The organism is Neobacillus sp. NPDC093182 (assembly GCF_044754045.1).
On sequence record NZ_JBIVOI010000012.1, the window covers coordinates 1 to 57,671 of the forward strand.

46 protein-coding genes, 1 rRNA gene and 1 pseudogene (1 of these 48 running past the window's edge) are annotated in these 57,671 nt (G+C 39.7%); 6 read left to right on the forward strand and 42 right to left on the reverse strand.

The window, feature by feature from the left end:
• From ACIQAA_RS20665 to ACIQAA_RS20675, 3 genes are all read right to left on the reverse strand, one after another.
• Positions 1 to 88 (reverse strand): 16S ribosomal RNA (locus ACIQAA_RS20665); the annotation flags it as partial.
• Between the two features lie 459 nt (positions 89 to 547).
• Entirely contained in the window at positions 548 to 3,766 is a 3,219-nt protein-coding gene (locus ACIQAA_RS20670; protein WP_402623028.1) for an SNF2 helicase associated domain-containing protein, read from the reverse strand.
• A 162-nt stretch (positions 3,767 to 3,928) separates the two neighbouring features.
• Positions 3,929 to 4,774: a VOC family protein gene (locus tag ACIQAA_RS20675; protein ID WP_402623030.1), complete on the reverse strand. Its 846-nt coding sequence runs from the start codon at positions 4,772 to 4,774 to the stop codon at positions 3,929 to 3,931.
• A gap of 305 nt (positions 4,775 to 5,079) precedes the next feature.
• On the opposite strand from ACIQAA_RS20675, the gene ACIQAA_RS20680 reads away from it, so the two are divergent.
• From ACIQAA_RS20680 to tatC, 3 genes are all read left to right on the forward strand, one after another.
• Positions 5,080 to 6,696, forward strand: coding sequence for a PhoX family protein (locus ACIQAA_RS20680; RefSeq protein ID WP_402623033.1), 1,617 nt, complete (start codon positions 5,080 to 5,082; stop codon positions 6,694 to 6,696).
• Positions 6,697 to 6,909: 213 nt separating this feature from the next.
• Positions 6,910 to 7,107, forward strand: a complete 198-nt coding sequence (locus ACIQAA_RS20685; protein ID WP_179603340.1) for a twin-arginine translocase TatA/TatE family subunit — start codon at positions 6,910 to 6,912, stop codon at positions 7,105 to 7,107.
• Between the two features lie 67 nt (positions 7,108 to 7,174).
• Positions 7,175 to 7,900 (forward strand): twin-arginine translocase subunit TatC, encoded by a 726-nt coding sequence (tatC, locus tag ACIQAA_RS20690; RefSeq protein WP_402623037.1) that lies wholly within the window; start codon positions 7,175 to 7,177, stop codon positions 7,898 to 7,900.
• Positions 7,901 to 7,949: 49 nt separating this feature from the next.
• Here the strand turns inward: tatC and ACIQAA_RS20695 are convergent, their stop codons facing one another.
• The 20 genes from ACIQAA_RS20695 to ACIQAA_RS20790 form a co-directional block, all read right to left on the reverse strand.
• Positions 7,950 to 8,891 carry a family 43 glycosylhydrolase gene (locus ACIQAA_RS20695; protein ID WP_402623039.1) on the reverse strand — a complete coding sequence of 314 codons (942 nt, stop codon included), beginning with the start codon at positions 8,889 to 8,891 and terminating at the stop codon, positions 7,950 to 7,952.
• A 45-nt stretch (positions 8,892 to 8,936) separates the two neighbouring features.
• Positions 8,937 to 9,785 (reverse strand): MBL fold metallo-hydrolase, encoded by an 849-nt coding sequence (locus tag ACIQAA_RS20700; RefSeq protein WP_402623041.1) that lies wholly within the window; start codon positions 9,783 to 9,785, stop codon positions 8,937 to 8,939.
• A 37-nt stretch (positions 9,786 to 9,822) separates the two neighbouring features.
• A complete protein-coding gene (locus ACIQAA_RS20705) occupies positions 9,823 to 10,797 on the reverse strand; it encodes an aldo/keto reductase family protein (protein ID WP_402623044.1) in 975 nt (324 codons plus the stop codon).
• 21 nt (positions 10,798 to 10,818) lie between these two features.
• On the reverse strand, positions 10,819 to 12,189 hold the full coding sequence (locus ACIQAA_RS20710; RefSeq protein WP_402623047.1) for an MATE family efflux transporter: 1,371 nt from the start codon (positions 12,187 to 12,189) through the stop codon (positions 10,819 to 10,821).
• 77 nt (positions 12,190 to 12,266) lie between these two features.
• Positions 12,267 to 13,232, reverse strand: coding sequence for a glycoside hydrolase family 43 protein (locus tag ACIQAA_RS20715; protein ID WP_402623050.1), 966 nt, complete (start codon positions 13,230 to 13,232; stop codon positions 12,267 to 12,269).
• Between the two features lie 39 nt (positions 13,233 to 13,271).
• Positions 13,272 to 14,222, reverse strand: coding sequence for a glycoside hydrolase family 43 protein (locus ACIQAA_RS20720; protein ID WP_402623052.1), 951 nt, complete (start codon positions 14,220 to 14,222; stop codon positions 13,272 to 13,274).
• A gap of 27 nt (positions 14,223 to 14,249) precedes the next feature.
• On the reverse strand, positions 14,250 to 15,464 hold the full coding sequence (locus ACIQAA_RS20725) for a sn-glycerol-1-phosphate dehydrogenase (RefSeq protein WP_402623055.1): 1,215 nt from the start codon (positions 15,462 to 15,464) through the stop codon (positions 14,250 to 14,252).
• Positions 15,465 to 15,504: 40 nt separating this feature from the next.
• Positions 15,505 to 16,557: an aldose epimerase family protein gene (locus tag ACIQAA_RS20730; RefSeq protein ID WP_402623058.1), complete on the reverse strand. Its 1,053-nt coding sequence runs from the start codon at positions 16,555 to 16,557 to the stop codon at positions 15,505 to 15,507.
• Positions 16,558 to 16,641: 84 nt separating this feature from the next.
• Positions 16,642 to 18,156, reverse strand: a complete 1,515-nt coding sequence (gene arfA, locus ACIQAA_RS20735; RefSeq protein WP_402623061.1) for an arabinosylfuranosidase ArfA — start codon at positions 18,154 to 18,156, stop codon at positions 16,642 to 16,644.
• A 72-nt stretch (positions 18,157 to 18,228) separates the two neighbouring features.
• Complete coding sequence (locus ACIQAA_RS20740) at positions 18,229 to 18,501, reverse strand: DUF6171 family protein (protein ID WP_402623063.1); 273 nt, start codon at positions 18,499 to 18,501, stop codon at positions 18,229 to 18,231.
• A 20-nt stretch (positions 18,502 to 18,521) separates the two neighbouring features.
• Positions 18,522 to 20,009 carry an alpha-N-arabinofuranosidase gene (locus ACIQAA_RS20745; protein WP_402623066.1) on the reverse strand — a complete coding sequence of 496 codons (1,488 nt, stop codon included), beginning with the start codon at positions 20,007 to 20,009 and terminating at the stop codon, positions 18,522 to 18,524.
• Between the two features lie 27 nt (positions 20,010 to 20,036).
• Positions 20,037 to 22,052: a transketolase gene (gene tkt, locus ACIQAA_RS20750; protein WP_402623069.1), complete on the reverse strand. Its 2,016-nt coding sequence runs from the start codon at positions 22,050 to 22,052 to the stop codon at positions 20,037 to 20,039.
• A 75-nt stretch (positions 22,053 to 22,127) separates the two neighbouring features.
• Positions 22,128 to 23,612: an L-arabinose isomerase gene (gene araA, locus ACIQAA_RS20755; RefSeq protein ID WP_402623072.1), complete on the reverse strand. Its 1,485-nt coding sequence runs from the start codon at positions 23,610 to 23,612 to the stop codon at positions 22,128 to 22,130.
• A gap of 78 nt (positions 23,613 to 23,690) precedes the next feature.
• Complete coding sequence (gene araD, locus ACIQAA_RS20760; protein WP_402623074.1) at positions 23,691 to 24,407, reverse strand: L-ribulose-5-phosphate 4-epimerase; 717 nt, start codon at positions 24,405 to 24,407, stop codon at positions 23,691 to 23,693.
• Positions 24,401 to 26,095 (reverse strand): ribulokinase, encoded by a 1,695-nt coding sequence (gene araB / locus ACIQAA_RS20765; RefSeq protein WP_402623077.1) that lies wholly within the window; start codon positions 26,093 to 26,095, stop codon positions 24,401 to 24,403. Before araB ends, araD begins: the two co-directional genes overlap by 7 nt.
• Positions 26,096 to 26,456: 361 nt before the next feature.
• A complete protein-coding gene (locus tag ACIQAA_RS20770; RefSeq protein ID WP_402623536.1) occupies positions 26,457 to 28,709 on the reverse strand; it encodes a glycoside hydrolase family 127 protein in 2,253 nt (750 codons plus the stop codon).
• 46 nt (positions 28,710 to 28,755) lie between these two features.
• Positions 28,756 to 30,222, reverse strand: coding sequence for an arabinan endo-1,5-alpha-L-arabinosidase (locus ACIQAA_RS20775; protein WP_402623080.1), 1,467 nt, complete (start codon positions 30,220 to 30,222; stop codon positions 28,756 to 28,758).
• 140 nt (positions 30,223 to 30,362) lie between these two features.
• Positions 30,363 to 31,205 carry a carbohydrate ABC transporter permease gene (locus ACIQAA_RS20780; RefSeq protein ID WP_402623539.1) on the reverse strand — a complete coding sequence of 281 codons (843 nt, stop codon included), beginning with the start codon at positions 31,203 to 31,205 and terminating at the stop codon, positions 30,363 to 30,365.
• Between the two features lie 85 nt (positions 31,206 to 31,290).
• A complete protein-coding gene (locus tag ACIQAA_RS20785; protein WP_307197329.1) occupies positions 31,291 to 32,181 on the reverse strand; it encodes a carbohydrate ABC transporter permease in 891 nt (296 codons plus the stop codon).
• 153 nt (positions 32,182 to 32,334) lie between these two features.
• Positions 32,335 to 33,651 carry an ABC transporter substrate-binding protein gene (locus ACIQAA_RS20790; protein WP_402623542.1) on the reverse strand — a complete coding sequence of 439 codons (1,317 nt, stop codon included), beginning with the start codon at positions 33,649 to 33,651 and terminating at the stop codon, positions 32,335 to 32,337.
• Between the two features lie 477 nt (positions 33,652 to 34,128).
• Between ACIQAA_RS20790 and ACIQAA_RS20795 the strand changes: the two genes are divergently transcribed.
• Positions 34,129 to 35,256: a GntR family transcriptional regulator gene (locus ACIQAA_RS20795; RefSeq protein WP_402623082.1), complete on the forward strand. Its 1,128-nt coding sequence runs from the start codon at positions 34,129 to 34,131 to the stop codon at positions 35,254 to 35,256.
• Between the two features lie 120 nt (positions 35,257 to 35,376).
• On the opposite strand, the gene ACIQAA_RS20800 is transcribed toward ACIQAA_RS20795, so the two are convergent.
• Together ACIQAA_RS20800 and ACIQAA_RS20805 are read right to left on the reverse strand one after the other, a co-directional pair.
• Positions 35,377 to 36,657, reverse strand: coding sequence for a glycoside hydrolase family 27 protein (locus ACIQAA_RS20800; RefSeq protein WP_402623084.1), 1,281 nt, complete (start codon positions 36,655 to 36,657; stop codon positions 35,377 to 35,379).
• A gap of 120 nt (positions 36,658 to 36,777) precedes the next feature.
• Complete coding sequence (locus ACIQAA_RS20805; protein ID WP_402623086.1) at positions 36,778 to 37,485, reverse strand: HAD family hydrolase; 708 nt, start codon at positions 37,483 to 37,485, stop codon at positions 36,778 to 36,780.
• Positions 37,486 to 37,592: 107 nt separating this feature from the next.
• Here ACIQAA_RS20805 and ACIQAA_RS20810 point away from each other — a divergent pair, with 107 nt between their 5' ends.
• Complete coding sequence (locus ACIQAA_RS20810; RefSeq protein ID WP_402623088.1) at positions 37,593 to 38,186, forward strand: DUF624 domain-containing protein; 594 nt, start codon at positions 37,593 to 37,595, stop codon at positions 38,184 to 38,186.
• A gap of 147 nt (positions 38,187 to 38,333) precedes the next feature.
• On the opposite strand, the pseudogene ACIQAA_RS20815 reads toward ACIQAA_RS20810, so the two are convergent.
• The 5 genes and pseudogenes from ACIQAA_RS20815 to ACIQAA_RS20835 all read right to left on the reverse strand — a co-directional run bounded on the left by ACIQAA_RS20815 (position 38,334) and on the right by ACIQAA_RS20835 (position 44,171).
• Positions 38,334 to 39,509: pseudogene (locus ACIQAA_RS20815) on the reverse strand (amidohydrolase).
• Between the two features lie 3 nt (positions 39,510 to 39,512).
• Positions 39,513 to 40,766 (reverse strand): Zn-dependent hydrolase, encoded by a 1,254-nt coding sequence (locus tag ACIQAA_RS20820; protein WP_402623091.1) that lies wholly within the window; start codon positions 40,764 to 40,766, stop codon positions 39,513 to 39,515.
• 16 nt (positions 40,767 to 40,782) lie between these two features.
• A complete protein-coding gene (locus ACIQAA_RS20825) occupies positions 40,783 to 41,985 on the reverse strand; it encodes a hypothetical protein (protein WP_402623093.1) in 1,203 nt (400 codons plus the stop codon).
• A 254-nt stretch (positions 41,986 to 42,239) separates the two neighbouring features.
• The gene (locus ACIQAA_RS20830) at positions 42,240 to 42,866 is read right to left on the reverse strand and encodes a histidine phosphatase family protein (protein WP_402623096.1); all 627 of its coding nucleotides are present in this window, start codon (positions 42,864 to 42,866) and stop codon (positions 42,240 to 42,242) included.
• A gap of 138 nt (positions 42,867 to 43,004) precedes the next feature.
• Positions 43,005 to 44,171 (reverse strand): TraB/GumN family protein, encoded by a 1,167-nt coding sequence (locus ACIQAA_RS20835; RefSeq protein ID WP_402623099.1) that lies wholly within the window; start codon positions 44,169 to 44,171, stop codon positions 43,005 to 43,007.
• Between the two features lie 129 nt (positions 44,172 to 44,300).
• On the opposite strand from ACIQAA_RS20835, the gene ACIQAA_RS20840 reads away from it, so the two are divergent.
• Positions 44,301 to 45,212, forward strand: coding sequence for an AraC family transcriptional regulator (locus ACIQAA_RS20840; RefSeq protein ID WP_402623102.1), 912 nt, complete (start codon positions 44,301 to 44,303; stop codon positions 45,210 to 45,212).
• A 4-nt stretch (positions 45,213 to 45,216) separates the two neighbouring features.
• Here ACIQAA_RS20840 and ACIQAA_RS20845 read toward each other — a convergent pair whose 3' ends face one another.
• From ACIQAA_RS20845 to ACIQAA_RS20900, 12 genes are all read right to left on the reverse strand, one after another.
• Positions 45,217 to 46,449 (reverse strand): MFS transporter, encoded by a 1,233-nt coding sequence (locus tag ACIQAA_RS20845; protein ID WP_402623105.1) that lies wholly within the window; start codon positions 46,447 to 46,449, stop codon positions 45,217 to 45,219.
• An 82-nt stretch (positions 46,450 to 46,531) separates the two neighbouring features.
• Entirely contained in the window at positions 46,532 to 47,245 is a 714-nt protein-coding gene (locus ACIQAA_RS20850; RefSeq protein WP_402623107.1) for a class II aldolase/adducin family protein, read from the reverse strand.
• A 179-nt stretch (positions 47,246 to 47,424) separates the two neighbouring features.
• Positions 47,425 to 48,087 (reverse strand): amino acid ABC transporter permease, encoded by a 663-nt coding sequence (locus ACIQAA_RS20855; protein WP_045514849.1) that lies wholly within the window; start codon positions 48,085 to 48,087, stop codon positions 47,425 to 47,427.
• A gap of 11 nt (positions 48,088 to 48,098) precedes the next feature.
• Positions 48,099 to 48,737 carry an amino acid ABC transporter permease gene (locus tag ACIQAA_RS20860; protein WP_045514847.1) on the reverse strand — a complete coding sequence of 213 codons (639 nt, stop codon included), beginning with the start codon at positions 48,735 to 48,737 and terminating at the stop codon, positions 48,099 to 48,101.
• Positions 48,738 to 48,827: 90 nt separating this feature from the next.
• Complete coding sequence (locus ACIQAA_RS20865; protein WP_402623111.1) at positions 48,828 to 49,634, reverse strand: transporter substrate-binding domain-containing protein; 807 nt, start codon at positions 49,632 to 49,634, stop codon at positions 48,828 to 48,830.
• A 17-nt stretch (positions 49,635 to 49,651) separates the two neighbouring features.
• Complete coding sequence (locus ACIQAA_RS20870; protein ID WP_402623112.1) at positions 49,652 to 50,380, reverse strand: amino acid ABC transporter ATP-binding protein; 729 nt, start codon at positions 50,378 to 50,380, stop codon at positions 49,652 to 49,654.
• A gap of 289 nt (positions 50,381 to 50,669) precedes the next feature.
• The gene (gene mtnA / locus ACIQAA_RS20875) at positions 50,670 to 51,743 is read right to left on the reverse strand and encodes an S-methyl-5-thioribose-1-phosphate isomerase (RefSeq protein ID WP_402623115.1); all 1,074 of its coding nucleotides are present in this window, start codon (positions 51,741 to 51,743) and stop codon (positions 50,670 to 50,672) included.
• A 5-nt stretch (positions 51,744 to 51,748) separates the two neighbouring features.
• Entirely contained in the window at positions 51,749 to 52,981 is a 1,233-nt protein-coding gene (gene mtnK, locus ACIQAA_RS20880) for an S-methyl-5-thioribose kinase (protein ID WP_402623118.1), read from the reverse strand.
• Between the two features lie 16 nt (positions 52,982 to 52,997).
• Positions 52,998 to 54,002 (reverse strand): ABC transporter permease, encoded by a 1,005-nt coding sequence (locus ACIQAA_RS20885; protein WP_402623120.1) that lies wholly within the window; start codon positions 54,000 to 54,002, stop codon positions 52,998 to 53,000.
• 1 nt (position 54,003) lies between these two features.
• Entirely contained in the window at positions 54,004 to 55,506 is a 1,503-nt protein-coding gene (locus tag ACIQAA_RS20890) for a sugar ABC transporter ATP-binding protein (protein WP_402623122.1), read from the reverse strand.
• A gap of 165 nt (positions 55,507 to 55,671) precedes the next feature.
• A complete protein-coding gene (locus tag ACIQAA_RS20895) occupies positions 55,672 to 56,664 on the reverse strand; it encodes a Gfo/Idh/MocA family protein (protein WP_402623125.1) in 993 nt (330 codons plus the stop codon).
• A gap of 25 nt (positions 56,665 to 56,689) precedes the next feature.
• Positions 56,690 to 57,671, reverse strand: the 3' portion of a protein-coding gene (locus tag ACIQAA_RS20900; protein ID WP_402623128.1) for a PstS family phosphate ABC transporter substrate-binding protein. The gene runs 461 nt beyond the window's last position; the window shows 982 of its 1,443 coding nt (coding positions 462-1,443); its start codon lies beyond the right edge, outside the window; it ends in the stop codon at positions 56,690 to 56,692.

Sequence of the window (57,671 nt, forward strand, 5' to 3'; positions counted from 1 at the left end):
GGTGCAAGCACCTTAAGATTCGCTCGACTTGCATGTATTAGGCACGCCGCCAGCGTTCGTCCTGAGCCAGGATCAAACTCTCCAAGAAAGTTGATATAGCTCATTTTGTTACGTTGGCTAGTTTCTATAGTAGAAACTAATAATTTTTTGTTGACGTTCTTGTTTGTTTAGTTTTCAAAGAGCAATGTGTTTTTTACAACAGGATATCAATATAACATGTCTTGTTGTTTTGTGTCAATAACTTTTTTAGAATATCTTTTTCGTAATCGACAACGTAAATTATATTACATTATATGATTCATAAAGTCAACCATTTTCTTTTCCGCTCAAAAAGAAACATCTCGTTATAAAATGTTTCCCCGAGGGAATTACTATATTACTATGATATAAAGAAAGAGTCAACACTTTTATAACAATATTTTTCAAGTATGGTCATAGGTGTTGTAGTTTAATCAAACGTTTGATTAGTTTTTCTAAAAAAGTTTTAGAAGGTATTTAATCAAACGTTTGATTAGTGAAATTATCTTATTATGCCAAAGGATATTTTTTAGATCATTAATATCTCTCTAATATCTTCTTCCGTTAAAGAAGCAGTTCCTTTATCTTTTGAATCAATAATTTCCTCTATTAATTCTCTTTTTTTCTCCTGCAGTTCATTCATTTTTTCTTCTATTGTACCTCGTGCAACCAATTTAATGACTTGTACTATATTTGTTTGCCCCATCCTGTGTGCCCGGTCCGCCGCTTGTTCCTCAACCGCAGGATTCCACCATAAATCATAGAGGATAACAGTGTCCGCACCAGTTAAGTTCAGACCGGTTCCTCCCGCTTTCAAGGAAATAAGAAAAAGGTCACACTCTCCTGTATTAAATCGATTTGTGAGTTCTAACCTTTCTTCCGATGGGGTTTGTCCATCAAGATAAAAGTAAGGAAGCCCTTGAATTGCCATTTCCCTGCCGATTAACTGGAGCATTTTCGTGAACTGCGAAAATATTAATACTCTTCTTCCAGCCTGCCTGGATTCCTCTAAGATCCTTAGCAGCTGTTCAAATTTAGCGGAACCCCCTTTATACCCATCAACAAACAAAGATGGGTGACAGCAGATTTGCCTGAGCCTTGTCAAACCAGCGAGGATTTTAATTTTATTTTTTCGAAGTGTGTCTTTATCCAGATGCTTTAGCGTGTCATGTCTTAGTTTGGCTAAATAAGCTCCATAGAGTTTCTTCTGTTCTGGCAGTAACTCCACTAAGTCAACAGACTCTATTTTCTCAGGAAGCTCTGATAGAACATCTTCCTTTAATCTTCGGAGTAAAAATGGACGGACTCTTCTCGCAATCTGCTTTCTCGTTAAGTGACTAAAATCCCTCAGCCCTTGAAATAGTTCTGGGAACACAACATGAAAGATAGACCACAGCTCCTCAGATGAATTTTCAACAGGAGTACCAGTTAGAGCAAAACGATGATCAGCCTTGATTTTCTTTACAGTCCTTGCTGTTTGAGTAATTGGATTTTTAAATGCCTGTGCTTCATCGAAAAACACGGTATGGAAGGTTTGTTTTTCGTACCAAACGATATCCTTCCGCAACAATGGATAAGAAGTAATAACAATATCTGAATCAGATATCTGTTTCTGATTCGCCATCCGTTCTGATTTATCCCCATCTAAAATGACAGCATGCACTCCTGGGGCAAATTTCTTAATTTCAGAAAGCCAGTTATAAGTTAATGATGCCGGACAGACAATCAGAACCGGCAGTTTTTTACTGCGAACGAGAGGAAGTTCTGATAGGATATAGGTTATACTTTGAAGTGTTTTCCCTAAGCCCATATCATCTGCGAGAATCCCTCCAAATTCATAACTGGCAAGAGTTTTCAACCATTTGTAGCCATGAATTTGATAGTCCCGCAAAATCGGCGCTGCCAATTTTGGCACCTCAAACTGCATACTGCTTGGATTATGGATGGTATCCAAAAACTGACGGAACGACTCCTCAATTGTAAATGTTGAGTTATCTTCAACAGAGTCAAGCAGCTTTAATCCCCGAACGATTGGTACATTCAATCCTGCTTCAAGATCCTCCGCCTGCACAGGTGCAGCTTGTAGAAAGCGTTGGATTTCTTCAAATTCTCTTGTTTCTAATGAGAGCAAAGCTCCATTCCGTAACCGATAATATTTTCTTTTTTCCTCAAGCGCGGATAATATCTCTTTTATCTGCCTCTCCGGGATTCCATCCATATCAAATTTAAATTCCAGCCAATTTGTCCGTTCTGTTTTTATCTTTACTCTAATCTTGGGTTTTGCATTTTCTTTAAAAATCCGGTTCCTGACTGCCGTTGTTGCATAAATTTGTACAAGTTTTTGCAGTTTAGGAACAACATGATATAAAAACTCATACTCCAACTCTTCATTATGCAAGTAATAGCCACTGTCTGTAGCAGCAAATGAACTTTCTTCCATCAGTTGAATGATTTGATTTTCCTTTTCCAGGTCCCTTATTAGTACGAGTCCGTTCTGCATTTCCCGGTTTTCTAACGGGTTGATCACGATATTACCGTATTCAAATTCTAAGCCGGCTAAGAGGCGATTTTTCAACCGATCTAAATAAAGTTTGGCGACTAAAGACGTTTTCCTGTGGGTGCTCGTTAAATTGTGAGGCAGTTCGACCTTACCGAGTCTTTTTAAACCCGGGACCACGTTTTCTAGAAAATAGTCCATTTGTTCTTGTGGAATTTCAATTTGATTTATTTTTGAAGCTTCCAGCATTTCTTTAAGGTTAGCCAATCGTTTGCTGTCCGTTTCTGCAAGCCTAATGAATTTCCCCTTATATAGAACAAAGTGGTAAGAATCCAATACCGTTAGGTGATTCAATCCTTTTATTCTGAGATGGCAGCCTCCATCCACTGAGGATGTAAAGCGAAACTGCAGCGGAAGCATTTTTTCCGTTAACAGAAGGCCTTCGTATGTTTCCCCGTCATTTTCAACTTTCACAAGTGGAGCTTTTACAAGCAAAGGTAAGAGTTGATCAAAGGATGATGGCGGTATGAGCAAAAGATCAGGGGAGAATGATTCTTCTAAGCTGTCTGCCATTGCATTCACGTATGATTTTTCATCTTGAAGTACAAGGAATAGCTGCTGAATCACATCATCTGTCTCTCTATCAAAACAATGAAGACGTATATTAAAAATTAATGTATCGGAAATCTGACTTGGAAGCCCTTCTTTTAGCTGAGAGAGAAACTCACGGATATTGGCCACTTTTTCATGTTCAATCGCCATTTCTATTCCAATTAGCTTCTTTCCCTCCCCGACATCCACTGGTTTACATAGAAAGTTTGCTTGCAGCACCTGTCTATTCTCAAAATGAAGCTGATGTCTGCTTGGCCTTCTCGGTTGATCTGTGAAAAGCGTAAGTAATCCTTTTGTCAGCGCCTGACTTGTTGAAGAATCAACCTCTTTACCACTTCGCACTTTAGGCACTATTCCGTTCTGCTGATGATCATAAATGGCCAGTAATACAGCCGCTATATGTTGACAATCGCTTTTTACAGATAGGAGAGTTGGACAGCTGCATGTCGTACGAAGATCTCCGCTCTCTTCTTTATTTATAGTGACATAGAAATCTTCCGTACCTTTAACAGTCGCTTCACAACGATTTTTGCTAATATAATCAAACGAAACTTTTCCCGTTCTATAAAAAGAATCCCCTCGTTTAAAGGAGACAGTTCCGCACATTTCTTTTATCTGTTTCTGACTTAAAGTAATCATATGTCCCGCTCCTCTCCAAGGTAAGAATTTTTTAATTAATAATGAATTCTTCAATTTTAGCACTAATTGCATATTTTCTCATGTTTGGAGGACATATATTAATTCAGTTATAACAAAGAAAGCCAGATTCCCTGGCTTCAACTGTTAATAGGGTTAGACCTTTTATAATACCAATCTTATTTGATTTCCTGATGGATCACCCGTTACATAATAATCTGCTTCTTTTTCGACACTTGCACCTAGTTGGTTCAGGCGTTCAATTGCTGATTCTCTCGCGGCATCATCCGGAAATACGAGTGTATACCAATTTAACCCCACACTATTTTTGGGTGGAGTTGGGGCCCCTTCTCCCTGCCACGTATTAATGGCAATATGATGGTGGTAACCTCCTGTTGATAAAAAGACTGCTTGCGGATAATGACTGACAACATTGAATCCCAGCCCTTTTGTGTAAAACTCTTCCGCCTTCTGCAAATCTCCCACATGGAGGTGAATATGTCCCATGATAGTCCCCTCAGGCAATCCCGTCCATTCCGCGTCACTTTCCGCAAGGATACTATTCCCATCTAGTTCCACTGTTGCCATGTCCACCAAGCCATTTTTCCATGTCCACTCGTTTGAAGGGCGATCTCGGTATACTTCTATCCCGTTGCCATCCGGATCCGTTATATAAAGTGCTTCACTTACATAATGATCCGCTGCACCAAGCGCATATCCTGTACCAAGAAAATGACGTAAAAAAACAGATAAATCCGCACGGCTTGGAAGGAGAATAGCAAAGTGATAAAGTCCTGACATTCTTTCTTCCTTTGGTATCACATTTTCAGGCTGTTCCAGCGTTACTAACGGTGTTTTCCCATTAGTGGTTAAAACGGCTATCCTATCTGTTTTCTCTAGTACCTTAAAACCCATAATATTTTGATAAAAGGTTAGTGCATAGTCTAAATCTTTCACCTTAATATCGACTTCACTGGCATAGATATTTGGACTCTGATGAAAACCCTCCATTGTCTTATCCCCTCCATCAAACTGTATTTATATTATTCATTAACTCGAAAAAGAAATTCATGATTACCACTTATATTAAAGATGTTCCATTATTTATTGCAAAATAAACTCGTCTAAAAAATTCACCATTTAATTTTCGACAAAATTTTAGTTTTTCTGACAGTCAGAATACCAATTTACAAATTATTAAAGTAATTTAAGTTTTCTTAACAAATCTTTACAATCCCTTAATTAACATTGAGTTTGGGACTGACTATAATCAAGGAGAAAGTTATTAAATCAGAGCTATAAGGGAGAATGATCATATGGATCGCCGTTTATTTTTAACCTATGTTGGAAGTGGTACTGCCGCACTAGTTGCAGCTTCATCAGGAATTGGGGCTTTAACTGGGAACGCGATGACTGGAAACCACTTAATGAATGGACAGCCTTCAGGAAAGGGTAAATCACTTACGGCACCGTTCAAACCAGTTAGCCGTACATGGGAAAACGACATGGTACTGCCTAACGGATACAACTATTCTATTATTGCCTCTTATGGAGATAAGATTAATTCTAAGGGTGAAATATTTGGGGATGCAGCTGACCTAACTGTTTATTTTCCAATGGATAGCTTAAAAGGCGGAAACAATTCCGAAGAAGGATTGATCTGGGTAAATCACGAGTTCCCTGAACCAGGAAACTATATGAAGATGTTAGGAATTAATGAAGCTACTTTTAAAAAGGAAAATCTAGCAAACTATCCGGAACTTCTAAAGATGGAAAAAGAAGCTGTCGGCGGATCTGTCATCCACGTTAAGAAAGAAAAAGGCGGATGGAAGCTTGTGTTAGATGATACATATAATCGACGTGTCGATGGTAATACGCAGATTGAATTAACTGGTCCTGCACGCGGAAGCCAGTATGTTGGCGGTGTTACAAGCGTTGTTGGCTCATTAGGAAACTGCAGCGGCGGACGTACTTTATGGAATACCGTTCTATCTTGTGAAGAAAACACAGAATACGGCGATGACTATGGCTGGCCAAATTTTAATGATAACCATTATGGCTGGGTGGTTGAGGTGGATCCATTTGATCCAAAGAGACCTGTACGCAAGCATACCGCCCTTGGCCGTTTCGCCCATGAGAATACAGCAATGGGCTTAACCAATGACGGCAGAGTTGTTGTTTACATGGGTGATGATAAGGGTGACGCGTGTTTCTACAAATTTATTAGCAGCAAGAAATTTAACCCTGCAAATCGTGAGGCAAACTTTGATATTTTAGAAAGCGGAACATTATATGTGGCAAGTATGAGCCAGCAAAAATGGATTGCCCTCGATCATGCAGCAAATTCTACTTTACAAAAACAATTTGCCGACCAAGCTGACGTCTTAACCAATGCACGTGCAGCAGGTCTTGCTGTTGGCGGAACAAAATTAGACCGTCCTGAAGACGTGGAAATTCATCCTCATGATGGATCCGTATTTTTAGCACTAACCAATAACACAGGTCACGGAAACTTCCATGGACAAATTGTCCGATTCGCACCGGCAAACGGTGACCATGCTAGTGAATCCTTCACATTTGAAGTGTTTGTGGCCGGCGGACAGCAAAGCGGCATTACTTGCCCAGATAACCTACACTTCGACAGCAAAGGCAACCTTTGGGTGGTTGAGGACTATGCTGCAACTGAAACGAATCAGTATGCTGCCTATAAAAACTGTGGAGTATTCATGATCCCAACAGACGGAAAAAACTACGGAGAACCTTTCCAATTTGCTTCAGGTCCAAAAGGCTGTGAAGTAACAGGGCCATGGTTAACTCCTGACGAAAAGACATTATTCTTAGATGTACAGCATCCAGAAACATGGAATCCATACCCTGGTCAAACTTTCGGACGTTCATGTTTAGTTGCGGTACAAGGCGGAAGCTTTAAATAATCAAGTGGAAGGGGCCATTCTCATCATGTTTGTTTGTTCAAACCACGTCAAGGATGCCTTGGAGCTTATGTATGTTCCTCATATAAAACGAATATCAGAGGAAGAAAGTTTTCGTTGTCATCTTTGTAAAAGCAAAGCTAAGTATAAGCTATTCCAATATTGCTATCAGCGTCATCAGACTAAAAAAGCTATCTAAAGGAGTGTACGACAATTATGCTACAGAACATAGGTATTCCCGGTTTAATTCTTGTTTTAGTCATTGCATTAATCATTTTCGGACCTTCAAAATTACCAGAATTAGGTCGTGCTGTGGGATCCACCCTAAAGGAATTTAAAAAATCAACACGCGAATTGGTTTCCGATGAGGACCCTAGTAAGGTACAGCCTAAAAAAGAGGAAAAGACCATTTAACCGTAATTATGGGAAGATGCAGGCAGAATGTGGTGCTTGCGTCTTCTTTTTCTAAGGAGGATTTTCGATGTCAAAACATGATATGGATTTAGTTGGCCATTTTGAAGAATTACGTAAACGATTGATCATCATACTCGGTGCATTTATGGTTTTGTTTATTTTAGCGTTTGTTTATGTTCAAGATATTTATCAATGGCTGGTTCAGGACCTAGAGGTACAACTAGCTATTTTAGGCCCAAGCGATATTTTATGGGTATACTTGATGCTATCCTGTGTAGTGGCAATTTCAGGGAGTATTCCTATAGCCGCCTATCAAATTTGGCTTTTTGTTCGTCCAGCATTGAAAGATACGGAGCGAAAAGTAACATTAGCCTATATTCCGTCTTTATTCCTTTTATTTATTGTTGGAATCAGTTTCGGATACTTTATCATTTTCCCTATTGTTTTTCAGTTCCTTCTCTCCATGTCGGAGGGTATGTTTATGACCTTTTTCACCACAGAAAAGTATTTTACGTTTTTACTGCATATGACCCTGCCGTTTGGATTTTTATTCGAACTTCCTGTGGTGATCATGTTCTTGACAAGTCTTGGAGTATTAAATCCATACAGATTACAAAAAATTCGCAAGTACTCTTACTTTGTTCTCATCGTAACCGCTGTTTTAATTACTCCGCCGGATTTCCTATCTGATATTTTGGTAGTTATCCCGCTAATCTTTTTATATGAGTGCAGTGTATTATTATCAAAAGTAGTTTATAAGCGAAAACAAAAATTAAATTTGGCACCACAGTAATTGAAAAAAAGACTTTGGGATCGCACTGCCCCAAAGTCTTTTTCTATTCTCAGATATGCGGCCAGCCTTCTTGATCCCAATACAATGGTTTAATCCGCAACGTTGGTTTTCCTTTTTTCAGAGCATCATAGGCATGGTTTACAAGAAGGGACGAGTCGCCCGAAAAATAAACTGCACAATGTCCAGGACCAATCCATCTATCATCTCCTGCGTCGATTAATGTCCCTCCTCCCTCCATCATCGATACTCCATCTCGATCAAAATAAGGCCCTGTAATATTCTTTGATCGGCCAACGACAATTTTATAGGTACTTTCAATTCCGCGGCAGCAAAAATCAAAAGACACAAACTGATAATAATAGCCGTTACGGTAGACAACGAAAGGCGCTTCAATCGTATTTGGCTGTTCCGTTCTGCTAGAAATAGACAATAGCTCCGCACCCTCTGCAGGCTTCATCGTTACAGGGTCCAATTGAATGAGCTTGATTCCGGACCAGAATGAACCAAAATTCAACCATGGCACGCCTTCTTGGTCGAAAATTAAATTGGCATCAATGGCATTGTAGTTATCAGACTCACCGGAATGGATTACATATCCCTTGTCCACCCATTTGTAATCAGGATTTTTAGGGTCAAGCGTCGTATTGGTTACCAATCCGATGGCGGAGGTATTCTTACCAAAAGTAGACACAGAATAGTAGATATAATATGTCCCATCATGGAAATATATATCTGGTGCCCAAATACTTTCCTCCTCTTTCTCAGGTACATACTGTTTAGACCACTCGGGTAATGACGGAAATATTTGTCCTGCCTGCTTCCAGTTCACCCCATCTTCAGACGTTTTTATTTGAATGCCATTTCCAGTATGAAAAACATACCAGCGGGAACCTTCCTTCGCTATAACCGGATCGTGGGCCCATAAATCGCCCTTCAGGTCCCAATCCACTTCGTAAAAATTTACATTATCATAGCCTTTTACGTTATTCATATCTTAATCCTCCAGTGTTTGATATCTCGACCTATTACCAATTGCTTACAGGTGATACATAAAACGTTCTCCGGGTGCCATCATATGAAACTTTTGATTTGGATAATGAGTAAACAAGTAATCTACAAAATAAGCAGGATTATCCCGATTATTCGGAAATAAATCATAATGAATCGGAATAATGAGATCGGCACCTGCCGCAATTGAAAATTCCACAGCTTCACGGAAGTTCATGTTTCCAACGATTTCTCGTGATGAACGGAAATAGTCTCCGCCATTAATCGGCAGGAATACAACATGGGGTTTGAATTCTTTTACCTTTTCTATCAATTCCTGGGTCACAATTGTGTCACCACTATGGAACAAGCGAACACCATTTACCTCTAGGCAATAACCTAAAAATAGATGATTACCTTCTAAATCAACTTGATAACTAGTATGTGCTGCTGGAACAGGTGTAATCTGAAATCCTTTTATTTGAAAAGATTCATTGCCTTTGGCTGCAACTATGTTCTTGTTGCCTGTTTCCGACTGGACCTTTGATACGAGTGGAGCGGGAACTACAAAAATAGGATTCTCACTATTTTGCCCAACTTCCCTTAATGTGGCGAAATCCAGATGGTCATCATGTTCGTGAGTAATTAAAATAGCGTCTGCGTTCTCCAGCATAACCGGAGAGAGAACAGGGTGATAAGCCCGCTTAAATTCTGTTTCAGGATTTACTTGTTCAATGCTATTTAATAGATATGGATCGATACAGATTAATCCATCTTCCTCTCGGCCTTTAATCAAGATCCCTGCCTGCCCTAAATTCCAAAACGAAATAGCGTCATCATAGATTCGCGTGTCATTAATTTCTTTTAGTAATGGACCACCATGTTTATAAACCTTCATCAATAAAACTCACCCGCTTTTCAAAAAAATTGGAAGGCTATCTTAATGGTGCAAAATCTTTTATTTCTTCAAGGATTGTATCTATGGCTTGTAAAACATGTTGATCCAATTTGATATCCACTGCTTTTACATTTTCTTCAATTTGCTCTGTCCTGCTGGCTCCAATAATCGCAGAGCTGATGGATGGGTGACGGAGAATCCATGCCAATGCTAACTGACTTAACGTAACCCCTAGTTCTGAAGCTAAACCGTTTAATTTCTGTACGACTGTGAGGACATCCTCCCGGAAATAGCTATTGATGACGAAGTTGGTTGCATCATTCGCACCTCTGCTATTAGCTGGTTTTTCTGAATGAGGTTTATATTTACCTGTTAAGACTCCCTGTGCTAACGGGGAGAAAACAATTTGTCCAATCCCTTTTTCGGTCGATACCGGCAAGACTTCATCCTCAATATACCTTTCAAACATATTATAAATAGGCTGATTCGAAATAATCGGTCTTAATCGATAATCCTTGCCTATCCCAACCGCTTTTTCGATTTGGGCAGCGCTCCATTCGCTCACACCCGCATAAAGGATCTTCCCTTGCCTGATCAAATCATCAAGAGCAAACAAAGTCTCCTCCATCGGTACCTCTGGGTCATAGCGGTGACATTGGTAGAGGTCAATATAATCCAAACCCAGCCGTTTTAAACTAGCGTCACATTGTTCGACAATATGTTTTCTTGATAGTCCGCACTCATTCGGTCCTGGGCCCATTGGGAAGAATAACTTCGTTGCTACAGCATATGAACTTCTTGGATATTCTTTTAACGTTTCACCCAATACTTCTTCTGCCTTTCCACCTTCATAGGCATTGGCTGTATCGAAGAAGTTAATACCCAGTTCATATGCTTTATGAATACAATCATGTGCAGTCTGATTATTTACTGATTTTCCATAAGTGAGCCAGCTGCCTAATCCAATTTCACTTACTTTTAATCCACTGTTTCCAAGTCTACGGTATTTCATTACACATTCTCCTCCATGCCTTTAACTAGTAACCGCTTGTTTTTTATCAACAAGGACTTTCTTTTCCCACGCTCTGCTTTTCCATCTAAAATACATGACGATTCCTCTGAACCACTCATCCGCAATAAAAGCAATCCATACCCCGGCTAACCCTATTCCAAACTGTATTCCTAATAAATACGATACAGGAACGGCAATTCCCCACATCGACAGAATGCCCATTTTCACAGTAAAAACAGCGTCTCCGGTAGCACGAAGTGAGTTAACCACGATGAGATTTAATGTCCTTCCAGGCTCAAGAACTAAACATAATAATAAAAGTGTACTTCCGACTTTAATAATTTCTGGATCATCGGTGAAAAGACCCATAATGGTTTCTCTAAAAATAGCTATAAATATTGCTATAACAATAGTAATAATAAAACTTACTTTAAGGCTTTTTAATAATTGCTTATAGGCTCCTGCAAAGTCACCAGCTCCAACACGATAACCAATTAGAATTTGTGTTCCCTGGCCAACGGCTAATGCGAACAGCATAATAAAGGACATAATATTCCACGTATAAACACGGGTAGACAAAGCTGCTGCTCCAAGAAGGGCTGTAATGGCAGTCATTGCCATCTGGCTCGTATTGTAACTAAGTTGTTCTCCCGCAGAAGGAATTCCTATTTTTAATATTTTTTTAATATGTGTCATTTGGAAATCGATATAATCATTCCATTCAATTCTGATTGGAAGTCTCTTATACATGAACCAAAACGCGATGACTAATGCTGCTGCCCTGCTGAAAGCAGTCGATAACGCAACCCCTTTAACGCCCATTTCAGGAAATCCAAACCATCCATAAATGACTAAGGCGTTTCCAACCAAATGGATGAGGTTCATCATGACAGAAACAAACATAGCTTCCCTCGTGAAGCCGTTTGACCTCAGAATCGCAGAAATAGTCACAAGCATAGCCTGAAGAAATAAGGTGCCGCCGACTATCGATAAATAATCATGTCCGATTATCGCTATATCCTCATCAAGGTGGAAAATATTTAATAATGGACCTTTTAAAATCACAAACAATATACTTACAACCAAACCCATACCCAGATTGATGGTTAAGGATATGGCAGAGGCTTGTTTGGCGTCTTTTTTCAAGCCTGCACCTAAATACTGTGAGATTAAAACAGCCGTTCCAGTAGCTGTAAAGCTAAATAGGAGAATAGCAAAAAAAACTAGTTGATTTGCTACTCCTATAGCCGCGACAACATCATCAGAAATATGGGATAACATCATGATATCTGTACTTCCCATAATCATTTGCAAAAACAATTCTATAAATATCGGCCAAGTTATGGCACGCAGGGTCAAACGTCTTTCCTGTGAATCTTGTAGTCTTTCCATCTTTCTGCCCGCCTTTTGTTTACAGAAAAGGGTTCATATCAAGAAACTGATATGAACCTTATCGTTCGTCAAATTATTTATTTTGGAAAACTGAAGTTTGGTGTACCATCATGATTCCATGTAAATTCCTTCGCGCAGGTATGACGGTTCGGATCATATAACGGATCTCCGACAATCTCTGTATAGTTCCTTACATGGTAAACCAAAACATCCTTGCTTCCATCTTCTGAGACTGTAAAGCTGTTATGACCTGGACCATATTGTCCTGTTTCATAACAAGTTTTAAACACAGACTCTGTGGACTTACTCCAAGATGCTGGGTCCATCACATCACTGTTTTCATCCGCTGTCAGAATTCCCATTGCATAATTCTCATCCGTGGCACTGCCAGAGAAGGAAATGAAGATTTTACCGTCCCGCTTCAAGACTGCAGGTCCTTCATTTACCCAGAATCCAATCGTTTCCCAATCGTATTCCGGTTTAGTAATCATTACTTGAGGTCCCTGAATCGTCCATGGGTTTTCTAATGGAGCAATATAAAGGTTTGAGTTTCCTCTTATGTTTGGATCTTTTTGTGCCCAAACAAGGTACTGCTGACCTTTATGCTCAAACGAAGTCGCATCAAGGGCAAAGGACTCCCAGTCTGTTTTGATTTGTCCCTTTTCTTCCCAACTGTCTTCTAAAGGATTAGTAGATTTATTTTCAATTACAAACATGCGATGTTGAAATAATCCATCGACAATTTCCTTTGATGGTGCCGCTGCATAATAGATATACCAGCATCCGTTAATATAATGGATTTCCGGAGCCCAGATAAGCGAACTCATGGGTCCCGTTTCATGATTTCGCCATGCTACAACAGGTTCGGCCTCTGCTATTCCTTTAATCGTTTTAGATCTCCTTACTTCAATTCGGTCATATTCCGGAACGGAAGCAGTGAAATAGTAGTAGCCATCTGTGTGCTTGTAAACCCAAGGATCTGCTCTTTGCTCAACAATGAGATCCTGTGCTCTTTTCGCTTCTTCGATTGTTACTTTTACCATAAAAATCTCCCTTTAGAAAATGATATCGACTGAATCAACTTAGTTTGCATCTGGTACCGGAGTGCCAAAGTTAGGAGTTCCATCTTCATTCCATGTGAACACTTGTGCACGTGTATGACGATTCGGATCCCAAAGCGGGTCACCGACGATTTCACGGTAGTTACGAGCATGGTAAATCAGGATGTCTTGACTGCCATCTTCTGAAACCGTGAAACTGTTATGACCTGGACCAAATTGGCTGTTTTCCTCATTTGTTTGGAAAACAGGTTGCGGCGATTTTTTCCATGATTTCGGATTAAGCAGGTCACTGTCTTCGTCTGCTGAAATCAATCCCATGCAGTAGTTATAGTCCGTAGCACTGGCAGAATACGAAATAAAGATTTTCCCGTTTCTTTTTAGCACAGCAGCACCCTCATTCACTAAAAATCCAATTTTCTCCCAATCGTATTCAGGTGTGGTAATCATGACTTGAGGACCTGTAAGTGTCCAAGGGTTCGCCATTTTCGCAATGTATAGGTTTGAGTTGCCTTCGATTTCAGGATCTTTCTGAGCCCAAACATAGTATAAGTTTCCGTTATGTTTAAAGGTGGTCGCATCAAGAGAAAAGGATTCCCAAGCAGTTCTTACCTGTCCCTTTTCAACCCAATTTCCTTCGAGCGGATTTTGTGAGTCATTTTCAATCACATACATCCGATGGTCAAAGATAGCGTCCTTGCGGGCAGCTGCAAAATAGATATACCATTTGCCGTCAATGAAATGTATTTCTGGAGCCCATATGTTTGCGCTCATGATTCCATCTTCATGTTTAGTCCAAGCAACAACTGGTTCTGCATTCCCTAATCCTTGAATCGTTTTTGACCTTCTTACTTCGATTCGGTCATATTCAGGTACTGAAGCAGTGAAATAGTAGTAACCATCTGTATGCTTATAAACCCAAGGATCTGCTCGCTGCTCGACAATAGGGTTTTTCAAAGTTTCAACTGTTTGCATGATATTTCACCTTTCCTTTTAAATAAATCATGGATGTATGAGGGGGCTGCTTTCGGCAGCACCATTCAAAAATTTTAAAGCTGTATATCGATTTCTTAAATTATGTGCACTGCTTAAACTTGCAGCAACTAGCTGTTCATCAATACCCAGCTGTTCAGGCATGATTTCCCCGCCTGTCTGGGTTAATAGATTTTTTAGGTGTTCGGGGGTTGGGATCTCTTGGTATATTTTCATGATTTCTTTTACGCTTTCATTGTTAAGAGAGTTTTCCATTGACTGTAATCGAGTTGATTCAGATAGTAAAGGAAGAAACTGTCCTTTATATACTTCCGCAAGCAGTACCGTTGATACTCCGACTTTCGCCCCGTGAAGCACTGCGGGGCGCTTTCGCTTTAAAAAGTCCATTTCCCAGTAATGCGACAGGTGATGTTCGCCGCCAGAAGCTGGATGTGACTGACCAAATATAAGCATGGCCAGCCCTGACTTGATTAAAGCTTCAATAAGAATCTGAATTCCTTCTTCATCAGCTGTAGCAATCTTTTCTACTTTCTCCACACACGAATCCAAAGCTTCACGGGTAATAGCGGCAACTAGCGGACAATATGGTTCTCCCTTTGCAAGGCGGCCAAATTTCCAGTCAGCAAGCGATGTATATTTGGCCAGCATATCCCCAAATCCTGCTGCAACCATTTTTCGCGGTGACGCCTTTAGTACAGATAAATCAGCAAATACGGCAATCGGAGCCGACATTTGGAAGGTTGTTTTGACACCCCTAATAATTAATGGAGCCCCCATTGATGTGAAACCGTCCACAGAAGGTGCAGTAGGAACTGAAATAAATGGCAATTTCATTTTTGCACCGCAAAAACGAGCAATATCATGGATTGTCCCTGCACCTACAGCGATGATTACGTCCGTTTCTACTGGTATCTCTAATAATGCTTGAACTAAGGATTGCTCATCAGCGGCAACATCATTATTCTCATCAGGCTTTATCACACTAAGAGAAATGCTGATACCTGTTTCTTTAAAAATTTCTGACAGACTTTTCCCTGCAGCTTGATAGGAATTTTCATCAGCGATTATAACAGCATGATTAAACCCCTTATACTCTGCATAGGCAGCTAGTTCTTTGTAAACACTGTTTCCAATCTTGATTCTTTCAATTGGAATACGGTGATGATGATTTCCACAATCGCAGGTTTGAGCTAGAGTCATGAGTTCAGTAATATAGTTTTCCACCTAAATTCCTCCTGCTCCATTTAAAAAAGTAATGGCCAATCTATTCTTCTAATGTCCCAAATTTATAGATTGTTACCGTAGAATACTCTTTATCTTTTTCTAGAACCCAGGAAGGAAACTGCGGGTGATGAATCGCGTCCGGTAATCCCTGTGTCTCTAGGCAAATCCCCAAGTACTTTCGTGACGGCACTCCAGCAATCTCTCCTTCAGACTTCATTTGATTGCCAGAATAAACGACCACTCCTGCTTCATCTGTTTCAATCGTTAAAGTCCGTCCACTTTCGATATCCTTCAGGACAATTTCTTGGTCATGTTGTGTATTCAATAAAAATGGATGGTCATACCCCGCGCCGGCTAACTTATTTTGCGGATGGTCTGACATCACTCCAGTTTCAATCTTCCTCTCTGTTGTAAAGTCAAATGCCGTACCTTTAACATCCAGCATTTCACCCGTCGGAAGCAGTTCATCATTTAATTCAAGAAACTTATCGCTTTTTATTCGTAAAGAATGATTTAAAATATCTCGTTTTAAATTTCCACTTAAATTGAAATAAGAGTGATTCGTCATATTGAGCAGTGTGTCCTCATCAGACACGCCAGAATAATGGATAGAAAGTTCATTGTCATTGTTCAAGGTGTAGGTTACGGAAACATTTAAATTTCCAGGATACCCCTCTTCGCCATTCGGGCTTACATAAGTGAATCGAACGCCAATCTCCTCATCATTTTCGATGATCTCACTATCCCAAACTACCTGGTTAAACCCTCTATTTCCACCATGCAGATGATTATTACCTTCATTTTTTGCTAGTGTATGTGTTTGCCCATTCAGATCAAAGGAACCAGCCTTAATTCTTCCAGCAACTCGCCCAATTGCAGCACCTAGAAAATAAGTATCTTTTTCATATTCATTCAACGTATCATATCCAACAACAACATTTTCAAAGTTGCCGTCCTTATCTGGAGTGATAATTTTTGTAATAATACAGCCATAATTAATACAGCCAATTTCTACTCCATGATCATTTACGAGATTAAATAAAAAAACAGTTTGGCTATCTTTCCTTCCAAACTCCTCTTTCAAGACCTTCATACCGTTCAGTCCTTCCTTCTAGAAAAAATGATTCCATACCTCTCCGTCAAACATGTTAACAGAACAGGTATGGAATAAGCGATATTAGTTACGCTTCGCCAGGCGGATTACATTCCAAGATAACTTTGGTAAAACCGCGGTAACTCCGCCATTTTCAGATTTTGCATTACCATTAGAATGCGGGGCAACTGGTGTACCTTTAGCAGAGTTGGATTGTTTTAGATTGCCGTCGTTTTCTAGAACAATATGCTCGACTACTTCATAACCTTCAAAGTTACGGATGTCGACAGCCAATTCTAATCCTTCTTCGAGATGACGGTTTACAGCAAAGATTGTTAATGTTTCATGCTCTTCATTGTAAACAGCTGTTGACTCTAAATATGGTACATCAGTGAAATCCTTACTGTCATACTTCGGACTTGAAATAATTGGGTTTAACGAAACCCCGCGTCCATATACAGAAGTATGCATATAAGGATAAAAGATCGTTTGCTTCCAAGCAGGTCCATTGTCTTCTGTCATAATTGGTGCAATGACATTGACCAACTGAGCCAGGCAGGCAATTTTCACACGGTCGGCATGCTTTAATAAGGTAATGAGCATACATCCAACCAATAAAGCGTCTTCAAAGTTATAAATATCTTCTAATTGAGGCGGTGCAATACTCCACGGCTCAATTTTTTTATCTGCCTCATTGCTGTGATACCATACGTTCCATTCATCAAAGCTGAGGTTGATTTTCTTTTTACCGCGTTTTTTCGCTTTAATATAGTCAGCAATTGAAATAACTGATTTAATAAAGTCATCCATTTCTAGGGACAATGCTAAATAGTTAGAAATTTCATTGTCACGGTTGCCGTAATACTGGTGCAAAGAGATGAACTCTACATGATCATAGGTATGGTCAAGTACAGTTGCTTCCCAGTCCGCAAAGGTCGGCATATTGCGGTGTGAGCTTCCACATGCAACCAACTCGATTGTAGGATCTACCCACTTCATTACTTTTGCAGTTTCTTGAGCTAGGCGGCCATATTCCGCAGCTGTTTTGTGCCCGATTTGCCACGGACCATCCATTTCGTTACCAAGACACCAAGTTTTAATTTTGTATGGATCCTTTACGCCGTGAGAAATACGAAGATCACTATAATAAGAACCACCTGAGTGGTTGCAATATTCTACTAGATTTCTAGCTGCGTCAATCCCCCGGGTTCCAAGGTTAACTGCCATATTGACGTCAGCATTGACTAACTGCGCCCATTTCATGAACTCATTGGTACCCATTTCGTTCGTTTCAGTAGTGCGCCAAGCTAAATCTAAACGACGCGGACGGCTTTCTACGGGTCCTACACCATCCTCCCAGTTATATCCGGAAACAAAGTTACCGCCCGGATAGCGGACAAGCGGAACTTGAAGTTCCTTAACCATTTCAATAACATCCTGGCGGAATCCATTTTCATCGGCTTGCGGATGTCCTGGCTCATAAATGCCGCCATATACGGCACGGCCTAAATGTTCAATAAAAGAACCGTAGATTCGATTATCAATTTCAGAGATTTTAAAGTCTTTTTCTAGAATCATTTTTGCTTTATTATTGGCCATGTTCTCTGTTCCTTTCTTCTGTCTGATAGAGTTTGCAAAAGCAGCGGCTGTTTTCTATAAAACTATGAGTATTTAACCAACCTTTTCCCATTTTGGCTTTCCTGCAAATGGACAGCTCTTGTTCTTAAACTTTGCTCGATAGCGGACAATACATCCGCTATGAGCACAGGTGGTGCCATATTGAAGAGAAGGGCAGCTTTCACAAATCTTTAATCTTTCTGAGTAGACTTCGTCCGATACGATAACAGATAAATCTTCTTCCGTTTCCCGAACAAGCTCCTGGATGACTTCCTCTGTTACTATCACACTTTCAACGCAGCCTTTACATAGATTTTGCTTAGTCACTGCTGGATCCCCCTCATTCTTTATTCAACGGCTAATGTAACAACAGACATTGCTGGAAGTTTAATTGCTAATTTATTATTTTCAACAGTTACTCCTGTGAACGCAGCAGGTTTTACAACCTCTGGCTGTTCAAAAGTGTTATGTGCATTCATTGAGTCAGCTGTAATGATTGTTCCTGAAACCTTCGTCTCAACACCAATTACTCCGCGAAGGTCTAAATCTAAGACTGCTTCGTTCTGATGGTCAATGTTACATAAGCTGATGTGAACGGTACCTTCAGCATTTTTTGAAGCAGATACGGTTACTTGTGGTAACGTTTCTCCGTTATATTCATAGCTGCCAAATGTAGAATCAACAGCAAGCAGTTCAGCATCTTGGTGAACTTTGTACATATCAAATACATGATAGGTTGGAGTAAGAATCATCTTCTCGCCTTCAGTTAAAATCATGGCTTGCAGAACGTTGACGGTTTGAGCAATATTCGTCATTTGAACACGATCCGCGTGATTGTGGAAAATATTAAAGTGCAGGCCAGCTACCAACGCATCACGGATCGTGTTTTGCTGATATAAGAATCCTGGATTTGTACCAGGCTCAACATCGAACCATGTTCCCCACTCATCAATGATCATGCCGATTCGCTTATTTGGATCATATTTATCCATAATCGTACTATGCTTGGTGATTAACTCATCCATATGAAGAGCTTTCTTCATCGTAATGAACCATTCGTCTTCAGGGAAATCAATCGCTGAGCCTTTACCAAGCCAGAAATCTCCAGGGATGGTGTAATAGTGAAGACTTAAACCATCCATTAACCAGTGAGCGTTCTTCATTAACACCTCTGTCCAGTTATAGTCGTCCACATTTGCCCCGCCGGCAATTTTATAGATTTTATTGCCGCCATAGTTACGTACATAAGTTTGATAGCGGCGATAAAGGTCTGCATAATATTCAGGACGCATGTTTCCACCGCAGCCCCAGTTTTCGTTCCCCACACCAAAATATTTTAATTTCCAAGGCTCATCCTGACCATTTTCCCGGCGCCAGTTTGCCATTGGCGATTCACCTTCAAATGTCATATATTCAACCCATTCAGACATTTCTTGAACCGTACCGCTTCCTACGTTTCCGCAAATATACGGCTCACACTCTAATAATTCACACAATAGCAAGAATTCATGGGTTCCGAAGTGGTTGTTTTCCACAACACCGCCCCAGTGAGTGTTCACCATACGCTTACGGTTTTCTCTAGGACCGACACCATCCTTCCAGTGATATTCATCAGCAAAACACCCGCCTGGCCAGCGAAGTACAGGAACTTTAATATTCTTTAATGCTGCTAATACATCGTTACGGATACCCTTCGTATTTGGAATCGATGAATCTTCGCCTACCCAGATTCCTTCGTATATACATCTGCCTAAATGCTCTGCAAAGTGACCATATATATTTTTATTAATTTTACCTTTTGTAATATCGGCATTTACAATGACATTATTTTTCATAGAGTAATCCTCCAGTCAGTAATGGTATTAAAGCTTCTCTTTGATTCTTTTAATAATGCTTTCTGCAGTGAATCCATATTCTTTTGCAATTATGTCTCCTGGTGCTGAAGCTCCGAAAGTAGATATTCCGATTACTAGTCCATCTCTACCGACATATTGTGCCCAGCCTTGAGGCGAACCTAACTCGATTGCAACATTTAGTTTAATATCAGAAGGCAAAATGTAATCTTGATATTCTTTTGACTGCTGGTCAAATAACTCCCAAGATGGCATGCTGACCACTCTGCTCGTAATTCCTTCTTTTTCAAGACTTTCTTTTACTTGAAGAGCCAGAGTTAATTCAGAACCTGTAGCAATAAGCTGGACGGTTGGAATCTCTGGTTCAGAGCTTGCGACAATGTAAGCCCCTTTACCGACTTCTTCATTAGCTGTTTCAGCGTCAAGATTGACTGTAAGATTTTGTCTTGACAGCACCAATGCTACTGGACCATTTTGGTTTTCAATTGCATATTTCCAAGCAGCTGCCGTTTCATTTGCGTCTGCAGGCCGTAAAACAGTGACATTTGGAATGCCGCGCAATGCCGCCAGCTGTTCAATCGGTTCATGAGTGGGACCATCTTCACCAACAAAAATACTGTCATGTGTGAATACGTACGTTACCGGTAAGTTCATGAGAGCCGATAATCGAATCGCCGGACGAAGGTAATCAGAAAATACAAAGAAAGTAGATCCAAATGGTTTTACTCCGCCATGAAGCGCCATACCATTTACGATTGCTCCCATTGCGAATTCACGAACACCGTAATAAACATTTCGTCCAGCATAGTTAGCTGGTGAGAAACAGCCAAGGTCTTTCATGTGAGTCATGGTTGAGGATTCTAGGTCAGCAGAGCCGCCAATTAAGTTAGGAACTTTTTTCGCAAGTGCATTTAATACTTGCCCTGAAGCAACTCGAGTTGAAACCGAGGCACCTTTTTCGTATACTGGCACTTCACTCGCCCAATCTGCAGGCAGTTCACCCTTGATTTCTTTTTCAAGACGATCCGCTAATTCTGGATACTCTAGTTTGTATTCATTCAGCAATTGATCCCATTGCTGATTTGTTTGAATACCATTGTTTTTTACTTCTTGCCACAACTCTTTAACCTCTTCAGGAATATAGAAGTCTTCTTCCGGCCAGCCGTAAAATTCTTTTGTCAGCCTTACTTCTTCAGCACCAAGCGGGGATCCATGAGTTCCTCCATGGCCGCCTTTTCCACCTTTATTCGGACTGCCATAGCCTAGTGTTGTCTTGATTTCAATCAAGGTTGGTTTTGTAAGGTCCTTCTTTGCCTCAATCAGCGCCGCCTCAATGGCTTCAAGATTGTTTTCTTCTTCTACTCGTAATACCTGCCAGCCGTAGGCTTCAAAACGCTCGCCTACATTTTCTGAGAATGATAGATTTGCTTCACCATCAAGGGTGATATTATTCGAATCATAAATGGCAATTAGTTTCCCTAATTGTAAGTGAGCCGCAAGAGAAGCTGCCTCTGCAGAAACACCTTCCATCAGATCTCCATCCCCGCAAATCGCATATGTATAATGGTTGATCAACGGGTAGTTCTCTCGGTTATATACGGAAGATATATGAGCCTCTGCCATTGCCATACCGACAGCCATCGCAATTCCTTGGCCAAGCGGTCCTGTCGTTGCATCTACCCCTGGAGTGTGACCGTATTCAGGATGTCCAGGTGTTTTACTTCCCCATTGTCTAAACTGTTTTAAATCATCAAGCGAAACATCATAGCCGCTTAAATGAAGTAAGCTATATAACAACATCGAACCATGTCCTGCGGATAGTACAAAACGGTCACGGTTAAACCACGAAGGATTAGATGGATTATGGTTCATTACTTTTGTCCATAACACATGTCCTGCAGGTGCCATTCCCATCGGCATGCCTGGATGACCTGATTTTGCTTTTTCAATTGCGTCAATCGACAAAGTACGTATCGTATTAACTGCTAACTGCTCAACCTGTAACTTATCAACGGTCTTACTCAAGAGATTTCCTCCTAAAAACAAATTCTATTAGCTAAACCTTAGGGCTATTATTGCTAATAGCCCCAAGTTTAAAAATTAACGATAAATAACGTCATTCCAGCGTAATTCGTTAATAAATGATTCAGTTTTAGTGTCGTTATTAATGACAACCATTTCAATTCCAGCTAATTCAGCAAAGTCTCTTAACTGTTCTGTTGTTACTTTATAAGAGAAGCCTGTATGGTGAGCTCCGCCTGCTTCGATCCAGTTCTCAACAGCTTGGTTGAGGGAAGGCTGACACGTCCATAATACACGTGCAACAGGAAGATTTGGCATATCCTTCTCTGGTTGTACCGCATCTACTTCATTTACAAGAAGTCGGAAACGATGTCCAAGGTCGATAATCGAAGCATTTAATGCAGAGCCGCCTCTTCCATCAAATACGATACGTGCAGGGTCTTCCTTGCCGCCAATTCCTAGTGGATGAACCTCAATTTTAGGACGAGTGGCTGAAATTGTTGGACAAACCTCAAGCATATGTGCACCAAGAACCATTTCATTTCCTGGTTCAAAATGATACGTGTAATCTTCCATAAAGGATGTACCTTCATTGCCAGCAATGATTTTCATCAAACGAACTAGTGCCGCAGTTTTCCAGTCGCCTTCCCCTGCAAAGCCATAGCCTTGTTCCATTAAACGTTGAACAGCTAGACCTGGAAGTTGACGCATACCATGTAAATCTTCAAAAGTAGTCGTAAATGCTGTATATCCGCCTTCAGTTAAGAATGCTTTCATTCCAAGCTCAATTCTTGCTTGATAACGGATGCTGTCTCTTACTGGTCCGTCAGTAAGGCCTTCTGGAGTAATATCATATTGTTCTTCATATTCAGCCATTAACTGGTCAAGTTCTTGTTCACTTACATCGTTCATGCGTTGAACGAGGTCGCCAACACCGTAACCATTAACTGTCCAGCCAAATTTAATTTGCGCTTCCACTTTGTCACCTTCAGTAACAGCTACTTGGCGCATATTATCACCAAATCTTGCCACTTTCAGGTTTTTACTTTCAGCAAAAGCAACTGCCGTTCTCATCCAGCTGCCAACACGCTCTCTAACTTCCGTGTTTTCCCAATGTCCTACAACAACCTTGCGCTTAACTTTTAAGCGACTTGCGATAAATCCGTGTTCACGGTCTCCGTGTGCAGCTTGGTTAAGATTCATGAAATCCATGTCGATTGAATTCCATGGGATATCCCGGTTAAATTGTGTTGCTAAATGAAGATATGGTTTTTGAAGAGCTGAAAGCCCTGCAATCCACATTTTTGATGGTGAGAATGTATGCATCCACGTAATGATTCCTGCACAATTTTCATCAGCGTTAGCTTCAAGAATCAAGCGACGAATCGCATCAGAATCCTTTACAACTGATTTAAAAACTAATTTATATGGAACGGCTGGATCATGATCTAGACCGCTTACAATCGTTTTTGAATTTTCCTCTACTGCTCTAAGTACGTCTTCTCCGTAAAGTAATTGACTTCCAGTTACAAACCAAAATTCATAGGCTTTTGTCGTTAACAAGGTAAATCCCCCTAAAGTAGTAATATTTTGCAGTATTCAAACCGCTTATGCGTACAAGTTATTCTAAAAAAACAACTATTAAAGTGTCTGCTTCGATGTTTTTGTTTGACCGTAATAGGCGTTCTTTCCATGCTTTCGCAGGTAATGCTTATCTAACAAGAATTGTTGAATTGGGTTAACGCTAGAATTTAGCTGGAAGGTATGCAGCGCCATTTTCGCTACTTCTTCTAATACCACGGCGTTGTGTACAGCCTGGTTGGCATTTTTCCCCCAACAGAACGGTGCATGGTTAAACACTAGAACTCCTGGCATAGCCACAGGATCTAATCCTTCTTTTTCAAACGTTTCAATAATGACATTTCCTGTTTCCAGCTCATATGCACGATCAATTTCCTCTTGAGTCATCTCACGTGTACAAGGAATCTCTCCATAATAGTAGTCGGCATGTGTAGTTCCAAGTGCAGGAATTGGAAGACCTGCCTGCGCCCAGCTAGTTGCCCATGGCGAATGGGTATGAACGACTCCACCAATCGTTGGAAAAGCACGGTAGAGGGCAAGATGTGTTGGTGTATCAGATGAAGGGCGCAGCGTTCCTTCGACAATACGGCCTTCCAAATCTACTACTACCAAATCCTCAATGGTAAGCTCATCATAAGGTACACCGCTTGGTTTGATAACAACAAGGTTCTGTTCACGATCAATCCCACTTACATTTCCCCAAGTAAAAGTAACTAAGTTATGTTTTGGAAGCTGTAAATTCGTTTCCAAAACCTCTCTTTTTAGTCGTTCTAGCATACTGTCTCCTCCATTTTTTCTAAGGAGCTTGCACTCTTAATTTTTTTCAATGTTTTCATTACGTTATTTTCGCCACGTCCAAAATAATCGTATAGGCGGGCATATTCTGTATAAAGCTGGTCATAAACGGCCTTATTTTCTGCCTTTGGCTGGTATACATAATCTTTGACTCTGCCCATATCCTTGGCTGCTTCTGTAATGCTGTCATAACCGCCGCGTTCTTTACCTGCAGCAACAGCACCGAACATAGCAGAACCGAGTGCTGGTGTTTGAGAAGAAGCAGAAATTTTAATACTCATATTTAATACATCTGCATAAATCTGCATCATCATTGCATTTTTCTCAGCTATTCCTCCTGCAGCATACACTTCATTAACCGGAACACCATTATCACGGAACGTTTCAACGATCATTCTGGTACCGTATGCAGTAGCTTCAATGAGCGCACGATAAATTTCCTCTGGTTTTGTTAACAACGTTTGTCCTAGCAGTACGCCTGTAAGATCTGCATCAACGAGCGTTGAACGATTTCCGTTCCACCAATCAAGTGCGAGGAGACCGCTTTCACCAACGTTTAACTTACTTGCTTTATCAGTTAATAACTGGTGGATATTTACGCCTTTTTCTTTTGCTTCTTCATAGTAACTTGCTGGTACACAGTTTTCAGTAAACCATTCAAAATGGTCACCTACGCATGATTGACCAGCTTCATATCCCATATATCCAGGAATGACTCCATCTTCAACCACACCGCACATACCCGGTACAATCTTTTCCTCTTCACCTAGTAAAATATGACATGTAGATGTTCCCATGATCATTAGTAGTTTACCAGGTTCTGTAATCCCAACTGCTGGGACGGCAACGTGTGCATCCACATTCGCAACTGCTATTGCAGTACCAGGGTTTAATCTTGTTAATTTAGCGCCTTCAGCAGTGATTTCACCAGCCTTAGAGCCAATTGGAACGATATCAGAAGACAATTTATCTTCGACAACGTTTTCTAAACGAGGATCAAGCGCTTTAAAAAATTCTTTTGATGGGTAGCCGTCCTGCTTATGCCACATTGCTTTATAACCCGCAGTACAGCTGTTGCGCTTCACTTGACCAGTCAATTGAGAAATAACCCAATCTGTTGCTTCCAAAATTTGATCAGCTGCTTCATAAATTTCAGGCGCTTCATCTAGGATTTGCCATACCTTTGGAATCATCCACTCGGAAGAAATCTTTCCGCCGTACCGTTGTAAGAACTTTTCACCACGTTTTTCAGCAATTTCATTCAAACGATTTGCTTCATCTTGTGCTGCATGATGTTTCCAAAGCTTTACATAGCTGTGTGGATTTTTACTATATTCAGGTTTCCAGCAAAGAGGAGTCCCAGTCTGATCAACCGGTAGGACCGTACAAGCTGTAAAGTCAATTCCTAATCCGATGACATCATCCGGGGAAACTTGTGCCTTATCTAATACTTCTGGAATTGTAATCTGTAAGACTTCTAAATAATCTGTTGGATGCTGTAAAGCCCAATCGTGCTCTAATTTGGTTGTTCCATCTGGTAAAAACTCATCCATTACTCCATGCGTGTATGGTTTTACAGCTGTTGCAACCTCTTTACCAGTTCCAATTTCAACTAAAACGGCTCTTCCTGACTGTGTACCATAGTCGACACCAATTGCATATTTAGCCATTTTTCTCACCCTGCCTTTTAGAAAGAATACGTTTACATAATCAATAAAATTTTTTCTGAGTTTAATAGAATGCAAATAACCACATTCGTATCTCACTCAGGTTAAAATTAAAAAATGCTTTTATATGTTAGCATGTCATCCGTACAAGAATGGTGATTTTTCGACAAATTAATATCTTTTACACCCTACAAGTCTCTGTTGTTGTACTCGCTTTCAAAACTTGTACGTATAACCTTTAACTTGATTGTACCACCTATCCATAATATTTCAAGGTATTTTACTATATATTTAAAAACTTTTTGCATACAAGTCGAACGAGTAGGAAAAACAAGTTGGTTTTCCTACTCGTTCACTGCTTTTTTTATTCTTTTACCACTCGAATTGCAAATACTTTAGGTACTTTTTGACCTTCATGAGCACGGAAAGTTACCTTTACTTGCTCCTTACCGGCAGTTGCTTGATTCGGAATTTCATATTTTACTTGTACAAACGTGTCCAGCTCAACCAGTTCCACTTGACACTTTTCCAATTTAACTCCATCGATGGTGATATCAAAGGATTTCATCGTCTCTATTTCTTTGGTATACATGACAACAAGATGGTTCTGCTGGCTGAATTGAACCTTTAAAGTAAAGGAAAAGTGCCCGCTAGGCCATGTGTCTCTATATTTCCGGTTGGACTGGACACCATAACCCACGTGCTCCCCTTCAAACTCATGATCACGCTCTGGCTGCATTTCTCCAGGCTGGACAAAATCAATGGTCCGAAGCTTTAGCTCACGCTCTTTTTCGACGGAATCTTTATAGGAGAGTTCTGCTTCTTTCCATTTTTCTTCGGTAAAAACGTCCCAATAAACAGAGGTACTTCGATCATGCATTTGATAGAAAGGGAACAATCTCACATCACGAGGATAGCCCAGCTTATTCATATCAAAATGATGATTATTTTCTGAGACCGATACGATACGATTAAGTACTGTTGATTCGTTGGTAACCAAAACTGGTGTGAATAATAGCTCTTTCACAGACTCATTTTGTTGTTCTATTGGCCCTAAATCACCCGCTAGAACAAGCGGGCCATTCATAAATGCAATTCGGTTTGGGTTATCATTCATCGTTTCCACTCTTAATGTCATTGGTATATCTAATTCAACAATATCCCCGTTTTCCCAAACACGATCAATGGTGATAAAACTAGAAGGCGTAGAATCGTGGGTGTACAGCTCACCGTTTATCTTTACACTCATACCTTTTTCCGCCCAATATGGATAGCGGACAGATAGAGAGAATTGCTTTGTTTCAGCAGACTCTACTTCCAATATTATTGAACCTTTTTCAGGATACGAAGTTGTCTGGTGAATAACGACTCCTTTCTCCCTCCAATCCAGTTTGGATGGGATGTATTGGTTCACCACCAAAGATTGATCATTATAGAAGTAGATTCCATTGCCATAACTAGAGTGGTTCTCCATTCCCGTACCCACACAACAAGTAAAATCATTAAACTGAGAATTGTAAACCTTATGGCCGCCCATATCCAAGGAAACAAAGTAAGTGACTTTGCCTTCTTTTGGGTGCTGGGAAGCTAAAATATGATTGTATAAAACTCTCTCATAGAAATCTCCTTGTTCAGCAAGTGCATTCCACTGAATGAGGTGTCTAGTCAGTTTTAACATATTATAGGAGTTACACGTTTCACATGTATTAGCCCCAAGCCGGTCATTTAATTTATCAGGTTCCCCAAAATGCTCATTCATACTGTTTCCACCAATTACGTAGGAATGATGGTGGACCACCTGGTTCCAGAAGAATTCTGAGATACGGCGGTATGATTCGTTATCGGACATTTCATATTGACGTGCAGCGCCAATGATCTTCGGTATTTGTGTATTCGCATGCCTTCCCGCTAACACATCCTTTTCCGCTGCCAGCGAATCTAAAAGTTCCTTATGGTGAAACAATTGTGATAGCTTCCAAAAACGCTCATCGCCCGTATCCTCAGCAAGGTCTGCCAATACTTCTGACATTCCGCCATATTCACATTTCAAGACCTCCTGCACCTGTTGGTCATTTAGGTTCTCAAATACATCGTTTAGCCATAAACCAAGCTTTGTTTCAACCTGCAACGCTTTTTTGTTATTAGTAAACTTGAAGGCGTCACGCAGACCAGCGAATAATTTATGAATGGAATATAGAGGCACCCATCCGCCATTCAAATCAAAGCCTTGTGAACGGATATCACCTGCTTTCACTTCCTCAAAAATCTCTTTACCACGCGGGATACCGGAAATATATCCTGTACCATGAGCATTCTGACAAACTTCAAGTTCATCCACTATATAATTCACTATTTGATTGAACACCTCATCGTCGTTTGCCGCTGCCATCATCGCTGCTGCTGATAAGTAATGACCTAGTGTATGCCCAGAAATACCTTGTGCTTCCCAGCCTTCATAGTGGTCCGCTTTTGGCTGCAGCCCAGCGTACTCTCTGAATCTAGAAAGCAGTCTATCAGGCTCTAATTTTAAAAGATATTCCTTATTTAATTCCATTGCATGCTTTAGCGGACCGCCTGTAATTCGCACAGAGTTAAGATCAAATTCTTTTAGTTTCATATTCACATTTACCTGATTGGTGGATAGCATCTTGTCTCACTCCATTTTATTTATTTTCAACCTTCTTTTTCCCCCATAAAACAGTTCCCTCTTGGTCCATACCAGTGAAAACAAGAGTAGCGTTCCAATTTTCCCAGTCCCAAGCCGGAATCACTTTCAACTTGTACTTCCAGTAATCATCAGGTGCTCTATCAGGGTCATAGATAGTGAGTTCTAATGTGTTATCCCCCGTTAGTTTCCAATGACTCTTATCATCACCTTCCATTTTCCCATTTGATTTTAACTGTATATTTTGGGAAACTTGTAAACTATCATCATATCTCGGGAGAAGGATTTGTTCCCATTCGCCAATAATGTTTGCTTCGATTACTTCTTGTTCTGTTTCACCTGAGTATCTTTCCGGTGAAACCACTGGCCAGCCATCATCGGTCCAAACCATTTTCCTTACATGTAAATGGGACCAATAGATATCTTCGCCAGCTCTAGCATTATGAGTGAGATAATATTCCCCATCTTCCTCAAATAAGGCATTATGACCAGTCCCCAGCCAGCCCTCGCTATTTTCAAACCGATAAGCTCCTACTAATTTATTCCCAGTATTGAAGGATTCGTCAGTTGTATCTATCATTTCGCGGCCATTGTAGTCCACATACGGTCCCGTGATACTTTTCGAACGAGCAGTCCGAACATTATATGTATTCTCCAGCCACTCATAAGATACAGTTAAGTAATAATAACCGGTATCACGGTTGTAGATAATTTCAGGTCCTTCTATGCCGTAATTCATATTTTTCCTTTGTGCCACCAGCGTACCCTCATCATTTGAATCGACTAATTTTCCAGTCTCATTATCGACCTTTGTGATGAAAATTCCGCCAAAATAGGAGCCATATACCATCCAGGCCTGACCTTGTTCATCCAACACGATATCGGGATCGATTGCATTTACCGTGTGTTCATCCCCCTCTTGGGATATAAATACGGCACCTTCGTCTTTCCATGGACCCTCAATAGAGTCACTTACTGCCACACCAATATACGAGTTCCTTTTTCCAACGGAGGAAACGGAGTAATATAAATAATATTTATCATTCATTTTCACTACATCTGGTGCCCAAAAGGTTGTTCCTTTGGTCCATTCCCATGCCTCATGTGATACCTGTTCAAACACACGTCCGACAAATTCCCAATTAATTAAATCCTTAGACCTTCTAATTTGGATTCCTGGTTTTGGCGGAGCACCTGCCATGTAGTCTGTTGAAAATGCATAATACCAGCCATCAGCTTTAATGATCGAAGCATCATGAGTAAAATTGGTGGTCCAATCCTTTTCCTTATAATGGATATCACCGTTGACATTTTGTACCTCCTTGTCGGCCGGCGCCACTGGTAAGGTAACTCCAGACAAATTGCCTGTTTTTGGCATAGCAAGAGTCATACCAAGCCATGCTCCTATGATTAACACTATTAAAATGACGATCCCAGCTAAATACTTATTTGTTTTAAGTTTCATCGATGGACTCCCAAGGTATGTGAGTATTTTTTAAACAAAAAGCACTTATCATCTAGTAATTCTGATAAGTGCTTTTTCATCTCTCTATTAACTTCTAAATGGTTGAGCCAAAAAATGCACATGCATTTGATTTAGTTTTATTAACCTTTTACCCCTGAAATTGCAATAGATTCGATGATTTGTTTTTGGAAGATGATGAAAACAATCAACATCGGTAATAACGCTACAACAGATGCGGCCATGATCAGTGGATAATCACTTTGGATCGCATAGGAAGCATTAAAGTTTGCAATTACAAGCTGAAGTGTCTGTTTCTCTGGTGAGTTTAGATAAAGAATCGGTCCTAGGTAATCATTCCAAATCCCCATAAACCATAAAATTAACTGTGCCGCTACCGCAGGCTTAATTAACGGGAAGATGATTTTGTAAAAGATTTGGAAATAAGAACATCCATCAATCTTTGCAGCTTCAATGATTGAGTTTGGAATACTAGTTAAAAACTGTCTTAAAAAGAAAATCATGAAAATGTTTCCGAAAAATCCAGGGACGATTAATGGCAGTAACGTATCAACCCATCCTATGGAAGAGAACATGATGAACTGCGGAATCATTAGCACTGGATAGGGAATCATAACCGATGCAAATAACATCATGAAGATTTTATTTTTGCCATTGAAATGCAGCTTTGAGAATGCAAATGCCGCCAAACTTGAGGTAAATGTTCCAATCACTGTTACCGACACTGCTACTATTAAGCTATTGCTAATACCTGAAAGCAGCGGTCCCATAGACCAAATTTCAGAATACTTAGCAAAAGAAATCGTTTCTGGAATCCACACTGGAGGCAATGCAAAAACATCCTCCCGTGTCTTGATCGAAGTTGAGAACATCCATAACAAAGGCGCTACCATGAAGATTGCTCCAATGCTTAGGAAAACAAATACAACGGAATCGGTAATTCTATTTTTCTTCTTTTCAGACATAGGTTCTGCTTTAACTGACTTTTTGTTTGCAACTGCAACTTCCATTTTATACGCTCCTCTCTATTACTCTCTTACTTTACGGTTATTAATCCAGTTCGAAGGAATTTTTCTCGTTTATCTTAAATTGGATTAAAGTAATAATGAAGATGAAAAGTCCTAATACTAACGCCATTGCAGATGCATAACCTAATTGGAAGTTACCAAATGCTTTTTGCCAAATATAAAACACTACTGATGCTGAACTATATTCTGGACCGCCTGTAGGAGTCATTACGTTAATTTCAGTGAAAATCTGTGCCCCGCCAATAATGTTGGTTACGATGATAAAGAATGTAACTGGTTTTACCATTGGAAGAGTGATATACCAAAATGTTTTGAAAGCGTTAGCTCCATCCAATTTTGCTGCTTCATAAAATGATTTAGGTACACTTTGAAGCGCAGCTAAGTATAGAAGCATTGTATATCCTAATCCCTTCCATACAGCCATGAGAATCAAGGCTGGTTTTACCGTAGAAGTATTTTGCAGCCAGTTTGGTCCTTCAATCCCAAAGATAGCCAAAAATTGATTGACTAATCCGTAATCCCCATTATAAGCCCATTGCCATAGGATGGAGATCGCAGCGATAGAAGAGATAACCGGAATATAGTATAGAACCCTAAATGTGTTGGTTCCAGGAATCCCGCGATTTAAAGCTAAAGCTAGTAATAACGCTAATACAATACCGATTGGAATACCAAGCATCATATAAATCGTGTTAAACATTGACTTATAGAAGTACTCGTCTTGGAATACATTTTTGAAATTCTCCAACCCAATAAAAGTCATTGATCCTAGACCGTCCCAGTTGGTAAAGGCACCATAAATGGAATACATAAGCGGAACCATTGCGAATATGAGGAATCCTAGGACAGGTGCTGCAATAAATAAATAGGCATATCTTTGCTCTGTACGATACAGTTTGGATGTCGCTTTCATCTTCCCTCACCCTTTCAAAAGCTATAATTATGACACATTTCCCTTTTTCTAAATTTCTTTTAACCAAAAAATTTAGATAAAAGGAATAAATGGTGCTAGTAGTTTTCAAGAAAACTAGCACCATTTACACTGTGTCAAAGTTCAGTTTGTTGCTTATTTCTTAGCTTGTTTTTCTTGTTGGATTGCTGCATCCAGTAATTTTTGCATCTTAGGCTGTGCTTCCTTAACATATTCTTCAGCTGTCATCTTACCATCAAGAACTGGCTGGATGTTTTTGAAGAATTCATCATACCATTCAGCTGTGTAAGTTTTTTCAGCTGGGAATCCACGTCCGTAATCGTTAATAATATCTAAGAATTCTTGCTTGTTTTCAGGCTTAATGGATGTGTCCGCTGCCCATTGCTCAGCAACAGTTACGCTGTTTGGTAATTGAACTTGAGCATCTACTAACGCTTGGTTACCTTCTTGGTCAGCAGATAGGTATAATGCTAACTCAGCTGCAGCTTCAGCATTCTTTGTTGTAGCTCCTACACCAATACCTAGAGAACCCACCCAAGCAGCAGGTTTACCTGTTTTACCTGCAGGCCAAGGAATTAAGTCATATTCAAACTTTAATTGTTCTGCATATGTTGCCATATCCCAAGGACCAACAGGAAAGAAAGCCAATTCGCCTTTCATCCATCTTTGGTACGTATCAAGTGTTTGTGCTTCTGCAATAGAAGGAGTGATTTTGTATTTATTTTGTTGATCCGCAAACCATTGTACTGCTTCAGCAAATTCAGGAGTGTCAATTGTTACTTTTGTGCCAGTTTCATCAATCCAGTCTGCACCATTACTCCAAGCAATCGGCTGCAATGCCCATTGAATGTTAAATCCAGCACCAAATTGATCACTTTTTCCATCGCCGTTTTTATCTTTTGTCAATTGTTGTGCTACATTAATGAATTCGTCCAAAGTATAAGGCTTATCTTTGTCAGGAAGTGGAATTCCTGCTTCTTCAAACATTGTTTTATTGTAGCCTAATGCGAATGGTCCTAAGTCTTTTGGCAATCCATAAATTGCACCTTGTCCAAGAGTTTCGCCATCAAAACGGTACTTTGCAATACCCTTTTCCCAAATATCTTCGATGTTTACATTTTCTGAGCCTTCTACGTACTCAGTAATGTCTTTTAATACACCAGAGTTTACATATGCTTTTACTTGAGCTGGGTTATAGAAGAATACATCCGGAATCTTCTTACCAGCAATCGCTGCTTTTAACTTTGTATCATATTGATCTGGAGCAACTTGAACCAATGTCACTTTCACATCAGGATGTGATTCTTCAAAACGTTTTACAGTTGCTTCATAAGCTTTCAATTCTTGAGGCTGGCCTCTAAACATAAATGTAATAGCCGTTTTTCCATCTTTTGTTTTTCCTGATGACTCTGAGCTGTTAGAGCAGCCAGCAAGGATGGAACCGATAATCATAATAGTAAGTAGAATCAATGAACCTAGCTTTTTAGTTGATTTCGACAAGGTAATCCCTCCAAAACTATTTTAATAGTAAAACAATTTCGTGAAAACTTTTGAAAACGTAACCATAATTTAATAAAATGTAATTAAGTAATAGCTGTTTCGTTATAATAGATTGGTGCATTGTACGTACATGTTAGGCGACTACATAATAATCCCTCCTGAAAATTCTTCCGCCGTAACCTTTTGCACTTAACTGAAGGCATTATAATTACGTTTCTCTTATCTCTTTGAAAGCGTATTCCCTACAGTTAAAATAGTAATATACCTGTTCGTACATGTCAATCATGTTTTAATAAATTTTTTACTTATGTACGTACGTGTTTTTAAGGTATAATGTTATTGTATAATAAAAACATAGTAATCTCTTTTATTCTATAGTCCAATATTTCGAAGGTTATACACATACGCAATATAGAAAGTGGTGATACAATGGCACAAAAAACCAAGTACAATATGGTGAAAGAACAGATAACAGATTGGATCACCAGTGGTAAGGTTAGGCCTGGTGAAAAAATCCACTCAGAAAATGAACTTGTTAAAATGTTTGGTGTCAGCAGGCATACAGTTCGTCAGGCAGTGGGAGATTTAGTACATGAGGGATGGCTTTATAGGGAACAAGGAGCCGGAACCTTTTGTTCGTTTAAACAGGAAGAAAATGAGTCAACTGTTCTGCCAGCTCAGACGAATGGCAAAAATATCGGAGTCATAACAACCTATATTTCCGACTATATTTTCCCTTCTATTATTAGAGGAATTGAATCATACCTAACAGCCGAAGGTTATTCATTAACGTTTGCATGTACGGATAACGACATCGAAAAAGAAAAACAATGCTTACAAACCATGTTAAACAGAAATATCGATGGTCTTATCGTTGAACCGACAAAAAGTAGTGTTTATAATCCCAACATACATTACTATTTAGAACTAGAACAGCATAACATACCATATTTAATGATTAATCAGTTTTATCCACAGTTAGCCCCTCCACATATTGTTGTCAATGATGAACACGGAGGCTATATTGCTACTGAACATTTAATTAAGCTTGGTCATCGCAAGATTATCGGATTATTTAAAACCGACGATCTTCAAGGAGTTAACCGTATGCAAGGTTTTATCCGTGCATTCCGGGAACACGGGATTACGTTCTTCCCAGACATGGTTATCTCCTACTCAACCGAGGACATGAACGAAAAAATTAAGGATCAACTAAACAAGTTTTATTCATCAGATGATAAGCCGACAGCAATTGTTTGTTACAATGACCAGTTAGCTCTGATGGTTGTTGATGTATTAAGAAATTATCAAATAAGTGTCCCAGACGATGTTTCAATTGTTGGTTATGATGACTCGTTTCTAGCTGAGGCTTTTGAAGTGAAGTTAACATCTGTGGCCCATCCTAAAATGGAAATGGGGATTGAAGCAGCAAAGAGGATTGTTGCAGCGGTAGAAGGAAAGGACAATAATCCCCAGTCTATTATTTATGAACCTGAGTTGGTTGTGAGACATTCCACTGCTCCGGTAAAAAGCGAAGATTTGGTTATACAAGAATAATAGTGACAATTCAATTTTGTTAAGGCTTTCACCATTTATACTAAATAAAAAAAACACACGTGCAAAATCGTGTGTTTTTTTGTTTAGTATAATTGTCCGATTACGAGACTACTACAATCATCAATATAACTTTAGCAAAATCGAAGAGTGAGGGGCTAACGTTTGTTCAATTCCATCTGTTACCAAGCCTAATTCTTCATGTTTCCACAAATCTCTAGCTTGAAGTCCTTTTGATAGACCCAGCTGATCTAGTGATACTTTTATAACCGCCGTTTCCTCACCTGCATTAAAAAGGGCAATATAAGTATGACCTTCGTCATTATTGGCAGCCCAAACAATCCTGTCACCATTTCGTTCAATCAGGCGATTGCCGTGACTAGTTTGATTTACTTCAAGTACCTCTTTATTCGTAAGCAAGGATAACGTCCATTCATCATTATCACGGAGTTCACCGCCAAACATAAGCGGAGACCGGAAAATTGCCCATAACGTCATCATCGTAACTTGCTCATCTTTAGTAAATCTAGTCCAGCGGTCCCCGCCGCCGCCATCAACTGAGCGAAGTCCGATATGGCCTAGCGGCAGCATATCACAATCCGGCCAATGACCAGGTCCAACATGTTCGTACCACTTCTCACATCTTTCAAACATGCCATATAACAGACTCCAGTGATCCCAAAAGTCGTCCGTCATTCTCCACATATTGGCATTTGCCTTTAAATCCTCACTGTATTCCAAAGGTGCAGGACCTGGAGACAGACTAAGAACCATATCCCTTCCACACTGGTCGATTGCGTTTCGAATGAGCTCAATTTCAGCCTTATGAAAATAATAAAGTCTTGAAGCAGCAATGTCATCGACTTTAACAAAGTCTACTCCCCACTCCGCATACAATTGAAACAAGGAATTGTAGTACTCCTGCGCCCCTTCTTTTTGGGGATCAATTCCATACATATCCGTATTCCAAGGACAAATAGAATTTGGGTGCGCAATTTCTCTAGCCCTTACATCCGTACCTAATAAAGGGGTATTGTTATGAACAGCCTGCCGCGGGATTCCGCGCATGATGTGGATACCAAATTTTAATCCAAGGTTATGTACATAATCTGCTAATGGTTTAAAACCTTTCCCATTTGCAGAAGAAGGAAAGCGATTCACCGCTGGTACTAATCTTGAGTATTCATCCATCTCAAGGGGGACAAAAGGCCGATACGCCGAGGAAACAGCACCTGCTTCGTACCATTGGATATCAACGACAACGTATTCCCAGCCATAAGGCTTAAGGCGCTCTGCTATATAGTCAGCATTGCCTTTTACTTCGTCTTCAGTGACAGTTGCTCCATAGCAATCCCAACTATTCCATCCCATTGGGGGGATTTTTGCAAAAGTATGGTGTTTCATTTTTGTTGTTCCTCCCTTCAACTTATATGACCTTATGTCTTAATAATACGCAACAAGCACAGCGTCTACAATAAGATTTTCTGAAATGTTCGTACAATTTGATTTACCCATTTGGATGATTTAACTGTCTTTATCTAAAATATCGATTATGGATAGAAGATGATCAATAACTGCTAAGGGTTTATGGCCGGTACCTGCCAGCCTTTTTCGGTGGTTATACCAAATCGCCTGCCAGCCCGCTTCTATCGGTGCCGCTACATCGTTGGGCCAAGAGTCCCCAATATAGAGGATCTCACTTGGACTCATGTTGACTTTTTGTGCCACATGATGAAATATTTGTTTGTTTGGTTTTGCCACTCCCACTTCATCAGAAATAAAGATGCGGTCTCTAGAAACGTAACTTGTCAGGCCAAGTGAGTTTATTTTATTAAACTGATGCTGTACTGGCCCATTTGTAATGATACCCACAAGTTTACCCTTAGCTTTTAAAAAGTTTATTAGTTCCGGAACCTTCGCAAATAACTGGAGGTTGTCCAAATTCAACTCATATTGGGCTTGGAAATCACTAGCCTGTTCATTCGTAATGCTCTTTTGAAAATATTCTAATGCCATAACAATTCTAGCTATCCGGAGTTCTTCTAACGTCATTTCTTGATTGCTATATTTTTTCCATAACAAATCGCTGAAGTCCCTAAATTTTTTGTACAAGGACTCAACATCCATTTGTTGATAAAGAGCAGGAAATGAGTCTTTAAACGCTTTAGAAAAAGGAAATAGGTGGTCATGTAATGTATCATCTAAGTCAAAGAAGATTGCTTTAATCGCCATTCTGTCCTCCTAAAAGACAATTTTACCAATGAACTTGTACTTCTTTTTTAAAAAGTTGTATGGTATTTTAATAGTACTATAGAAAAAACGAAATATGGAGAGCTAACATGAAACAATTATTCAAAATCCTTGAATTTGTAACAGCCTTTTTCCAATTAAATCTCCTATGGCTTTTATTCTGCCTGCCGGTCATTACGATTTTCCCTGCCACTGTGGCAATGTTTTGCGTGATTCGCCAGTGGGTATTGCATAAAGACTATAGTGTTTTTCGTAATTTTTTCCAATACTTTAAAGAGAACTTCAAACAAAGTTTTGTCTTAGGGATTATCTGGATTGTTTTCGCTGGACTGTTTTTCCTAAATTTTATGTTATTGAAAAACTTTACCTCTTTCCAATATGTACTCTTAGCTGTTTTAACTTTAATTGGTTTAGTAATGCTTTTCATCACCATTTTTATTTTTCCAACCATTGCAAATTACAATGTTAATTGGACGACTGCAATCAAGAACTCCTTATTCTTTTCAATCAGATATATACTAGTTACACTGTCTCTTATTGTCTTACTCATCTTAACGATCCTAATCTTATTCACCTGGAAGATTACCTTCATGTTTATATTCTGTGTATACGCGTATTGTAACTATCACTTATGTAACCTCGTATTCGATAAAATCCAACGACTACAAACAACACAACCATAAAAGCAGCATAAAATGGATACCGCCAACGGCAGTATCCATTTTTTAATGTAATTTATACCTTTAATTAGCGACTGTCCGCCTGAGGTGGACAGTGTCCACGAGTGGTGCCTGTCACCTGGGTGTCACCCAGGTGACAGGCACCATATTTTATTCATTTAGGTATGCCCATGCATATTGGGCGTAGAGTTCTGCGCCTGTTGCGAGGGCGTCTTCGTCGATGTTGAATTTGCCGTGGTGATGCGCCCATTCTGTGTCTTTTTCGGGATTGCCGCTGCCGACTAGGGCGAAGCTGCCTGGTGCATGGTCGAGGTATTCACTGAAGTCTTCGCCGCCCATGGTTGGTTTTTCGTTATAAACCATATCGTCCCCAAATGCTTCTGCAGCAACTTTTTGCACTAGATTTGCACTGTATTCATCGTTAAGTACCGCTTTAGTTCCACGAATATATTCCACCTTTGCAGTCGCACCGTAAATCGCAGCTACCTGGTCAGCATAATGCTGGAGCTGGGTTTCGATATGTTCTCTTGTCTCAGGGTGGAAACAGCGGACTGTTCCTTCTATTACTGCATTTTCAGCTATAACATTGAACCTTGTACCGACATTCATTTTTCCTATTGTAAGAACAGCTGGATGCTGCGCATCAATGGTTCTCGATACAACGGTTTGTACATTCATGACGAAGGATGAGGCTACGATTGCAGTATCAATACATGCATGCGGCATGGCTCCATGCCCGCCTCTGCCCTTAAAGGTAACTTTAAATAAATCTGCTGATGCAAAGGATGGTCCAGGAGTACACGATACTTTGTGCGTTGGCATTTGAGACCAAATGTGGATTCCAAAGACGTTATCCACTCCTTCCATAGCACCTTGTTCCACCAACGCTTTTGCTCCTTCCGCTACTTCTTCAGCCGGCTGGAACAATAAGCGTACATTCCCCGGTATTTCTTCTTTTATTTCATTTAGAGCTTTAGCTGCGATTAATAACATGGCTGTGTGTGCGTCGTGTCCGCAGGCATGCATTTTGCCAGCTTCTTTTGAAGCATACGGCAGGTCCTGGTTCAATTCTTCTACCTGCAATGCATCCATGTCTCCACGCAGGGCAACCGTTTTACCGGGTCTGCCCCCTTTAATTTCAGCAATTACCCCAGTAGGTTCAGCCCTTCTGTATGTGATTCCTAAATCATCAAGATACTGGCAGACAAATTCAGTAGTTTTATATTCCTCCCAGGATACTTCCGGTTCAGAATGCAGCCTTCTTCGTTATTGTGTTAGTTCTTCACTATAAGTGTGGATTGCTTCTTTAATTTTAGAGTGAATCATACCTTATTCCGCCTCCGTCAACTTTTTTGCTGCTTCATATAGAACCTGAACAGCATTTGCTATATGTCTTGAGTCGGACCATTCTTCCGGACAATGACTTAATCCATCTTTACTCGGAATAAACAGCATACCTACATTCGTAAAATCAGAAAAGACCATGGCATCGTGACCAGCGCCGCTGTTAATCGAACACTTAGGAATACCCAGCTCACTGCTCTTTCTCTTTAACAAGGAGACAATATCCTTGTTCATTTCTTTTGGCTGTATATACAAAAGCTGCTCAACAGTAACTTCAATACCTGTTTCGCTATATGAAACTGCTAAGTCTTTCACTTTTTGGATAACATTCAAAACATTTTCTTCCTTACCTGAACGGATGTCCACCGTGAATACTGTTTTATCAGGAATAACATTTGCTCCATTCGGAAATACACTTAAACGTCCAGTAGTAACGACCGTTCCTTCCCCTTCTGTTTCGGCAAGGTCCGGGAATTGCGCAATCATCTTAGCTGCAGTGACTAACGCGTCAGCTCTACGATCCATTGGAGTAGTACCGGCATGTCCGGCCTGCCCCTTTACCGTTACTTCTAATTGAGTCAGACCAACAATCGCTTCCACGACTCCAATAGGGATACCTTTTTCTTCAAGGATTGGTCCTTGTTCAATATGCAGCTCCAGGTATGCCTTCATGGTTTTGGGATCTCTTTTTTTCGGAAGCGAAGGATCGAGTCCAATTTCCTTCATGGAATCCACTGCATAAATTCCATCTTTATCTTTTAAACTATTAAAACCTTCCTCATCTAATAATCCTACGATTCCGCGTGAACCCATCAGTCCGCCGCCAAATCTTGACCCTTCTTCTTCGATAAGAGCAATCACTTCTAAAGGATATTTAGGTGTTAACTTGTTTTCCGCAAAAAGCGCAGCGACTTCAAGTCCTGCCACAACTCCCGCAGGTCCATCATAGGAGCCGCCATTTGGAACGGAATCAAAATGGGAACCAATAAGAACACTCGGAGCATCCTTTAAAGTTCCTTCAAGTCTCCCAAAAATATTACCAAATCCATCTTCCTGAACAGTTAAACCATATTTTTTCATTTTCTGTTTAATATATTGTCTTGCCTGCAAATCCTCAGGACTATATGTAAGCCGGGTAGTACCTTTACCCGGTGTAGCGGTAAAGGTACTCAATGTATCAATATGGCTTTCAATTCTAGCCTGAACTTGTTCTAAATTTGTTTCTATTTTTGTTTCCATTTACTCCAACTCCTTCTTACAAGAACCCTACAAAGATACCTGCTAGTATAACCGACACCATTGTTACGGTAATGAATCCTCCGACAAGCATAGGAGGCAGCATATTGCTGGTCAGCATTTCTCTTTCCTTTTCATCTTCTGTCAAGGATTTAATGACTTCGTTTGTGATAATGTAATCAGCTGGAAATCCATATAAAGCTGTAAGCGAAACAGCGAAAGCCATATCTTTGCTTACTTTTAAAATCTTTCCGGCAATGAATGAGAAGATATACATCCCGATTACCCCTAATACAATTGTTCCGACAAGCGGGTAGATAATTTCAAGCATCATGCTTGGTGTCGCTTGTTTTAATCCGTCAAAGATAAACAGCATAAGCGCCATGATGGCAAATCCGAAACCATTTGCTTTTTGTAAAACCTGCTTTTCCAGGAATCCAGCACTAGTGGCAATGACCCCGAACAATAAGCAAAGTACAAACGGGCTGATTGTAACCACAGGAGCTAATAGAGTTGAAGTTAGATAAGCTAGGTATGCAACCAATGAAAGCCTCAAAAACTTAAAGAAGTCGGTATTATACTTTTCTGGCATATTCTTAAAAAGTTTCAACTCAGGTTTGGCAGCTGCTTCAGCGGCGACTTCAACTGCAGCCTTCCCTTGTGCTTTTTCCGCAAGTTGTCCGCTGCGATATTGCTGTAGAAGTCTCTTCCCTTCTTTTTTCAAAACGATAGAAGTGATCGGATATCCCGCAAATCCCTGCATAACATAAATCACGATAGCAAATACAGATAATGATGCAAGTCCTGCTTCCTTAGCTCCTTCAGACATGATCAAGGCGGACACAACTCCACCTACTAAAGGAGGAATCGCAACAACTACTGTCTGATAGCCGAAAAGGAATGTTCCAATTCCGAATAATATTGCAATAATTCCTAAAATCCCCGAGAGAGCAATTATGATGGTTTTCCACTGGTTCTTCAATTCTTGAAGCGATAGTAACGTTCCCATATTGGTAATTAATAAGTACATCATCATTGTTGCAACCACTGGCGGCACCCCTGCGAGTGCTACGATGTCTTGTGGGAAGAATGTCCAATATCCCCCAAGGAACAAGACGGCACAAATAAAAATTGAAGGTACCCATGCCTTTGTTCGTACGGCAACAAAATCTCCAATAAATAAAATAAGCATAAGAATAACTAGAGCTAACATCTGTGACATGCAGAGTCCCTTCTTTCTGGTTAGATTTACTAAACTTTCGTCTTACGAAAGATTTTATTATTACTAGAATAATAATATAATTATACTTTTCAGTCAATTTAAATTATTGGAAATTTTCATGTAATAGTTTTTACTGCTTTTCTTAGCTGAAAAATAAACATTTTGTTATTTTAGAAAATAGTTTTATAATTCTAAAAGGAAAATAATATAAAAAAACACTCTCATTCGAATTCAACGAGAGTGGATCATAAGTTTTAGTTTTCCACGACTGGCACGAAAATTTTCTCGTACTGATAATCTCCATCTACTTCATTTATTTTAATAACCGAGGCGTTTTCTACCGGTTTGAAATTTTTTAAATCTTCTATTGGCCAATTCATCAAAAAGGTTAGAAGCATGTGGATAAAGGCTGCATGGGTGACAATCACAATATTTTCATAGCGTTGCTGTTTCCTCACACGTTCTACTACCGTATGCATGAACATCGTCGCACGCAAGTACACATCTGCCAGTGATTCTCCATTTTCAAAGCGAAAGTAAAATTGACCAGCCGCTTTGAACTCCTTCTTCTTTTCAGGGGGACGATCAGCAAAATCATAAAGATTCCCCAGCTCCCACTCTCGTATTAATGGATTCTCGTAAAATGGAACGCTTTCTGGTAATCGAGCATGAATGGCCTTAGCGGTTTGCATCGTTCTTAGATAAGGTGAACTGTACAGAACAGTCTTTGAGGTGACGATTGTTTTGAAAAATTCTGCGGTTACCTGGGCTTGTTTATGCCCCAGTTCCGTTAAACTATGCTGTGAATCATGGGTATGCGCCATCACTGTTTTATCCACATTATGCTCTGCTTCGCCATGACGGATGAGATAAATATTCAACCATTTCCAACCCCTCTGCTAGTCTATTACCTCTATTCTACTTCAGCCCGCAGCAGTATTACCTAGTAAACGTTCGACAACATTTTACAACGATAAAAAACCACAGCTCCTAGAACTGTGGTTGAGATCAAACACTTTTTACAAATTATTAAGGAACGTACGAATCACGTCTGCTCCCCCGATAAAGGTTCCAAATGAACCTCCAATGTTGGTAAGAATGATGACCAGCAGGACCCTTGTAAATTTATTCCGCCAAAAGCCCTTTAAAGAGAATACGTCTTCTGATAATGTTTCAAAGTCTGCGACACTCGGCCGTTTGATATAAGCTTGTACAATCCCCGAGACCCAACCTGCCGCCAACAATGGATGTAAGGTGGTTATTGGCGCGGCCAAAAAGGCTGATAAAATGGCCAACGGGTGTCCCAATGCAGCAGCCGCACCAAGTGCAGCGGTGATTCCGGTCCATAGAATCCAGCTAATTGCTTGATCCATACCAGCAGATGGGTTAAGAAAAAAGGTAACTGCTATAAGCGCAACAATCAGTACGGGAATAGCCCAGCCGATAATTTGCGGTGTTTTAGATTTTGGTTTTGTTTTTGTGAGTGCCTGCAAATCCTGGTCATTATGAATCTCTTTTGTGATTCCTGGGACGTGCGCTGCCCCAAGAACTGCGACAACCTTTTTGCCAGGTGCTTCTTTAATTTTTTGAGCTAGGTATTGATCACGTTCATCAATCAAAGGCTTCTTTAGTTTAGGAAATGCTTCGGAAATTTCCGCAAGTGAAGCATTCAATGTATCTTGAGTCTTCATTTTCTCAAGTTCTTCTTCTGAAATGGTTTCTTTATTAAAAATACTATAAATAATTGATGTGAGCAGCTGGGCTTTTCCCCAGACACCAACATTACCCCAAATACGCGAGAACGTAATTTGGATATTACGGTCGGCTAAAACGAGCTCAGCCCCTATTTCTTTTGCTGATTCAATCCCTTGAATCATTTCCTGACCTGGTTTTGTGTCAAATTGCTTGGCTAAACGGTTTTGGAAGGAGGAAATCGCCAAATTCATGATTAATAATGTTGCCTTTTTTTCTTTTATGACCTTAAAGATATCCGTTTCTCTCCATTTGCTGCCTTCCATAATCGACTTGTAGCGTTGTTCATCCAATTCAATACAAACAGAATCAGGCTGTTCACGGTCTATGACCTCTTTAACCTGTGCAACACTTTGTTTGGAAACGTGAGCGGTACCAATTAATATAATTTCTTTGCCGTCCAAATCAATTCGGGTTATGTTTTCTTCCGTCATAATCTACTTCCTATCATAAATATACTTATTTCCTATAAATGTCTCTATCCTTATAATGAAGTAGAACCCGGAGAATTTCAACACATTATATTTTGATACAGTTATCCAAAAAAGCTTAGTAGATTTGAGGTGATAGATATCCAACAGTTACTCCTGCTGCAACAAGTGATTGATTATATTGAGCAACATATACAGGAAGAAATTGATCCAGAGAATTTAGCAAACATGGCGGGATATTCTCCTTATCATTTTTATCGAGTTTTTCAGAAGCATACAGGATATACGCTAATGGACTATGTAGTAAAGAGAAAGCTTCAATACGCTTTACATGAATTAGTTAATGGAAAAAAAATCATCCAAATTGCCATGGATTACGGATTTGAAACCCATGCAGGTTTTACAAAAGCCTTTAAAAAATGCTTTGGAAGCCCTCCTAGTTTTTATAAGATTCATTGCCCAAAATCATTACCACAAAAATTAGATTTGATTAGTATTCATCAAAAGAACACGGGCGGCATCGTGATGCAGCCTATGATTGTGAAAAGGCCGTCCTTCACGGTTGCTGGCAAAACATTTCCCATTAATATAGGAAATGTTTCTTTTACTAGAGATGCACCTGCGATTTGGGATCAAGAAGGGCTGGCAGATGGTTCGATCGAAAGATTTCTATATCAATCACTAGCCCCGAAAAGGCATGGGGAGTACTGTATTAATTTAAGTCCTTCAGCAGCAGAAGATAAGTTTATCTATTTATTTGCTGTCGATTTAGACAGTGATACTTCGCTTCCAGATGGGCTGACACCTTTACAAATACCAGCAGCCACTTATGCTCTGTTCAGAACTCCTTTGGTTGAAGTTGAGAAGTTTGCTTCAGCCATCAAAGGAACATGGAAATATATCTTGGAGGACTGGTTCCCACAATCATCTTATGAAGTGGATGAAGATGCTTTTGACTTTGAATACTATGATGAACATTGCCACCACTGGGATTACGACAAAGTCTATATGGAGATTCATATTCCCATAAAAGAAAGAGGATGAATTCTCATCCTCTAGTTTTTTTCATAATATGTTGATATAAAAATAGGACAGGCGTTAATATAATGGCACTAACCAATATGGCTATTTTAATCGTAAAGTTTGACGCAAACACGCCAATCACAGGTCCACCGCCAATTTGTCCAGTTGCGTCTACCTGTCCTTTGACTGAAAAAAAGGTAGCTCGTGTGGATGAATCCGGGATGATTTTATTCAGCCAAACCGTCTCCAATGGGTACATAATGCTTCTTGAAATTTGGATAATGATATAAAAAGCTAACAAACCAACAGCGAATGTGGTAAAAGCAAAACCAATTAATGAACAGATAATTAAAATGCTCCCAATAAAAAGGGCGACGTAAATATGGTTAAGACGCTGGTGGATGGAACTATTATCAATAAAATACAGTGCAGCAAACGTCAAAAGGACGACAATAAATTGAACCCCGCCCATCAGCAAAACTAACTGACTATCTGATAAATTTGATAATCCTGATTGCTCTATAAAGTGGGGAATCCACAGTCGGTCAAAGCCCTCACTATAAAAGCCAAAAAACAATGCAATCAGAAAAAGTATTCTCATTAGATAATTTACTCTAGAATAGTAAAAAATTTGATTCATATTTTCCTTGATATTCTTCCAGACCGATACTCTCTCCACTTTTTCAGCTGGTTTAAAATTCTCTTCTTTCATAAAGAAAACCAAAAGGATGGACAGCACTGCCAACCCAATTCCGCCTAAAATGATTGGCAAATTGAGTATATAATACCCTGCCAGCATGCTTAATGGGATGGCAAGGACTTTTCCGAGATTACCTGCCTTCGCGCCTTTGACAAATGCTGAAGAAGCACGTTCTTCCCCAATCTCATCTGCAATCCAAGCTTGATGAGAACCACTCGTAAAGGTATATCCAATCCCCCAAATCACTTGAGATAAAATCACAGCTGTAAAAAACGGAAACAATCCTTCAATAATAAAACCTATTCCAATTAAGAAAAAGCCAATAATCACAGATAGTTTTCTGCTTTTTAAATCGGACAGGATTCCAGTTGGGATTTCAAAAATGAAAACAGTTGCCTCCAAAACAGTCCCCACTAAAACTAACTGCAATGGATCAAGTTGAACTATTTCAACCTGATATAACAAGTTTACGGTAAAAACAAAGGTAAAAAACAATTGAGATAAAAAACAGGTATAAATATAAACCCGATACGGATCCTTTTTCTTTAATCTATTCATCTTCTTTCCCCCTCACCTTAATCATAAAGCGAGAGGCGGCACCTTTCTTTTCCTAATTTGCGATTTATCTGTACATATGGGGTTATTCTTCTTCAGCTCTCCTATCTGCTTCACTTATCGGAACGCCGCCTGTTTTGATTCCCATCGATTCGCGAATCATTATTAAGTCAGTGATTTGCGAACGATTCAATTCGTTCGCCTTTTTCAAAATATTGTTGGAGTACATTAGGATTGTAGCGTAATGTTCAAGCGATTCCATTCGGAAGTATGCCTCCATCAGATCTCTTCCCCATGTCAGGGCTCCGTGGTTAGCTAAAAGGACAGCATTGTGTGTCTTGCAATATGGAGCAATGGAATCCGGAACTTCTTGTGTGCCAGGTAAAGCATAAGGAGCTACTGGTACATTACCTAACAACACAATCGCCTCTGGTAACACTGGTTTATCAAGAGGAATCCCAGCTATTGCAAACGATGTTGCAACTGGAGGATGAGCATGAACGACAGCAGTGACTTCTGGATTTTCATTGTAAACCCTAAGGTGCATTTTTACCTCAGAAGAAGGTTTCAAATTTCCCGAAAGAATCTTACCGGAAAGGTCCATTTTAACCATCATATCAGGTGTCATATAGCCTTTACTTACTCCAGTAGGTGTTGTCCAAATTGCATTAGGGCTCACTTTTACCGAGATATTTCCATCATTGGCCGCTACATAATTTCTGTTATATACTCTTCTTCCAATTTCGCAGATCATTTCTCTTGCTTCGAGATCGGAATAATATTGTTTGTTATCCTGCATATGTATTGAACTCCTTTTTCAGCAGAGATTTTCAATTTTAATCATCCATTAACAATATTCTTATTTTATAGTTGTGCAGTCAATTTGTTAGTAACTTTTTTCTGTTTTTTATGATAAACTTTGAATTTTTAAAAACAAAAAGAAAAGAAAAAACCGACCCTATTAATGAGCCGGATTTCTTACGCTTGCTTTAATTCTAACCTTCGTGCAACTAGTGACAAAGCATAATTAACGATAAAATACATCAATGCTACAATTACGAAAACAGGTATCACATACGATCCCTTTTGTGCGTAAATAATTTGTCCGTTGTGCAATAAATCGGGCAACGCGATGACGACGGCTAATGATGTATCTTTAAGTAAAGAAATAAATTGACTGACAATAGGAGGAACCATTCTTCTCAGAGCTTGTGGCATGATGATAAAGCGTAGTGTCTGGATGTAGTTTAGGCCAGACGCACGTCCTGCTTCAATTTGTCCTTTTTCGATCGAGTTTAAACCGCTTCGGATGATTTCTGACAGCATGGCTGATTCAAAAACCGTCAATGCTGCGATGGCCGCAGTCGTTATTTCCATTTCAATCCCGATTTCGGGCAATGCAAAATAGGTGAAGAAAATGATGAGCAGCAAAGGAAGATTACGAATCGTCTCGACAATCACGGCTAGTAATTGAGAAACAACGGGAATCCGCGCATATCTGAGAGTTCCAATAAGACCACCAATAATGAAACTGAGCACGATTGAAATTGCAGCAACCTTAAGGGTTACTCCAAATCCTTCTAGCAAAAATTTAAAATGTTCTGGTGTGTATACTTCAATGAACGGTGCCAGAAAATCCATCTCTGCCCTCCTTAATTACTTCTTGCCAAGCGTTTTTCTAAATATCCTACGCCAAGACTTAAAGGTATAGTTAAAATTAAATAAAATAAGGCAACAAAAACATAGGTATCAAAGGTTACGTACGTTTTTGCAGATATTAAATCCCCCTGATACATTAAATCCCCTCCTGCAACGACTGCTAACAAGGATGAATTTTTAACTAAATTGATAAATTGGTTGCCCAGGGGAGGGATGACGATCTTTATAGCCTGAGGGAGTATAACCATTCTCATTGCCTGGCCGTAAGTTAATCCTGTCGAGCGGGCAGCTTCCATTTGCCCTCTTGGTACAGACATAATTCCGGCACGGATGGCTTCGGCGATGAAAGCGGCTGTATAGATGGTCAACCCGATTGTTCCTGCAGTCATCCCGCCAAAGTTACCAGCTAAATAAGCGAAAAACACGATAACCAGAACTGGTATATTACGAATAAATTCAACATATGCCGTCCCTAACCAGTTAAGAGGTTTAAACGGGGCAATTCGCATAACAGCAAGAAGTGTTCCTAAAATAAAACTTCCTAATAAAGCTATTAAACTAGCAATGATGGTTATTTTTAATCCTTCTAAAAATGAATCCATATTAGTTGTTAATATCGAGAAATCCAGCAAACGATCTCCTCCTAAATAATCAGGATGAGCCGCCCGAAAAGATTACATACGGATTACAGCCCATCCTGATGAGAAACCTGGTATTAATAATTAATTTTTAATCCATTTATCCTTAATCTCATCGTACTTTCCTGAATCCTTCAGGCTTTTTAAGGCTTTATTCAACTCATCCACAAGCTCTTTATTTCCTTTTTTAACAGCAATCCCGTAGGGCTCTTCTGTAAACGTTCCTCCGACCAATTCAAATGACGGATCTTCTTCTGCCATACCATAAAGAATCGAATCATCTGTAGTCAGGGCATCACCCTTACCTGCCTTGAGTGCTGTAAAGGCTTCAGCATAGTTTTCGAATTCAAGTACAGTTGTTTCAGGCGCTTTCTCACGAATATTTATTGAAGATGTAGAGCCTTTAACAGCAAGTACATTTGTGCCTTTTTTCAAGTCTTCAATGCTCTGAATCTTGCTCCCTTTTTTCACAAGCAATGATTGCCCGGCATCAAAATAAACATCAGTAAAATCAACTTCTTTTTTGCGTTCTTCCGTGATCGTCATCGTAGCGACAACCGCATCAACCTTACCATTATTTAAGAGACCTACCCTCGTTTTCGAAGTAACCTCAACGAACTCAGGCTTAACATCCTTGCCAAACATTTCTTCTGCCAACGCTTTTGAAAGATCGATATCGAACCCTTCTACTTCACCTGTCGATGGATTTTTTAATCCAAACAAACGCGTGTCATGTTTTACGCCAAATACAATTTTTTTGTCTTCCTTGATCTGGGCTAGTACATCCTTGCTACTATCAGTAGAGGCCTTGTCCCCGCCGCAACCGGCAAGAAATAAGGCAGCTAGTATTGTTACTAATGCCATTTTTACGGATTTTTTTGTTTTGAACATTCCATTTTCCCCCTTGGTTAATGATTTAATATACGGCTGAGAAATAAGCGAGCCCGTTCTTCACGCGGATTCTCATAAAATTCAGCCGGAACTGCTTCTTCTAAAATTCTTCCTGCATCCATAAATACAATCCGGTCGGCAACCTCCCGGGCAAAGCCCATTTCGTGGGTTACTACGACCATTGTCATGCCTTCCCTGGCTAGGGTTTTCATTACATCCAGAACCTCCCCGATCATTTCGGGATCAAGTGCAGAGGTTGGTTCATCGAAAAGCATAATTTCTGGTTTCATTGCAAGGCCTCTGGCAATTGCTACACGCTGCTGCTGGCCTCCGGATAGCTGAGAAGGATAAGATTCTGCCTTATCCAATATCCCTACTTTTTCTAGATAATGTTGGGCTGTTTCCTTAGCTTCTTTTTCGGATTGGCCCAATGCTTTCATAGGAGCAAGAGTAATATTTTCAAGCACGGTTTTGTGGGGATATAAATAAAAATGTTGAAAAACCATTCCAATATTGCGCCTTAGCTTATTTATATCTGTTTTTTTATCCCCTACAGAAATCCCATTTACGGTGAGCGTCCCATCAGAGATTGTTTCCAAGTGATTGATACAGCGTAGCAGAGTACTTTTCCCTGAACCGGATGGACCTATTACGACAACTACTTCACCTTGATTGATTGTGAGATTAATATCTTTTAAGACTTGAAAATCTCCATAAAACTTATTTACCTGATTAAATACAATCATGCTTGACCTCCTGATTACAAAACCTATCAAATATCGAGTTTCTACTTTTAAAAATTTTCAGAATTAAGTAAATTATAGTCATGTTTTGTCAAAACTGTCAATTCGTGACAAATTACCTGTTTTTTTATAGGCTTTTAATACTATCTTGTAAAGTCGAATCAAAAAGAAACCTCGCCAAGATTGTGGCGAGGTTTTGCATTACTAATATACCAATTACTATGTCAAACCGTATCTCAATTCGGCTTTTAAATTTTTTAGAGGCACTTCAAAATTTATCAGTTAGACTCAGTTATAACATTTTATTTTTAAACATTTTTGGAAGGCTTTCTGTATATGGCGCATAAGCAATCCCATTTTCCGTAACAATCCCTGTGATTAATGAATGGTCGGTAACATCAAAGGCAGGGTTATAGGTTTGAACACCCTCCGGTGCCATAGATTGCTCATACCATTTCGTTGTGATTTCTTCAGACGGGCGCAATTCGATGTGAATGTCATTGCCTGTTTTACATTCTAAATCAATTGTAGATAATGGTGCACAAACATAAAATGGAATATTGTAGTGCTTTGCGAGAATCGCTACACCAGATGTTCCAATTTTATTCGCTGAATCGCCATTTGCAGCAACACGGTCACAGCCAACTAGCACTGCTTGAATTTTGCCTTCCTTCATCACGATGGAAGCCATATTATCACAAATTAACGTGACATCTACTCCAGCCTGCTGCAGCTCCCACGCCGTTAACCGAGCTCCTTGGAGTAATGGTCTTGTTTCATCTGCATAGACTTTGAAGTTATAACCTTTTTCCTGACCTAAATAAATCGGAGCTAATGCCGTTCCGTACTTGGCCGTTGCGATGGTTCCAGCATTACAATGCGTTAGTAATCCCCAGCCTGGCTCCAGCAAGGACAATGCATTCTGACCAATGGCTTCGCAGATTTTTTCATCCTCCGCACGAATCGCTTCCGATTCCTCTTTCAGTGCTGCTTTCACTTCTGCTACACTTTTCCCTGCTTCTTGTTTAAATCGGTCTTCCATCCGATTTAATGCCCAGAACAGGTTTACAGCTGTTGGTCGTGAAGTAGCCAAGTAATCCTTCACCTTCTTAAAGTCTGCATAAAGCGCTTCATAGGTTTCTGCTGTTGATTTCTTTGATCCTAAATAAGCACCATATGCTGCAGCGATACCAATTGCAGGTGCTCCACGGACCTTTAATTGATAAATCGCGTCCCATATATCTTCCATTTCCTTTAATTCTAGGAAATTAGTTTCATTTGGTAATACTGTTTGATCTAATAATACTAATGTATCATTCTCATCATCTAGTCTTACAGATTGTATAACAGTAACTGGATTTTGCACGAAGTTTATGCCCCTTTCACAGATGTAAGTTCAGCAGATTGAATCACATTGATAAAATCTGCTCCAGTTTTGATGGAGTCACGATTTATAATAAATGTTTTTCCAGCTGTTAAACAAATTTTTTCTGCCCGAATTCTTGCTTCACGATCCTCAATGGTCGTTAAATCCTTCACCTTTGCAAGTCCGATAACTCTTCGAAGCAGCTCAAGACCTGCAACCGCTGCAGTATCTCTTAACACTGTATCTAAATAATATTCCTTAAATCCATCATAGCTCGCCACTCGTTCAGTCGCTTTTTCATCCCAAGCTTTGTTGAATTTATCTGTAAATAAATTTATAACATCTTTAATAGTGGTGACAAGATAATTTAAATAGTCATCCCGGGTTTCCTCATCTTCGATCGTAAACTTACCATTTGCATAGGCAAAAACAAGATTTGCAATGACATTTCCAATATCATAGCCAGCAGGTCCATAAAACGCGAATTCAGGGTCAATTACCTTGGTAGAATTTTCTTTTATAAAAATAGATCCCGTATGAAGATCACCATGAAGTAACGATTGAGCATTTGTCATAAACTCAAATTTCAATTTCGCACTTTCCAATACTAATTTTTTATCATTCCAGATGTTTTCTTTTACAAATTCCTTTGATCCTTCAAACACTTCATTACGTGGGCAATCATAGAAGGGTTCTGTGTAAACCAAATCTTCCGTTATTTCACAAAGCTCTGGGTTAATGAATTGCTTAACCAGTTCTTTCTTTTCCTTATGTTCCACCACAACATCGGATGTTAATAATAAGGTATTTACTAAAAATGTAGAAATATGGTCAGCAAACAGCGGGAACTTCTTATGTTTTAATAGAGCTGTTCTCATAATCTCATGATCTGATAAATCATCCATTACCGTGCAATTCATAACGGGATCATAATTGTATACTTTTGGTACAAAACCAGGTGCTAGTTTGTATTGGAGTCCTAGAATTTCACTTTCAATCCGATTGCGATCTGGCGAAAGTTTAAATTCGTCAGAGATTCGTGCCACCGGTCCAGCTTGTTTAATAATGATAGACTGGTTGTTTTTTACGTCCACAATTTTAAAAACATAGTTTAAGTTTCCATCGCCAATTTCTTTACAAGTCAATTCCGCTTCTTCTGGGAAAAGATTGATTGTTTTTGCATATTCAATTGCGTCTTGTTCCGTCATGGTGAAATATTCAACTGTGAAATCCTTCATTACGAACCCCTCCAATTTATTTCTTTTTATAGTATGTTAATGCAAGTGCAAGAGCTAGAACCGTTCCTTTAACGATATCCATTGCGTAATAGGGTACAGACATCATGACAAGACCATTTTGAAGAATCCCAATTAATACGGCTCCAACGAAGGTACCAAAGGCATTGGGTTTGCCAGCTCCTAATACAGATGACCCAATAAATGCAGCTGCTACTGCATCCATTAAATAAGGCGCACCCGAATTAATTTCAGCTGTCATTACCCGTGAAGCAAGGACAATACCACCTATGGCAGCAAATGCCGCCGACATTAAGTAGGCTGCAATTTTATACTTGTTAACTGGAATGCCAGATAATCGAGCAGCTTCCTTGTTTCCTCCAATCACATACATGTAACGTCCATGTTTCGTATAATTCAGAAAAATATGAACAAGAAGAACCGCTGCAATCATGATAATGATAATCCAAGGGACCTGCCCAATTTTTGAAAAGACTTCCGGAATCGTACCCGTTGAGAATGATCCATCCGGCATGACCATATTTTGAGATACTGTAGCACCCTTTGTATAAGTCAAGGCAATTCCTTGAATGATAAACATCGTTGCGAGTGTCATTAACATATCAGGAATTTTTACCTTTACAATCATAAAAGAGTTAAATGCGCCCACTACAAGCGCAGCACCAATTGCAGCTAACAGAGCAACGAATATATTCTGAGAAAACCATACAAACATTGATATGACGACTGCATTTGTTAATGAAACGGTTGACCCAACGGATAAATCAAAACCATCAACCGATAAGGAAATGGTAATCCCAATTGCTATGATGGTAACAATTGAAATAGACCTTAAGATATTAACTATATTTGCCCCATCCATAAAGGCTTGATTTGTAATCGAGAATATAACAATTAAAGCTAAGATTGTTATTATCGTACCGTATTTGTATAAAAAATCAAATAATTCAAATCCCTTTTTTGAGGGCATTTTTTGTTGAACTTCTGGGCTCGCACTGCTCATTCTATTTACCCCCTGTTGAATAAAATAATAATTCTTCTTCATTCGTTGCATTGGTATCCAGCTCTTTGGCCACTTGTCCATCATAAACAACATAGACTCGGTCAGTAATTCCTAAAATTTCCGAGAATTCACATGATGCATAAATAATGGATTTGCCACGTTTCGCTAGTTGTGAAATAAGTTCAAAAATATCTTTTTTTGCACCAACGTCTACACCCTTTGTAGGTTCATCAAATATATAAACTTCTGCGTCGGCAATCAGCCATTTACCAATGGCTACTTTTTGTTGATTTCCGCCTGACAGATTTTGTACCCTGGTTTCTTGAGAAGGTGTCTTAATTCCCAGGGTGCCAATCATCTGAGTTGAAACTTCCTTTTCCCGCTTGAAATCTAGGAAGCTCAAAACCTTTGAAAACTTTCCTAAACTGGCTGCAGTGAGATTGGCAGCTACTGACTCCTGTACCAAAATGCCTTCCTTTCTTCTCTCCTCCGGCACAAATGCCAAACCTTGCTTCACAGCCTGATGGGGATCCTTTATTTTTACCCTTTTTCCTTTAATTTTTAATACTCCTGCGGTAACTTTTGAAGCACCAAATATAGCCTTACAAAGCTCTGATTTTCCTGCACCTACTAATCCGGCAATTCCGACAATTTCACCTGCTTTGACGTGCATATCAAAATTCTTAATCATCCCTGTATCATAAAGCCCTTTTACCTCTAGGACATGATCTCCGATTTCCACCTTATATTTTGGGAATTGTTCTTCTAGTTTTTCCCCGAGCATATATTCTACTACTCTATTTTGGGACGTTTCGGCAATCTTTTCTTTACATACAAATTCGCCATTTTTCATTACCGTGATATCGTCACAAATCTCGAATAACTCTGGAAGACGATGTGAAATAAAAATAACTCCGACATTTTTGCTTTTTAAATCCCTCACAATTCTAAACAATTCTTCGGTTTCTGAGTGACTTAACGGCGCTGTCGGCTCATCCAAGATGAGAAATTTACATTGCTTAACCAAGGATCGTGCAATAATAACCATTTGTTTTTCAGCTAATGTTAATTCACTTACCAATGTCTTTGATGAAATCTTTACATGGATACTATCTAATATGTGCGCTGCTTTTTCGTGTATATGTTTCCAGCTGACGAATTGTTTTTTTCCCATATCATTGACGGTTTCATTTAGCATGATGTTCTCTCCAACCGACAAATAAGGAATTAGTGCTGTATCGACTTCTTGGTAAACGATTTGAATACCAAGATTTTGGGCATCCTTAGGCGAGCGAATATTGACCTTTTTTCCGTCCAAATATATTTCACCAGTATAATGATGATAAGCTCCTGAGAGAACCTTCATTAACGTTGATTTTCCAGCCCCATTGGCACCGATAAGAGCATGCGTACTTCCTGTCTCTGTAGAAAAAGATACTTCGTTTAACGCTTTTACACCCGGAAATTCTATTGAAATATTTTTCATTTCTAATACTGTTGTCATGCTCAGTTCCCCCTTTCTTTGATATCTCAGAAAATTCAGCCTCTCCCTATCATACTATTTCTCGCTAAAGTGGTAAAACACTATGTATATATTGGAAAATAATTCTAGGAGCAAACAAAAACAGCACATTCCCTGATAATTATTAGGGATTATGCTGCTTTTTTATTATACTAACTTAATAATTTTTCCTGTTTTTATAGACTGATAACAGGCCTCGATGACACGCATATTTTGGATGGCATTTTCACCTGAATAAGAAGGTTCACCATTCTCTAAAATTACCTGCGAGATATGCTCAACCTGTTCTCGATAAATATCCGCAACTATTTTCTCTTCTCTTGTTACTCCCTCTTTTTGGACAATAACAAGACCTTCTCCCCCATTGTTATCTGGACGGAATGCTCGTGGAACCTTTATTTGCCCCTTCGTTCCAATCACTTCATACTCTGCTCTAAAAGCCATATCAAAGCTGCAATCGAAATGAGCATGAACACCATTTTCCATTTGCATATAACCGAAGGCGGATGTATCTACCTGGTAGTCTGAGTCCACGTTGGCGTGAATATCCACTTCAACCGGCTCAGCATTCAAGATATTCCGAATGGAGTGAATCGCATAACAGCCAATGTCATAGAGACTTCCTCCACCTTTCTCTGAATCCATTCTGACATTGCCTTCTGGCTGGGCAAGAAAAAACGAAAAGCTAGCCCTCATAAATTTAACATCACCAATTTCGCCGCTTTTGATGATTTCTCTCACCCGTTCATGCTGTGGGTGGAATTGATACATAAAGGCTTCCATAAATTTAACATTTTTATCACGGCAAAATTCAACCATTTCTTTTGTTTCGTCAGCAGTTAATGAAGCTGGCTTTTCACATAGAATATGCTTTCCATGTTTGGCCGCTTCTAGCGTCCACTTTTTATGTAAATGGTTTGGCAGCGGGATATAGACTGCGTCTATTTCGGGATCTTGCAGCATTGCTTCATAACTGCTGTACGACTTTGCTATATTAAACTGCGCTGCCACCTCCTCAGCTTTTCCACTGCTTGAGGCAATTCCTGCGACCACAGCATTTTGCGCACGATCAAATGCTGGGATCAATGATTTTTGAGCTATATTTGCGGTACTTAAAATTCCCCATCTTACCTTTTTCAACTAGTATTCCTCCCTTTTTTTAAGTTCAGTTTTTAATATAACCTATTTTTCCGATAATTTCTTGACCCTGAGGTCCCTTCATCCACTCCAAAAAGGGTTTAATCGTGGTCTTGGTGTTATTCTTTAAGGATATCGCATAAAGGTTTGCAGTAAAAGGATATTTTCCGCTCGTAATATTCTCTGGTGTTGGTTCGACACCATCTATTGCAAGTAGTTTAATATTTGAATTGTCTCTCATTCCTGTTGCAAAAAAACGGAATGAAAATCCGATTGAATTATCATAATTCCGGTAATCGGCAACTTGTTCGATAATCCCGCCCATCCCTTCTGGAACATCTTCTTTCAAAGGCTCCACGATCGGCGTGTCACCCATAATCTTTTCTAGGAGTGTTTGGCTTCCAGAATTTTTCGGACGTTGAAAGGCTATTATTCTTTCATTCTTTCCTCCAAGCTCTGACCAATTCTTTATTTTTCCAGAATAAATACTCTGAATCTCGGAGACATCTAAACTATTTACTTTATTATCGGGATTTACAAAAAAGACAAATGCCTCTTTGCCAATCGGCGTCATGACGAGTTCCTTCCCCTGCCTTTTAGCCATATCCCGCTGCTCTTTCGAAGGTTCTGCACCAAAGTATATGTCCACTTCACCAGACAAGAGCCGTTCATAGGAGTAAATTGTATTGGTGAAGCTGACGATCTCCCATACGTTATCGACTTTACTGATGTTTTCATAGACTGTATTAGCAAAAGCAGAATAAACTGGGTATGCTGCTTCTGCACCGTCTAATCTAGGCATTTCACTAGAATTCTTTATCGTAAAAGTAGAGGGAGATTCTAGTTTAGGTAAGATATTAGCTGGATTTGTTACTTCATAAGGTGTTAAATCCGTAGATGAATAACCGCCGCCATACTCAAAACCATAAGATGGCAGGACCGTCTTACTCCGCTGCCACTGAACTGCAGCCCCCGTACTCATTGCCAGTATGAATACCGCCAATAGTGTC

Excerpts from the sequence above, each read along its gene's own strand:
- ACIQAA_RS20670 (WP_402623028.1), bottom strand. The coding sequence starts at position 3,766 with ATGATTACTTTAAGTCAGAAACAGATAAAAGAAATGTGCGGAACTGTC.
- ACIQAA_RS20675 (WP_402623030.1), bottom strand. The coding sequence starts at position 4,774 with ATGGAGGGTTTTCATCAGAGTCCAAATATCTATGCCAGTGAAGTCGAT.
- ACIQAA_RS20680 (WP_402623033.1), top strand. The coding sequence starts at position 5,080 with ATGGATCGCCGTTTATTTTTAACCTATGTTGGAAGTGGTACTGCCGCA.
- ACIQAA_RS20685 (WP_179603340.1), top strand. The coding sequence starts at position 6,910 with ATGCTACAGAACATAGGTATTCCCGGTTTAATTCTTGTTTTAGTCATT.
- tatC (WP_402623037.1), top strand. The coding sequence starts at position 7,175 with ATGTCAAAACATGATATGGATTTAGTTGGCCATTTTGAAGAATTACGT.
- ACIQAA_RS20695 (WP_402623039.1), bottom strand. The coding sequence starts at position 8,891 with ATGAATAACGTAAAAGGCTATGATAATGTAAATTTTTACGAAGTGGAT.
- ACIQAA_RS20700 (WP_402623041.1), bottom strand. The coding sequence starts at position 9,785 with ATGAAGGTTTATAAACATGGTGGTCCATTACTAAAAGAAATTAATGAC.
- ACIQAA_RS20705 (WP_402623044.1), bottom strand. The coding sequence starts at position 10,797 with ATGAAATACCGTAGACTTGGAAACAGTGGATTAAAAGTAAGTGAAATT.
- ACIQAA_RS20710 (WP_402623047.1), bottom strand. The coding sequence starts at position 12,189 with ATGGAAAGACTACAAGATTCACAGGAAAGACGTTTGACCCTGCGTGCC.
- ACIQAA_RS20715 (WP_402623050.1), bottom strand. The coding sequence starts at position 13,232 with ATGGTAAAAGTAACAATCGAAGAAGCGAAAAGAGCACAGGATCTCATT.
- ACIQAA_RS20720 (WP_402623052.1), bottom strand. The coding sequence starts at position 14,222 with ATGCAAACAGTTGAAACTTTGAAAAACCCTATTGTCGAGCAGCGAGCA.
- ACIQAA_RS20730 (WP_402623058.1), bottom strand. The coding sequence starts at position 16,557 with ATGAAGGTCTTGAAAGAGGAGTTTGGAAGGAAAGATAGCCAAACTGTT.
- arfA (WP_402623061.1), bottom strand. The coding sequence starts at position 18,156 with ATGGCCAATAATAAAGCAAAAATGATTCTAGAAAAAGACTTTAAAATC.
- ACIQAA_RS20745 (WP_402623066.1), bottom strand. The coding sequence starts at position 20,009 with ATGAAAAATAATGTCATTGTAAATGCCGATATTACAAAAGGTAAAATT.
- araD (WP_402623074.1), bottom strand. The coding sequence starts at position 24,407 with ATGCTAGAACGACTAAAAAGAGAGGTTTTGGAAACGAATTTACAGCTT.
- araB (WP_402623077.1), bottom strand. The coding sequence starts at position 26,095 with ATGGCTAAATATGCAATTGGTGTCGACTATGGTACACAGTCAGGAAGA.
- ACIQAA_RS20770 (WP_402623536.1), bottom strand. The coding sequence starts at position 28,709 with ATGAAACTAAAAGAATTTGATCTTAACTCTGTGCGAATTACAGGCGGT.
- ACIQAA_RS20775 (WP_402623080.1), bottom strand. The coding sequence starts at position 30,222 with ATGAAACTTAAAACAAATAAGTATTTAGCTGGGATCGTCATTTTAATA.
- ACIQAA_RS20780 (WP_402623539.1), bottom strand. The coding sequence starts at position 31,205 with ATGTCTGAAAAGAAGAAAAATAGAATTACCGATTCCGTTGTATTTGTT.
- ACIQAA_RS20785 (WP_307197329.1), bottom strand. The coding sequence starts at position 32,181 with ATGAAAGCGACATCCAAACTGTATCGTACAGAGCAAAGATATGCCTAT.
- ACIQAA_RS20790 (WP_402623542.1), bottom strand. The coding sequence starts at position 33,651 with ATGATTATCGGTTCCATCCTTGCTGGCTGCTCTAACAGCTCAGAGTCA.
- ACIQAA_RS20795 (WP_402623082.1), top strand. The coding sequence starts at position 34,129 with ATGGCACAAAAAACCAAGTACAATATGGTGAAAGAACAGATAACAGAT.
- ACIQAA_RS20800 (WP_402623084.1), bottom strand. The coding sequence starts at position 36,657 with ATGAAACACCATACTTTTGCAAAAATCCCCCCAATGGGATGGAATAGT.
- ACIQAA_RS20805 (WP_402623086.1), bottom strand. The coding sequence starts at position 37,485 with ATGGCGATTAAAGCAATCTTCTTTGACTTAGATGATACATTACATGAC.
- ACIQAA_RS20810 (WP_402623088.1), top strand. The coding sequence starts at position 37,593 with ATGAAACAATTATTCAAAATCCTTGAATTTGTAACAGCCTTTTTCCAA.
- ACIQAA_RS20820 (WP_402623091.1), bottom strand. The coding sequence starts at position 40,766 with ATGGAAACAAAAATAGAAACAAATTTAGAACAAGTTCAGGCTAGAATT.
- ACIQAA_RS20825 (WP_402623093.1), bottom strand. The coding sequence starts at position 41,985 with ATGTCACAGATGTTAGCTCTAGTTATTCTTATGCTTATTTTATTTATT.
- ACIQAA_RS20835 (WP_402623099.1), bottom strand. The coding sequence starts at position 44,171 with ATGACGGAAGAAAACATAACCCGAATTGATTTGGACGGCAAAGAAATT.
- ACIQAA_RS20845 (WP_402623105.1), bottom strand. The coding sequence starts at position 46,449 with ATGAATAGATTAAAGAAAAAGGATCCGTATCGGGTTTATATTTATACC.
- ACIQAA_RS20850 (WP_402623107.1), bottom strand. The coding sequence starts at position 47,245 with ATGCAGGATAACAAACAATATTATTCCGATCTCGAAGCAAGAGAAATG.
- ACIQAA_RS20855 (WP_045514849.1), bottom strand. The coding sequence starts at position 48,087 with ATGGATTTTCTGGCACCGTTCATTGAAGTATACACACCAGAACATTTT.
- ACIQAA_RS20865 (WP_402623111.1), bottom strand. The coding sequence starts at position 49,634 with ATGTTCAAAACAAAAAAATCCGTAAAAATGGCATTAGTAACAATACTA.
- ACIQAA_RS20870 (WP_402623112.1), bottom strand. The coding sequence starts at position 50,380 with ATGATTGTATTTAATCAGGTAAATAAGTTTTATGGAGATTTTCAAGTC.
- mtnK (WP_402623118.1), bottom strand. The coding sequence starts at position 52,981 with ATGAAGGATTTCACAGTTGAATATTTCACCATGACGGAACAAGACGCA.
- ACIQAA_RS20885 (WP_402623120.1), bottom strand. The coding sequence starts at position 54,002 with ATGAGCAGTGCGAGCCCAGAAGTTCAACAAAAAATGCCCTCAAAAAAG.
- ACIQAA_RS20890 (WP_402623122.1), bottom strand. The coding sequence starts at position 55,506 with ATGACAACAGTATTAGAAATGAAAAATATTTCAATAGAATTTCCGGGT.